The 56,604-nt window shown below is 61.5% G+C and carries 52 protein-coding genes (2 of these 52 only partly in view); 29 read left to right on the top strand and 23 right to left on the bottom strand.

Annotated elements, in window-relative coordinates; all coding sequences use genetic code 11:
• Together fmt and def are read right to left on the bottom strand one after the other, a co-directional pair.
• Positions 1 to 140, bottom strand: the start of a protein-coding gene (gene fmt, locus BLP99_RS13815; RefSeq protein ID WP_072459516.1) for a methionyl-tRNA formyltransferase. 820 nt of this gene lie to the left of the window's left edge; 140 of the gene's 960 nt are visible here — the first part of the coding sequence; the start codon lies at positions 138 to 140; its stop codon lies off the left edge, out of view.
• 71 nt (positions 141 to 211) lie between these two features.
• Positions 212 to 718, bottom strand: coding sequence for a peptide deformylase (gene def / locus BLP99_RS13810; protein ID WP_072398190.1), 507 nt, complete (start codon positions 716 to 718; stop codon positions 212 to 214).
• Positions 719 to 896: 178 nt separating this feature from the next.
• On the opposite strand from def, the gene BLP99_RS13805 reads away from it, so the two are divergent.
• From BLP99_RS13805 to BLP99_RS13795, 3 genes are all read left to right on the top strand, one after another.
• Positions 897 to 1,922: a LysM peptidoglycan-binding domain-containing protein gene (locus BLP99_RS13805; protein ID WP_076405842.1), complete on the top strand. Its 1,026-nt coding sequence runs from the start codon at positions 897 to 899 to the stop codon at positions 1,920 to 1,922.
• A gap of 80 nt (positions 1,923 to 2,002) precedes the next feature.
• The gene (gene dprA, locus BLP99_RS13800; RefSeq protein WP_072398194.1) at positions 2,003 to 3,103 is read left to right on the top strand and encodes a DNA-processing protein DprA; all 1,101 of its coding nucleotides are present in this window, start codon (positions 2,003 to 2,005) and stop codon (positions 3,101 to 3,103) included.
• 74 nt (positions 3,104 to 3,177) lie between these two features.
• Positions 3,178 to 3,735 (top strand): L-threonylcarbamoyladenylate synthase type 1 TsaC, encoded by a 558-nt coding sequence (locus BLP99_RS13795; protein ID WP_014335849.1) that lies wholly within the window; start codon positions 3,178 to 3,180, stop codon positions 3,733 to 3,735.
• A gap of 157 nt (positions 3,736 to 3,892) precedes the next feature.
• On the opposite strand, the gene BLP99_RS13790 is transcribed toward BLP99_RS13795, so the two are convergent.
• A complete protein-coding gene (locus tag BLP99_RS13790) occupies positions 3,893 to 4,870 on the bottom strand; it encodes an NADPH:quinone reductase (RefSeq protein ID WP_072398196.1) in 978 nt (325 codons plus the stop codon).
• Between the two features lie 164 nt (positions 4,871 to 5,034).
• Here BLP99_RS13790 and hemF point away from each other — a divergent pair, with 164 nt between their 5' ends.
• Positions 5,035 to 5,949, top strand: coding sequence for an oxygen-dependent coproporphyrinogen oxidase (gene hemF, locus BLP99_RS13785; protein WP_072398198.1), 915 nt, complete (start codon positions 5,035 to 5,037; stop codon positions 5,947 to 5,949).
• A 13-nt stretch (positions 5,950 to 5,962) separates the two neighbouring features.
• Complete coding sequence (gene aroE, locus BLP99_RS13780) at positions 5,963 to 6,784, top strand: shikimate dehydrogenase (protein WP_076405844.1); 822 nt, start codon at positions 5,963 to 5,965, stop codon at positions 6,782 to 6,784.
• A 128-nt stretch (positions 6,785 to 6,912) separates the two neighbouring features.
• Here the strand turns inward: aroE and BLP99_RS13775 are convergent, their stop codons facing one another.
• From BLP99_RS13775 to betC, 3 genes are all read right to left on the bottom strand, one after another.
• Positions 6,913 to 8,481, bottom strand: a complete 1,569-nt coding sequence (locus BLP99_RS13775; protein WP_092180535.1) for a SulP family inorganic anion transporter — start codon at positions 8,479 to 8,481, stop codon at positions 6,913 to 6,915.
• Between the two features lie 200 nt (positions 8,482 to 8,681).
• Positions 8,682 to 9,602, bottom strand: coding sequence for a choline ABC transporter substrate-binding protein (gene choX, locus BLP99_RS13770; RefSeq protein ID WP_072398204.1), 921 nt, complete (start codon positions 9,600 to 9,602; stop codon positions 8,682 to 8,684).
• Between the two features lie 15 nt (positions 9,603 to 9,617).
• Positions 9,618 to 11,132, bottom strand: coding sequence for a choline-sulfatase (betC, locus tag BLP99_RS13765; protein WP_072398229.1), 1,515 nt, complete (start codon positions 11,130 to 11,132; stop codon positions 9,618 to 9,620).
• 114 nt (positions 11,133 to 11,246) lie between these two features.
• On the opposite strand from betC, the gene BLP99_RS13760 reads away from it, so the two are divergent.
• A complete protein-coding gene (locus BLP99_RS13760) occupies positions 11,247 to 12,197 on the top strand; it encodes a choline sulfate utilization transcriptional regulator (protein ID WP_092180533.1) in 951 nt (316 codons plus the stop codon).
• A 33-nt stretch (positions 12,198 to 12,230) separates the two neighbouring features.
• On the opposite strand, the gene BLP99_RS13755 is transcribed toward BLP99_RS13760, so the two are convergent.
• On the bottom strand, positions 12,231 to 12,890 hold the full coding sequence (locus BLP99_RS13755; protein WP_072398232.1) for an NAD(P)-dependent oxidoreductase: 660 nt from the start codon (positions 12,888 to 12,890) through the stop codon (positions 12,231 to 12,233).
• 84 nt (positions 12,891 to 12,974) lie between these two features.
• Here BLP99_RS13755 and BLP99_RS13750 point away from each other — a divergent pair, with 84 nt between their 5' ends.
• From BLP99_RS13750 to BLP99_RS13705, 10 genes are all read left to right on the top strand, one after another.
• A complete protein-coding gene (locus BLP99_RS13750) occupies positions 12,975 to 13,313 on the top strand; it encodes a DOPA 4,5-dioxygenase family protein (RefSeq protein WP_092180531.1) in 339 nt (112 codons plus the stop codon).
• A gap of 428 nt (positions 13,314 to 13,741) precedes the next feature.
• Positions 13,742 to 15,049, top strand: coding sequence for a CitMHS family transporter (locus BLP99_RS13745; RefSeq protein ID WP_072398236.1), 1,308 nt, complete (start codon positions 13,742 to 13,744; stop codon positions 15,047 to 15,049).
• A gap of 75 nt (positions 15,050 to 15,124) precedes the next feature.
• Positions 15,125 to 15,892 carry a TerC family protein gene (locus BLP99_RS13740; protein ID WP_072398238.1) on the top strand — a complete coding sequence of 256 codons (768 nt, stop codon included), beginning with the start codon at positions 15,125 to 15,127 and terminating at the stop codon, positions 15,890 to 15,892.
• 311 nt (positions 15,893 to 16,203) lie between these two features.
• Complete coding sequence (locus BLP99_RS13735) at positions 16,204 to 17,862, top strand: Na/Pi cotransporter family protein (RefSeq protein WP_072398240.1); 1,659 nt, start codon at positions 16,204 to 16,206, stop codon at positions 17,860 to 17,862.
• Positions 17,863 to 17,922: 60 nt separating this feature from the next.
• Positions 17,923 to 19,299 carry a M16 family metallopeptidase gene (locus BLP99_RS13730; protein WP_076405848.1) on the top strand — a complete coding sequence of 459 codons (1,377 nt, stop codon included), beginning with the start codon at positions 17,923 to 17,925 and terminating at the stop codon, positions 19,297 to 19,299.
• 158 nt (positions 19,300 to 19,457) lie between these two features.
• The gene (locus BLP99_RS13725; protein ID WP_092180529.1) at positions 19,458 to 20,483 is read left to right on the top strand and encodes a DUF5924 family protein; all 1,026 of its coding nucleotides are present in this window, start codon (positions 19,458 to 19,460) and stop codon (positions 20,481 to 20,483) included.
• Positions 20,484 to 20,535: 52 nt separating this feature from the next.
• On the top strand, positions 20,536 to 21,684 hold the full coding sequence (locus BLP99_RS13720) for an ABC transporter permease (RefSeq protein WP_076405852.1): 1,149 nt from the start codon (positions 20,536 to 20,538) through the stop codon (positions 21,682 to 21,684).
• Complete coding sequence (locus BLP99_RS13715; RefSeq protein ID WP_072398264.1) at positions 21,681 to 22,484, top strand: ABC transporter ATP-binding protein; 804 nt, start codon at positions 21,681 to 21,683, stop codon at positions 22,482 to 22,484. The genes BLP99_RS13720 and BLP99_RS13715 overlap by 4 nt, the downstream gene beginning before the upstream one ends.
• Position 22,485: 1 nt before the next feature.
• Positions 22,486 to 23,424, top strand: coding sequence for an MlaD family protein (locus tag BLP99_RS13710; protein WP_072398266.1), 939 nt, complete (start codon positions 22,486 to 22,488; stop codon positions 23,422 to 23,424).
• Entirely contained in the window at positions 23,421 to 24,053 is a 633-nt protein-coding gene (locus tag BLP99_RS13705) for an ABC-type transport auxiliary lipoprotein family protein (protein WP_072431300.1), read from the top strand. Before BLP99_RS13710 ends, BLP99_RS13705 begins: the two co-directional genes overlap by 4 nt.
• 3 nt (positions 24,054 to 24,056) lie before the next feature.
• Here BLP99_RS13705 and BLP99_RS13700 read toward each other — a convergent pair whose 3' ends face one another.
• The 5 genes from BLP99_RS13700 to BLP99_RS13680 form a co-directional block, all read right to left on the bottom strand.
• Positions 24,057 to 25,286, bottom strand: a complete 1,230-nt coding sequence (locus BLP99_RS13700) for a nucleoside recognition domain-containing protein (RefSeq protein ID WP_072459523.1) — start codon at positions 25,284 to 25,286, stop codon at positions 24,057 to 24,059.
• 285 nt (positions 25,287 to 25,571) lie between these two features.
• Complete coding sequence (gene gltP, locus BLP99_RS13695; protein WP_072398271.1) at positions 25,572 to 26,903, bottom strand: glutamate/aspartate:proton symporter GltP; 1,332 nt, start codon at positions 26,901 to 26,903, stop codon at positions 25,572 to 25,574.
• A gap of 704 nt (positions 26,904 to 27,607) precedes the next feature.
• Positions 27,608 to 28,072 carry an inhibitor of vertebrate lysozyme family protein gene (locus tag BLP99_RS13690; RefSeq protein WP_072398273.1) on the bottom strand — a complete coding sequence of 155 codons (465 nt, stop codon included), beginning with the start codon at positions 28,070 to 28,072 and terminating at the stop codon, positions 27,608 to 27,610.
• A gap of 2 nt (positions 28,073 to 28,074) precedes the next feature.
• Positions 28,075 to 28,239 (bottom strand): DUF1328 domain-containing protein, encoded by a 165-nt coding sequence (locus BLP99_RS13685; RefSeq protein WP_003177151.1) that lies wholly within the window; start codon positions 28,237 to 28,239, stop codon positions 28,075 to 28,077.
• Positions 28,240 to 28,320: 81 nt separating this feature from the next.
• On the bottom strand, positions 28,321 to 28,608 hold the full coding sequence (locus BLP99_RS13680; RefSeq protein WP_072398274.1) for a hypothetical protein: 288 nt from the start codon (positions 28,606 to 28,608) through the stop codon (positions 28,321 to 28,323).
• Between the two features lie 471 nt (positions 28,609 to 29,079).
• Between BLP99_RS13680 and algB the strand changes: the two genes are divergently transcribed.
• On the top strand, positions 29,080 to 30,426 hold the full coding sequence (gene algB, locus BLP99_RS13675; protein ID WP_072398276.1) for a sigma-54-dependent response regulator transcription factor AlgB: 1,347 nt from the start codon (positions 29,080 to 29,082) through the stop codon (positions 30,424 to 30,426).
• A gap of 10 nt (positions 30,427 to 30,436) precedes the next feature.
• A complete protein-coding gene (locus BLP99_RS13670) occupies positions 30,437 to 32,227 on the top strand; it encodes an ATP-binding protein (RefSeq protein WP_092180527.1) in 1,791 nt (596 codons plus the stop codon).
• A 38-nt stretch (positions 32,228 to 32,265) separates the two neighbouring features.
• Here BLP99_RS13670 and BLP99_RS13665 read toward each other — a convergent pair whose 3' ends face one another.
• The 7 genes from BLP99_RS13665 to BLP99_RS13630 all read right to left on the bottom strand — a co-directional run bounded on the left by BLP99_RS13665 (position 32,266) and on the right by BLP99_RS13630 (position 39,516).
• The gene (locus tag BLP99_RS13665; protein ID WP_072431374.1) at positions 32,266 to 33,879 is read right to left on the bottom strand and encodes an EAL domain-containing protein; all 1,614 of its coding nucleotides are present in this window, start codon (positions 33,877 to 33,879) and stop codon (positions 32,266 to 32,268) included.
• A gap of 74 nt (positions 33,880 to 33,953) precedes the next feature.
• On the bottom strand, positions 33,954 to 34,733 hold the full coding sequence (locus tag BLP99_RS13660; RefSeq protein ID WP_072398284.1) for an N-acetylmuramoyl-L-alanine amidase: 780 nt from the start codon (positions 34,731 to 34,733) through the stop codon (positions 33,954 to 33,956).
• A gap of 102 nt (positions 34,734 to 34,835) precedes the next feature.
• The gene (locus BLP99_RS13655) at positions 34,836 to 36,839 is read right to left on the bottom strand and encodes a diguanylate cyclase (protein WP_092180525.1); all 2,004 of its coding nucleotides are present in this window, start codon (positions 36,837 to 36,839) and stop codon (positions 34,836 to 34,838) included.
• Positions 36,836 to 37,714 carry an endonuclease/exonuclease/phosphatase family protein gene (locus BLP99_RS13650; protein WP_072398286.1) on the bottom strand — a complete coding sequence of 293 codons (879 nt, stop codon included), beginning with the start codon at positions 37,712 to 37,714 and terminating at the stop codon, positions 36,836 to 36,838. Before BLP99_RS13650 ends, BLP99_RS13655 begins: the two co-directional genes overlap by 4 nt.
• A gap of 16 nt (positions 37,715 to 37,730) precedes the next feature.
• Positions 37,731 to 38,372, bottom strand: coding sequence for a thiol:disulfide interchange protein DsbA/DsbL (locus tag BLP99_RS13645; protein ID WP_072398287.1), 642 nt, complete (start codon positions 38,370 to 38,372; stop codon positions 37,731 to 37,733).
• A 195-nt stretch (positions 38,373 to 38,567) separates the two neighbouring features.
• Positions 38,568 to 39,179, bottom strand: coding sequence for a c-type cytochrome (locus tag BLP99_RS13635; protein ID WP_072398289.1), 612 nt, complete (start codon positions 39,177 to 39,179; stop codon positions 38,568 to 38,570).
• 46 nt (positions 39,180 to 39,225) lie between these two features.
• Positions 39,226 to 39,516 (bottom strand): c-type cytochrome, encoded by a 291-nt coding sequence (locus BLP99_RS13630; RefSeq protein WP_072398290.1) that lies wholly within the window; start codon positions 39,514 to 39,516, stop codon positions 39,226 to 39,228.
• A gap of 191 nt (positions 39,517 to 39,707) precedes the next feature.
• Here BLP99_RS13630 and yihA point away from each other — a divergent pair, with 191 nt between their 5' ends.
• Entirely contained in the window at positions 39,708 to 40,349 is a 642-nt protein-coding gene (yihA, locus tag BLP99_RS13625) for a ribosome biogenesis GTP-binding protein YihA/YsxC (protein ID WP_072398291.1), read from the top strand.
• A 371-nt stretch (positions 40,350 to 40,720) separates the two neighbouring features.
• On the opposite strand, the gene polA is transcribed toward yihA, so the two are convergent.
• Positions 40,721 to 43,489 (bottom strand): DNA polymerase I, encoded by a 2,769-nt coding sequence (gene polA / locus BLP99_RS13620; protein WP_092180523.1) that lies wholly within the window; start codon positions 43,487 to 43,489, stop codon positions 40,721 to 40,723.
• 74 nt (positions 43,490 to 43,563) lie between these two features.
• Here polA and BLP99_RS13615 point away from each other — a divergent pair, with 74 nt between their 5' ends.
• On the top strand, positions 43,564 to 43,851 hold the full coding sequence (locus BLP99_RS13615; RefSeq protein WP_072398293.1) for a DUF2782 domain-containing protein: 288 nt from the start codon (positions 43,564 to 43,566) through the stop codon (positions 43,849 to 43,851).
• A gap of 63 nt (positions 43,852 to 43,914) precedes the next feature.
• Positions 43,915 to 44,865, top strand: coding sequence for a homoserine kinase (locus tag BLP99_RS13610; protein WP_072398294.1), 951 nt, complete (start codon positions 43,915 to 43,917; stop codon positions 44,863 to 44,865).
• A 172-nt stretch (positions 44,866 to 45,037) separates the two neighbouring features.
• On the opposite strand, the gene BLP99_RS13605 is transcribed toward BLP99_RS13610, so the two are convergent.
• A complete protein-coding gene (locus BLP99_RS13605; RefSeq protein ID WP_092180520.1) occupies positions 45,038 to 45,964 on the bottom strand; it encodes a zinc ABC transporter substrate-binding protein ZnuA in 927 nt (308 codons plus the stop codon).
• 66 nt (positions 45,965 to 46,030) lie between these two features.
• Between BLP99_RS13605 and zur the strand changes: the two genes are divergently transcribed.
• The 4 genes from zur to BLP99_RS13585 are packed head-to-tail and all read left to right on the top strand — an operon-like array spanning position 46,031 to position 48,827.
• Complete coding sequence (gene zur / locus BLP99_RS13600; RefSeq protein ID WP_072398296.1) at positions 46,031 to 46,513, top strand: zinc uptake transcriptional repressor Zur; 483 nt, start codon at positions 46,031 to 46,033, stop codon at positions 46,511 to 46,513.
• Positions 46,513 to 47,295: a zinc ABC transporter ATP-binding protein ZnuC gene (znuC, locus tag BLP99_RS13595; RefSeq protein WP_072398297.1), complete on the top strand. Its 783-nt coding sequence runs from the start codon at positions 46,513 to 46,515 to the stop codon at positions 47,293 to 47,295. The genes zur and znuC overlap by 1 nt, the downstream gene beginning before the upstream one ends.
• Positions 47,288 to 48,076 (top strand): zinc ABC transporter permease subunit ZnuB, encoded by a 789-nt coding sequence (znuB, locus tag BLP99_RS13590; protein ID WP_072398298.1) that lies wholly within the window; start codon positions 47,288 to 47,290, stop codon positions 48,074 to 48,076. The genes znuC and znuB overlap by 8 nt, the downstream gene beginning before the upstream one ends.
• A 37-nt stretch (positions 48,077 to 48,113) precedes the next feature.
• On the top strand, positions 48,114 to 48,827 hold the full coding sequence (locus BLP99_RS13585; RefSeq protein ID WP_092180518.1) for a PA5502 family lipoprotein: 714 nt from the start codon (positions 48,114 to 48,116) through the stop codon (positions 48,825 to 48,827).
• Positions 48,828 to 48,914: 87 nt separating this feature from the next.
• Here the strand turns inward: BLP99_RS13585 and katE are convergent, their stop codons facing one another.
• A complete protein-coding gene (gene katE / locus BLP99_RS13580; protein ID WP_072431306.1) occupies positions 48,915 to 51,053 on the bottom strand; it encodes a catalase HPII in 2,139 nt (712 codons plus the stop codon).
• 220 nt (positions 51,054 to 51,273) lie between these two features.
• A complete protein-coding gene (locus BLP99_RS13575) occupies positions 51,274 to 53,160 on the bottom strand; it encodes an RICIN domain-containing protein (protein ID WP_143007950.1) in 1,887 nt (628 codons plus the stop codon).
• Positions 53,161 to 53,563: 403 nt separating this feature from the next.
• On the opposite strand from BLP99_RS13575, the gene BLP99_RS13570 reads away from it, so the two are divergent.
• From BLP99_RS13570 to BLP99_RS13555, 4 genes are all read left to right on the top strand, one after another.
• Entirely contained in the window at positions 53,564 to 54,571 is a 1,008-nt protein-coding gene (locus tag BLP99_RS13570) for a methionine ABC transporter ATP-binding protein (RefSeq protein WP_072398302.1), read from the top strand.
• Positions 54,571 to 55,245, top strand: coding sequence for a methionine ABC transporter permease (locus tag BLP99_RS13565; protein ID WP_072398303.1), 675 nt, complete (start codon positions 54,571 to 54,573; stop codon positions 55,243 to 55,245). The genes BLP99_RS13570 and BLP99_RS13565 overlap by 1 nt, the downstream gene beginning before the upstream one ends.
• A gap of 78 nt (positions 55,246 to 55,323) precedes the next feature.
• Positions 55,324 to 56,097 carry a MetQ/NlpA family ABC transporter substrate-binding protein gene (locus BLP99_RS13560; protein ID WP_072398304.1) on the top strand — a complete coding sequence of 258 codons (774 nt, stop codon included), beginning with the start codon at positions 55,324 to 55,326 and terminating at the stop codon, positions 56,095 to 56,097.
• A 172-nt stretch (positions 56,098 to 56,269) separates the two neighbouring features.
• Positions 56,270 to 56,604 carry the 5' portion of a lysozyme inhibitor LprI family protein gene (locus BLP99_RS13555; protein WP_083526393.1) on the top strand. Its footprint extends 40 nt past the window's final position, so 335 of the gene's 375 nt are visible here — the first part of the coding sequence; the start codon lies at positions 56,270 to 56,272; its stop codon lies off the right edge, out of view.

The raw sequence follows: 56,604 nt of genomic DNA, 5'->3' as shown, positions 1-56,604 counted from the left end.
AGTTTCTGCCCGCGACCGGCGGGCCGATCCGGCTGGGTGTAGACCGCAACGATGTCATGGGGGCTGGCCAGCAGGGCCTTGAGGTGTTCGGCGGCGAACTCGGGCGTGCCGGCAAAGACGATGCGCAGTGGCTCAGTCATGGGAAGCTCTCGATTACAAAGCGGTCGCATAAAGAAAAAGGCTTGCCGCGGCAAGCCTTTGAAGGGGGGCATCAAGCATTCTGGCGATGGATCTTTTCCAGTTTTTTCTTGATCCGGTCACGCTTGAGCGTAGACAGATAATCCACGAACAGCTTGCCGTTGAGATGGTCGCATTCGTGCTGGATGCACACCGCCAGCAAGCCTTCGGCGATCAGTTCGTACGGCTTGCCGTCACGGTCCAGGGCCTTGATCCTGACCTTCTGCGGGCGGTCGACGTTTTCGTAGAAGCCTGGGACCGAGAGGCAACCTTCCTGGTACTGCTCCATCTCGTCGGTGAGGGTTTCGAACTCCGGATTGATGAACACCCGCGGCTCGCTGCGGTCTTCGGAGAGGTCCATCACCACGATACGCTTGTGTACGTTGACCTGGGTCGCGGCGAGGCCGATGCCTGGCGCTTCATACATTGTTTCAAACATGTCATCGACCAACTGGCGCACTTCGTCGTCCACTACGGCCACCGGTTTGGCGATAGTGCGCAGGCGCGGATCGGGAAACTCGAGAATGTTCAAAATGGCCATAAGCTTGATAAATGCACGTGTGAGGTAAAGTCGGGTGGCTGGCCTGGCGTGTCTTGGGATGCAGGCTACCGTTGTAAAACGTCGCTCTTGGAGCTGCCCTGAAACGCAGCAGCCCACGGAGCGAGCCATGGGGGCTCTGGCGTTTTACGCGAACGCACATGATAAAGGGATTCACCGCATGAGGAAATCACTACTCGCCCTGCTCCTTCTGGCCTCGGCCGGCATCGCGCACGGGCAAGTGCAACTTAGGGAAGGTTTTCCGCAGCAATACACAGTGGTGCCGGGGGACACGCTGTGGGACATTTCCGGCAAATACCTGCGCGAGCCCTGGAAATGGCCCGAGCTCTGGCAGGCCAACCCGCAGGTCGAAAACCCGAACCTGATCTACCCCGGCGACACCCTGTCGCTGGTCTACGTCAACGGCCAGCCCCGATTGACCCTCAGCCGCGGCGCCTCGCGGGGCACCATCAAGCTGTCGCCGCGCGTGCGCAGCTCGCCGGTGGCCGATGCCATCCCCAGCATACCGCTGCAAGCCATCAACAGCTTCCTGCTGAGCAACCGCATCATCGACAGCGCCGAGGACTTCGACAAGGCCCCCTACGTGGTCGCGGGCGACGCCGAACGGGTCCTCAGCGGCATGGGCGACCGGATCTTCGCCCGCGGCACGTTCGATGCAAACCAGTCGGCGTACGGCATCTTCCGTCAGGGCAAGGTCTACACCGATCCCGAAACCAAGGAATTCCTGGGCATCAATGCCGACGACATCGGCGGCGGTGAAGTGGTCGCCACCGAAGGCGACGTCACCACCCTGGCCCTGCAACGCACCACCCAGGAAGTTCGTCTCGGCGATCGTCTGTTCAGCGGCGAAGAACGGGCCATCAACTCCACCTTCATGCCCAGCGCACCGAAGTCGCAGATCGACGGACTGATCCTCGACGTGCCCCGGGGCGTGACCCAGATCGGCGCCCTGGATGTGGTGACCCTGAACAAGGGTCGCCGCGACGGCCTGGCCGAAGGCAACGTCCTGGCGGTGATGAAGACCGGGGAAACCGTACGCGACCGCATCACCGGCGAACCGGTGAAGATTCCCGACGAAAGGGCCGGCCTGCTGATGGTTTTCCGCACCTACGACAAGCTCAGCTATGGCCTGGTGCTGTATGCCTCGCGGTCGCTGGCGATCCTCGACAAGGTGCGCAATCCATAACGGGTCTCACAAGTTACCAACAGAGTTATCCACAGCTTGTTCCCGTTTGTTCGGGGCTAATAACGATCAAGGATGATCCGATGTCATTGCCTGAATTCGCTTCGGTTTCCCCGGCGGAACTGGAAGCTCGCCTACGCCTGCACCGCTTGCCGGAGCTTGGGCCCAGACGTTTCATGACCCTGATGGAGGCCTTCGGTTCGGCCTCCAGCGCCGTCAGCGCGCCGGCCAGCGCGTGGCGTGCGCTGGGGTTGCCCATGGCCTGTGCCGAGGCGCGCCGCAACCCGGATGTACGCGATGGCGCCGCCCATGCATTGGCCTGGCTGGAGCGCGCGGGCCAGCATTTATTGATGTGGGACCAGCCTGAGTACCCGGCATTGCTGGCGCAGATCAGCGATGCGCCACCGCTGCTCTTCGCCGCCGGCGACCCCGGGATCCTGGAAAAACCGCAACTGGCCATGGTCGGCAGTCGTCGCGCCTCGCGGCCGGGCATGGATACCGCGGCGGCCTTTTCCCGGAGCCTGGCCAGCGCCGGCTTCGTCATTACCAGCGGGCTGGCCCTGGGTATCGATGCGGCGGCCCATCAAGCGGCGCTGGACGTCGGAGGGCAGACCGTCGGCGTGCTGGGCACCGGGCTGGAAAATTTTTATCCACAGCGCAATCGTCGGCTGGCCGACGCCATGATTGCCCAAGGCAGCGCAGTGCTTTCGGAATTCCCACTGGACGCTCCACCCCATGCCGGCAACTTTCCACGTCGCAACCGGATCATCAGCGGCCTGTCCCTCGGCGTGCTGGTGGTGGAGGCCAGTGTCGCCAGCGGTTCACTGATCACCGCACGGCTCGCCGCGGAACAGGGCCGCGAGGTCTATGCCATTCCAGGGTCGATCCATCACCCGGGCGCGCGGGGCTGTCACCAATTGATCCGCGACGGAGCGGCGCTGGTGGAAACCGTCGAGCATATCCTCGAAGCCTTGCGGGGCTGGCAGCGTCTCCCGTCGACCTGGGAGCCGGTCGCCTCGGCGCACCCGCTGTTGCGCCTGCTCCACGCCGCGCCGCTTACCAGCGAGGCCCTGGCCGATGCCAGCGGCTGGGCATTGCCCAAAGTGCTGGCGGCACTGACCGAACTGGAGATGCAAGGGCTGGCCGTGTGTGACAACGGACGCTGGCTTGCGCGGGCCGGTTAGGTTTACCTGCTGGGTTTTATGGGGAAGATCGGTAAACTGCACGCAGCCTTAATTGTGTGTTGCGGAGAACTTTCATGGTCAACAGTTGGCGTGTGCAACAAGCCGCGCGAGAAATTCGCGCCGGGGCGGTGATTGCCTATCCAACCGAAGCGGTCTGGGGCCTGGGCTGCGATCCGTGGAACGAGGAGGCGGTGGAGCGCCTGCTGGCGATCAAGTCGCGGCTGCCCGACAAGGGCCTGATCCTGGTGGCCGATAACATCCACCAGTTCGATTTCCTGTTCGAAGACTTCCCCGAAACCTGGATGGACCGCATGGCCAGCACCTGGCCGGGGCCCAATACGTGGCTGGTACCTCACCAGAACCTGCTGCCGGAATGGATTACCGGCGTGCACGACACGGTAGCCCTGCGGGTCAGCGATCACCCCACCGTACGAGACCTGTGCTCGCTGGTCGGGCCGCTGGTGTCCACCTCGGCCAACCCTCAGGGTCGCCCGGCGGCGCGCACGCGGATTCGTGTCGAGCAGTACTTCCGTGGGCAGATCGACCTGGTACTCGGCGGCAACCTGGGTGGGCGCAAGAACCCCAGCGTGATTCGCGACCTGGCGACAGGGAAGGTCGTGCGCCCGGACTGAGGCGGGATACAAATTCTGCATCCTGCACAGAACCCCCTGTGGGAGCGAGCTTGCTCGCAATAGCGTCAGGCCAGCCAACATTGAAGTCGACTGATACGCCGCCATCGCGAGCAGGCTCGCTCCCACAGGTTCTGCAGGACACCTTCGTCCGTGTAGCTCAAGGCAGGAGGATGGTCGACCCCGTCGTCCGCCGCGCCGACAGTTCGGTCTGGGCCTTGGCCGCTTCCGCCAGCGGATACCGCTGGTTGATATCCACCGTGAGCTTGCCGCTGCTGATCATCCCGAACAGTTCGTCGGCCATGCGCTGCAGGTTTTCGGCGTTGTTGGCGTAGGTTGCCAGGGTCGGGCGGGTGACATACAGCGAGCCTTTGGCCGAGAGGATCCCCAGGTTCACACCGTCCACCGCACCCGAAGCGTTGCCGAAGCTCACCACCAGGCCACGGGGAGCGACGCAGTCCAGGGAGGTCAGCCAGGTGTCCTTGCCCACCCCGTCGTACACCACCGGGACTTTCTTGCCGTCAGTCAATTCCAGCACACGCTGTACGACGTTTTCCTTGCTGTAATCGATGGTTTCCCAGGCGCCATGGGCCTTGGCGACAGCGGCTTTTTCCGGCGAGCTGACGGTACCGATCAACTTCACGCCCAGGGCCTTGGCCCATTGGCAGGCCAGGGAACCCACGCCCCCGGCGGCGGCATGGAACAGGATGGTTTCGCCCGCCTTGATTTCATAGGTCTGGCGCAGCAGGTACTGCACGGTCAGGCCCTTGAGCATCACGCCGGCGGCCTGTTCGAAACCGATGGATTCGGGCAGATGCACCAGGTTGGCTTCGGGCAATACATGCACATCGCTGTAGGCGCCCAGCGGACCGCTGCCATAGGCCACCCGGTCGCCCACCTTGAATCGCGTGACAGCACTGCCGACCGCTTCCACCACACCCGCCCCTTCGGAACCCAACCCCGAAGGCAACGCCGGTGGTGGGTAGAGGCCGCTGCGGTAGTAGGTGTCGATGAAATTCAGGCCGATCGCCCGATTGCTGACGCGCACCTGCTGCGGCCCCGGCTCGGCAGGCTGGTAGTCCACGTACTCGAGTACCTCGGGACCGCCGTGGGAACTGAACTGGATACGTTTGGCCATCTTCACTTTCTCCTTATCGCGGGCTTTTTACCAAGCCTGCTATCGGACTCCTAAGCCTGGCCTTCGTCAACTGTGGCGTTGCCGAACGCGATGTTATCCTGTGCGCCCATTTGCCACCCGGCCCGTCGTACGCCGCGTAGCCCAGCCCTGATCAAGGTGATGTCATGACCACTCGCACCGAGGCCGTGAAAGCCTATCTGCTCGACCTGCAAGACCGTATCTGTGCCGCCCTGGAGACCGAGGACGGCGGCACTCGTTTCGTCGAAGACGCCTGGGCCCGGCCTGCCGGTGGTGGCGGTCGTACGCGGGTGATTGAAAACGGTACGGTGATCGAAAAGGGCGGCGTCAACTTTTCCCACGTCTTTGGCAGCGGCCTCCCACCGTCGGCCAGCGCCCACCGGCCGGAACTGGCCGGGCGCGGTTTCGAGGCACTGGGGGTGTCGCTGGTCATCCACCCCCACAACCCCCATGTACCGACCTCCCACGCCAACGTGCGTTTCTTCATCGCCGAAAAGGAAGGCGAAGAGCCGGTCTGGTGGTTCGGCGGCGGCTTCGACCTGACGCCTTACTACGGTGTGGAAGAAGACTGCGTGCATTGGCACCGTGTGGCCGAGCAAGCCTGCGCCCCGTTCGGCCCGGAGGTCTATCCGCGCTACAAGGCCTGGTGCGATAGCTATTTCCACCTCAAGCACCGGAACGAACCCCGGGGCATCGGCGGCCTGTTCTTCGACGACCTCAACGAGTGGGATTTCGACACCTGCTTCGCGTTCATCCGCGCCATCGGCGACGCCTACATCGATGCCTACCTGCCCATCGTGCGCCGCCGCAAACATGATCCCTTCACTGCCAAGCAGCGCGAATTTCAGGAGTTCCGCCGTGGACGCTACGTGGAATTCAACCTGGTCTACGACCGCGGCACCCTGTTCGGGCTGCAATCGGGCGGCCGGACCGAATCGATCCTGATGTCCCTGCCACCACAGGTGCGCTGGGGCTACGACTGGAAAGCCGAACCGGGCAGCGAAGAGGCGCGGCTGACCGAGTACTTCCTGCAGGATCGTGATTGGCTGGCGACAGCCTGAACGGGGAACGACCATGGACCGCTACGTTGTAATGGGTAACCCGATCGGCCACAGCAAGTCGCCGTTGATCCATCGCCTGTTTGCCGAGCAGACCGGACAGACGCTGGACTACAGCACCCTTCTGGCCCCCCTGGACGATTTTGCCGGTTGCGCACGGGAATTTTTCCGCGAAGGTCGCGGGGCGAATGTCACGGTACCGTTCAAGGAAGACGCCTTCCGACTGGCCGACAGCCTGACCGAGCGGGCGCAGCGGGCCGGGGCGGTCAACACCCTGAGCAAGCTGGACGACGGCCGCCTGCTGGGCGACAACACCGATGGTGCCGGGCTGGTGCGGGACCTCACCGTCAACGCCGGCTTCAGCCTCAAGGGCAAGCGCATCCTGTTGCTGGGCGCGGGCGGGGCCGTGCGTGGTGCCCTGGAACCGCTGCTGGCCGAAGCGCCGGCCTCGGTGATCATCGCCAACCGCACGGTGGAAAAAGCCGAATTGCTGGCGGAGCTGTTCGCTGACCTGGGCCCCGTCTCGGCCAGTGGCTTCGATTGGCTGCGAGAGCCGGTGGACCTGATCATCAATGCGACGTCTGCAAGCCTGTCCGGAGACGTACCGCCGATTGCCGCAAGCCTGATCGAACCCGGCAAGACCTTCTGCTACGACATGATGTATGGCAAGGAGCCGACTTCGTTCTGCCGTTGGGCCCGTGAGCAAGGCGCGGCGGTGGCGATGGATGGCCTGGGGATGCTGGCCGAACAGGCCGGCGAAGCGTTTTTTCTGTGGCGCGGGATACGCCCGGACACGGCGCCGGTACTGGCGGAGCTGCGCCGCCAGTTGGCCCTGTAGGCTTTTGGCTTGTGGCGAGGGGATTTATCCCCGTTGGAGTGCGAAACAGTCCAAAAAAAGCGGAGCGATGCGACGTTCCGCTAAATCCCCTTCCACAGGCGTATGGGCCTTGAGCTCTCTGCGCGCCTTCAGTCTTCGAAGAGAATCGGGCAGTGCTGCGGCCCCTCCAGCTTCATCAACTCCTCCACCACATGGGGCCTGGCCTTGCGCAAGGTCAGGCGGCGTCCCTGGGTGCGCAGCCGGCGGGCTTCCTGATGGAGCATTTCCACCCCGGAATAATCGATGAAGTTGATCTGCTGGGCATCGATCACCACCTGTTGCGCCTGCAAACGTTGCAGGCGTACCTGCAGGTAATGGCTGGCCCCGAAAAAGATCGAACCACCGACCCGCAGGATATCGGCGTCCCCTTCGCGGGAGTGCTGCACTCGGGGCTGCGAGGTGCGCTTGAGGTAAAAAAACAGCGAGGCCAACACACCGGCATAGATGGCAGTCTGCAGCTCCAGCAGCAAGGTGGCCAGGCACGTCAGGCCCATCACCATGAATTCGGAGCGGCTTACCCGGTACAACGCCCGGATGCCACGATGGTCCACCAATCCCCAGGCAATCAGCAGAATGCTGCCGGCCATGGCCGGAATAGGGATGTGCGAGATCAGCTTCGCACCGGCCACCGCGAACAAGGCCACCCACAATGCCGAGAACACCCCGGCCAGGGGCGAACAGGCCCCCGCTTCATAACTGAGGCCGGAGCGAGTGAAGGAACCGGCCGACAACGAGCCGGAAAAGAAACCTCCCACGATATTGGAAAGGCCCTGGGCCCTGACTTCCTGGTTCGCATCGAGCAATTGCCCGGAGCGTACCGACAGCGAACGGGCAATGGACAAACTGGTCACCAACCCCAGCATGCCCACCGCAACGGCCCCGGGTAGCAGACGCAGTATCAGCTCCAGGTCCAGCGGCAGCGGCGTGAAGGGCGGCAGGCGCCCGACAAAGGCACTGACCAGCGCCACATGCCCGAACATCGTCGGCCACAGCCAGACCACCAGGCTGCTGATGACCAGGGTTATCAACAGGCTCGGCCAGCGCGGCAGCAGCCGCTTGAGCACCACACCCAGCACCAGTGTTCCCAAGCCCAGCAGCAAGGAAGGTTTATCCACAGCCTGGATATGGCTGAGCAACATCAACAGGCCCTTCAGCGCCGTGGCTTCGTTCGGCAGGTCCAGGCCCAGCAGGTTGGGCAATTGCCCAAGGGCGATGACCACCGCCGCGCCCAGGGTGAAACCCAGCACCACCGAGTGCGAAACGAAATTCACCAGGGCGCCGAAACGCAACAGCCCCAGCAACCATTGGAAAATGCCCGCCAGTACCGTCAGCAGCAGGATCAGGGTGATGTAGTCCTGGGAAGCCGGCACGGCCAGAGGGCTGACGCTGGCGTACAAGACGATGGAGATCGCCGCCGTAGGCCCGCAGATCAGGTGCCACGACGATCCCCACAGGCAGGCGATCAGCACCGGCACGATGGCCGCGTACAAACCGTACTCCGGGGGCAAGCCGGCAATCAGGGCGTAGGCGATGGATTGCGGCAACGCGAGAATCGCACCGCTCAGGCCGACGATCAGGTCGCGGCCGACACTCTGGCGGGTCTGCCGGGGCAGCCAGCTCAGGAAGGGAAAGAGTGAATGGCGCGTGGGGATTGCCATGGGGCCTCAGGGATGGGGTTTGGCGAAAGAGTAACAGGACAGCGCGCCGCTCTCTCTGTGAAGGTCATATCTGTGGCGAGAGGATTTAACCCGCTGGGTTGCGAAACCTCCCCGATCGGTTGGCGCCATCCCTGGCACGCTGGGGGGCTTCAGGGCTGCTTCGCAGTCCAACGGTGATAAACCCCCGCCACAGGCCGGCCTTACAGCTTGGCTTTCACCGCCGCCAGCGCATCCTTGCCATCCAGGGTCTTCACGCCGTCCAGCCATTTGTCCAGCACCGCCGGGTTGGCCTTGATCCAGGCCTTGGCCGCTTCGGCGTTGCTGACCTTGTTGTTCACCACGTCGGCCATGATGCTGTTTTCCATTTCCTGGGTGAAACTCAGGTTGGTCAACAGCTTGCCAACGTTCGGGCAGGCCTGTGCATAACCCTTGCGGGTCAGGGTATAGACACTGCCTGTCTCGCCGAAATATTTCTCGCCACCCTTGAGGTAATGCATCTTGAGCTGCACGTTCATGGGGTGCGGCGTCCAGCCGAGGAAAGTCACGAATTTCTGTTTCTTCACGGCCCGGGACACTTCCGCCAGCATCGCCTGTTCGCTGGACTCCACCAGTTTCCACTCGCCCATGCCGAAATCATTGGTCTTGATGATTTCCTTCAAGGATAGGTTGGCCGGGGCGCCAGAACCGATGCCGTAGATTTTCTTGTCGAACTTGTCGGCAAATTTGTTCAGGTCGGCAAAGTTATGCACACCTGCATCCCACACGTAATCCGGAACCGCCAGGGTGAACTCGGTGCCGTCCAGGTTCTTGGCCAACTGCGTGACATCGCCCGTGGCCACGAACTTGTCATAGAAGCCCTGCTGCGCCGGCATCCAGTTACCCAGGAAGACGTCGACCTGACCGTCCTTGAGGCCGCCGAAGGTGATCGGCACCGCCAGGGTATCCACTCTGGGCTTGTATCCCATGCCGTCCAGCAGCAAACCGGTAATGGCGTTGGTCGCCGCAATATCGCTCCAGCCCGGGTCGGCCATCTTCACCGTTTCGCAGCTCTGCTCGGCCCACGCCGAAGCACTGCTCAACGCCAACAGCCCGGCGGTCAGTACTGTGGATAACTTTTGCATGTGCTTCCCCTTACGTTATTGGTTTTGGCAGGGTTGTGGATAACGGGCCTTGCGCTCCAGATCGTCGAGGTCGATGTGATTGCGCATGTACTGCTGGCTGGCGTCCACCAGCGGCTGGTGATCCCAGCTCTTGAGTTTGCCCAGGGTCAGCGCCTGGGCGACGAAACGACGGCGCCGCTGACTGGCGAGCACCTGACGATGAATGCCTGGGATGTCCCACTTGGCTCGCGCTTCGGCGAGAAAATCGGCGAATAGCTGCTGGTGATCCGGCGATTGGCTGAGATCCTCCAGTTCCCTGGGATCGTTTCGAACATTGAACAGCAGGCACGGGTCGTCTTCGCTGTAGATGAATTTCCACGGACCACGACGGATCATCATCAAGGGACTGATGGTGCCTTCGGCCATGTATTCACCGAACACTTCATCGTGCCCGCCCTGCCCTTGCAGGTGCGGCACCAGCGACCGGCCATCCAGGGGCAGGCCCGGCTCCAGGGTGCCGCCGGCCAGTTCCACCAGGGTCGGCAGCAGATCGGCAGTGGACACCGCCGCGCCGACGCGGCCGCTGGCGAATTGGCCAGGCGCACTGATCAGCAGCGGCACACGAGCGGCCATCTCGAACCAGTGCATTTTGTACCAGAGGCCTTTCTCACCGAGCATGTCCCCGTGATCGCCGGAGAAGATGATGATGGTGTCGTCCATCAGGCCGGTATCCTCCAGGGTCTGCAGCAGCTTGCCGATGTTGCTGTCGATGTAGCTGCACGCACCGAAGTAGGCACGACGGGCATCGCGAATCTTATCCACAGGCAGGGGCTTGTCCCACAGATCATAGACTTTCAACAGGCGCTGGGAATGCGGGTCGAGCTCGCTTTGCGCCGGCGTGTGGGGCAGCGGGATGTCCTTGTCTTCATACAGGTCCCAGAAGGTCTTGGGAATCGTGTACGGGTCATGGGGGTGGGTCATCGACACGGTCAGGCAGAACGGCTGGTCGCCGTCCTCGCGGATGTGGTCGAACAGATACTGCTGGGCCTTGAAGACCACCTCTTCATCGAAGTCCAGCTGATTGGTTCGTACGCAAGGCCCGGCCTGCAACACCGAAGACATGTTGTGGTACCAGCTCGGCCGCACGTCCGGTTCGTCCCAGTTCACGGCCCAGCCGTAGTCGGCGGGGTAGATATCACTGGTCAGGCGTTCTTCGTAGCCGTGCAACTGGTCGGGTCCGCAAAAGTGCATCTTGCCGGACAGCGCCGTGCGATAGCCCAGGCGTCGCAGGTAATGGGCATAAGTCGGGACATCAGCGGGAAAATCCGCCGCGTTGTCGTAGGCGCCGATCTTGCTGGGTAACTGGCCGCTCACCAGGGTAAAGCGCGACGGTGCACACAGCGGGCTGTTGCAATACGCGGCGTCGAATACCACGCCCTGGTCGGCCAGGCGTGACAGGTTAGGCAGCTTGATCGGCGAAGAGCCATAGATCGGCAACATTGGCGCGGCCATCTGATCGGCCATGATGAAAAGAATGTTCTTGCGCTTCATGTGTTCGCGGCATTCCATAGTGAGCGGTTATGGGAAATTGCTGCGATCGAGCATGTGCCCCGTGTCTGTTGCGGTAAAGCCCATGCAGAACAATAACTAGGATAAGCACAGCTTATGTATGACGCCTTGGGTGACCTGTCCCTGGACCTGTTCCGTGCCTTTGAAGCCGCGGCTCGCCAACGCAGCTTCACGGCGGCGGCCGTCGAGCTGGGGACCACGCAGCCGGCCATCAGCCAGCAGATCAAGCGCCTTGAAGAACAACTGGGCACGCGCCTGTTCGACCGGATCTATCGCGGGATCGAGCTGACCGAGGCCGGCACGATCCTGTTCGAACAAGTGCAGGCGGGGCTGCAGAACATCGACGAGGGACTCAACGCCATCACCGCTCAACGCCAGCACGAAGTGTTGCAGGTGGCCACGGACTTCGCTTTCGCGGCCTATTGGCTGATGCCGCGCCTGCACCGTTTCCATGCGGCCAACCCACAGGTGGATGTCAGCCTGGTGACCAGCGAGCGTAACCACAACATGCTGCGTACCGATATCGACGTTGCTGTGCTGTTTGGCGACGGTCGCTTCAAACAAGGCGAAAGTCGCTGGTTGTTCAGCGAAGAAGTATTTCCGGTGTGCAGCCCGCTGCTGCTCAAGGAACGTCCCCTGCCCTTGTCCGCCCAGGCGTTGTCCGAGCTGCCCTTGCTGCATTTGCGAGGCAGTAACAGCAGCAACTGGTTCGACTGGAGCGGCGTGTTCCGGGAACTGGGCATCACCTCGCCACCGGCCCCCGGGCAACTGCGTTTCGACAACTACACCCTGCTGATCCAGGCGGCGATTGGCGGCCAGGGCGTCGCCATTGGCTGGCGGCACCTTGTGGATAACTTATTGGCCCAAGGCCTGCTCTGTCGTCCGATTACCGAGACGGTGCTGTCGCGGCTGGGGTACCACGTCGTCTTGCCCCAGCGCAAAAGACGCGGCGTCCTGATCAAGCAGTTCGTGGACTGGCTGATGGAAGAACAGGCCAACAGTGGCGAGTCGCTTACCGGCTTGCCATTACCGTCGATTGCCGTCTGAGTGGCCAGGGCGCTCGCTCGTCGGGGCTGGGGATCAGGTGGCAGCCACGAAATTCACATGTTCGCCCACATGCAGGTTCAGGCGCAGCTCATCGGCAATGCCGACCGCCACACGGTTGAGCCTTTCGAGGGACTCGGCCACGCCGGGTTCCAGGCTGGTGCTGACCTGGCTGAAATGCTCGATACTCAACCCGGCGGCGGCATAGGGTGAGTTGACGAGGGTCCATTGCAGCGAGCTGTGTCGCAGGGCATCGAGGATCTCCTCGGCGGCATGACGCTGCAGGTCGTCTTCGACCTGTTCCTCGTCCAGCACAGCGAAATCCCCCACCAGGAACAACCGGGAAACCTTGACCGCCTGCATCCCGGCAATCAAGGCATCCACCGCCAGCACCTGTTCCACCGGGCCCGGAATGAGCGTGCGCTCCACCTGTTCGCTGTTCATCGGCAAACCCGGAGCGTTCAGCAGACACACCACCGCGTCGGTACCGGCGACGCTCTGCTTGACCCGTTCGGGATCATAGAGATCCCCCGTCTTGGCCCGCAGGCCCGGACGCGGCGCCAGCGCCGTGAGATCATCGAGAATGGCAATGACTTCATGCTGGCGCCGCAGCATCTCAGCCATCAACGCACTGCCGAGGCTGCTCATGGCACCATAGAGCACCACTTTGATGACCGGGGTTTCGGCGTTCTTCATGGCTGTTTTCCTTTTTTACCGCATGTAAGCCTCTGACCCGTGGAAAACCCGGAGGGTTCGGCCTTGCAGGACAAGGAGTGAAAGATGCAACGGATCAAGGGCTATCATGCCCACGTCTATTTCGATGCCAGCACCCTGGACCAGGCCCGGGCACTGTGTGAGGAAGCGGCGCAGCTGTTTGCGCTGAAGATGGGCCGGGTCCACCAGCGTCCGGTCGGCCCTCATCCGGACTGGAGTTGCCAGCTGGCGTTCGACCCGCAGTACATCGGCGTAGTCCTGCCGTGGCTCGCGCTCAATCGCAATGGCCTGGTGATCTTCCTGCACCCGGACACCGGCGATGACCTGAAGGACCACACCGACCATGCGATCTGGATGGGCGCGATGCGGCCGTTGGATCTTTCGGTGTTTGCCGCAAGAACTTGATTGCTCCTGTGGCGAGGGGATTTATCCCCGCTGGACTGCGCAGCAGGCCCAAAAGGGCAGAGTGCATTCTCCGGGTATTACACGATGACAGGTTTCATGGCCGCTTCGCGCCCCAGCGGGGATAAATCCCCTCGCCACAGCAGTGCCGCCTAACAAGGTCATCATCTGCGGCTCGTCCCCCATTTACCCTGCGAAAGCTTGATGAAAGCTAGCGCGATTAGGATCGCCCCCACTCCCGGCAAAAGACCGGCGGCCCGAGACGCAGCTCGAATGCGCGTCTGGCCTTTTTAACAACAACAATGGTGACCCTGATGTCCTCTGCTATTCATCCCGTCGTACCCACTCCATCCGTCCGTTCCGTGCCTCTCGTTCTGCGCTGACCTCTGCGGTTCGCCTTTACCCGCCACGCCACGCCTGGAGTATTCCCCATGCTGACTTTCCTTGGCTTCGCCATGGTCATCACCTTCATGTTCCTGATCATGACCAAGCGCCTGTCCGCGCTGATCGCCCTGATCATCATTCCGATCCTGTTCGCCCTGTTCGGTGGTTTTGCGCCGAAAATCGGCCCGATGATGCTCGAAGGCATCACCAAGCTCGCCCCGACCGGGGTGATGCTGATGTTCGCGATTCTGTATTTTGCGCTGATGATCGATTCCGGCCTGTTCGACCCGGCCGTGCGCAAGATTCTCAAGCTGGTCAAGGGCGACCCGCTGAAAGTTTCGGTCGGTACCGCCGTTCTGGCGCTCGTCGTCTCCCTCGATGGTGACGGCGCGACCACTTATATGATCTGCGTGGCCGCGATGCTGCCGCTCTACAGCCGCATCGGCATGAGCCCACGGATCATGGCCGGCCTGATCATCCTCGCCGGCGGCGTGATGAACATGACCCCTTGGGGCGGCCCGACGGCGCGTGCGGCCAGTGCGTTGCATGTCGACCCGTCCGACATCTTCGTTCCGATGATCCCGGCGATGGCCTTCGGTGTCGTGGCGATCCTTGTGATTGCCTATATGTACGGCAAGCGCGAGCGTGCGCGCCTGGGTGAACTGCACCTGGTGGGCGAGGAAATGGATCACAGCGAGATCAGCGTTTCCCAGTTCCCGGACGCCCGCCGTCCGAAGCTGATCTGGTTCAACGGCGCGCTGACCCTGGGCCTGATGTGTACCCTGATCGCTGGCCTGCTGCCGCTGCCGGTGCTGTTCATGGTGGCCTTCAGCATCGCGATGATCGTCAACTACCCTTGCCTGCAGCAGCAGAAAGACCGCGTTGCGGCGCATGCCGGTAGCGTACTGGCGGTGGTCGGGCTGATTTTCGCGGCGGGTATCTTCACCGGCATCCTGTCCGGTACCGGTATGGTCGACGCCATGTCCAAGAGCCTGTTGGCCGTGATCCCGGATTTCCTCGGCCCGTACCTGGCCGTGATTACCGCGCTGGCCAGCATGCCGTTCACTTTCTTCATGTCCAACGACGCATTTTATTACGGGGTGTTACCGGTGCTGGCCGAAGCAGCCAGTCATTACGGTATCTCGCCGGTTGAAATGGCACGTGCCTCCATCGTTGGCCAGCCCGTGCACCTGCTGAGCCCGCTGGTTCCGTCCACCTACCTGCTGGTAGCCTTGGCCGGGATCGAGTTCGGCGACCACCAGCGCTTCACGCTGAAGTGGGCAGTACTGGTTTGCCTGTGCATAATGTTCGCCGCCTTGCTGATGGGGATTTTTCCGCTGTTCAGCACTCTATAAAAGCAACATATGACGCTGCGTCGCTCTCCTACGAACCGAAGCGACGCGGCCTAACAAACGCTCAAAGGAACTCACATGGAATGGCTGACCAACCCGGAAATCTGGGTTGCCTTCTTTACCCTGACGGCCCTGGAAATTGTCCTGGGCATCGATAACATCATCATGATTTCGATCCTGGTCAGCCGCATGCCCAAGCACATGCAGGCGCGCACCCGGATTTTCGGTCTGGCCCTGGCCATGATCACGCGGATCCTGCTGCTGTTGTCCATCACCTGGGTCATGCGCCTGACCACCGATTTGTTCGAAGTGTTCGGCAAGGGTATCTCCGGTCGTGACCTGATCCTGTTCTTCGGTGGCCTGTTCCTGCTGTGGAAAAGCTCCCAGGAGATGTACCACGCCCTGGAAGGTGAAGACGAAAGCAACGAGGCGCCTGCGGGCAAGGGCGGCAGCTTCATCTACACCATCATCCAGATCGCGATCATCGACATCGTGTTCTCCCTGGACTCGGTCATCACCGCCGTGGGCATGGTCTCCCATGTACCGGTCATGGTGGCGGCGATCATCGTGGCGGTCCTGGTGATGATGCTGGCCTCGGGCACCATCAGCCAGTTCATCGACAAGCACCCGTCGCTGAAAATGCTGGCGCTGTCGTTCCTGCTGGTGGTCGGTACCGTGCTGATCGCCGAGTCCCTCGATGTGCATGTACCTAAGGGCTACGTCTACTTCGCCATGGCGTTCTCCCTGGCGGTGGAAGCCATCAACATCAAGATGCGCACCGCGATGGCCCGCAAGCGCAAGCAGCAGGATCCAGTGAAACTGCGCAAGGATGTTCCCGGTCAGTAACGATACGGGGCAATGAACGAAGGGGCTCTCTGGAGCCCCTTTTTCATGCCCGGAGAAAGGCCCCTGTGGGAGCGAGCTTGCTCGCGATAGCGGTCTGTGGGCAATGAAGAGGTTGAATGTCGGGGCCCCATCGCGAGCACGCTCGCTCTCACTGGAGCTGAGGGGGTATTTTTATGACAGTTTTGTTTCAAACGATTCTTTAGCTGTGCAATGCTGGCGTCCGAACCGTTCGCCAACTACAGCTTAAATACAAGAACGAAGAATGTGGCACCGTCAATTTGTCCCTTTGGGACGCTAACAGGGGGCTTCTCATGCTGACCCTGCTCAACTTGCTCTCCGCCGTGGCCCTGCTGATCTGGGGCACGCACATTGTCCGTACCGGCATCCTGCGGGTCTACGGCTCGAACCTGCGGCACGTCATCAGCCAGAACATGTCCAGGCGCTGGCTGGCTTTCATCGCCGGTATCATGGTCACGGCCATGGTCCAGAGCAGCAATGCCACCGCCATGCTGGTCACCTCCTTCGTCGGCCAGGGCCTGATGGCATTGACTCCTGCCCTGGCGACCATGCTGGGCGCCGACGTCGGCACGGCACTGATGGCCCGGGTGCTGACCCTGGACCTGTCCTGGCTGTCGCCCTTGCTGATTTTCCTCGGGGTGATTTTCTTCCTGTCGCGCAAGCAGACGCGCGTCGGGCAGATGGGGCGGGTGGGCATCGGCCTGGGCCTGATCATCCTGGCGCTGCAATTGATCGTCGAGGCCGCCGCGCCCATCACCCACGCCCAGGGCGTGAAAGTGATCTTCGCTTCGTTGACCGGTGACATCCTCCTCGACGCCCTGGTCGGTGCGGTCTTTGCCATGGTGTCCTACTCCAGCCTGGCCGCCGTGCTGTTGACCGCCACCCTGGCCGGCGCGGCGGTGATCAGCCTGCCGGTCGCCATTGGTCTGGTGATCGGCGCCAACATCGGCAGCGGTGTGCTGGCCTTCCTGGGTACCAGCATGCAGAACGCCGCCGGCCGCCAGGTGGCACTGGGCAGCTTGCTGTACAAGCTGATCGGGCTGTTGCTGATCATCCCGGTGCTCGATCCGCTGGTAGGCTGGCTCGACAGCCTGGACTTCAGCCCCCAGGAAACGGTCATCGGCTTCCATCTGCTCTACAACGCCGTTCGTTGCCTGGTCCTGCTGCCCAGCGTCGCCCCCATGGCGAAACTCTGCGCCTGGCTGCTGCCAGACCGTCCAGACACCAATGGCACGGCCAAGCCACGCCACCTGGACCCGGCCGCCCTCGCCACCCCAAGCCTGGCCCTGGCGAACGCGGCCCGGGAAACCTTGCGCATCGGCGACCAGATCGAAAACATGCTCGAAGCCATGCTCGACGTGCTGCGCGGCCAGCAGACGGCCGTCACCCAGGAGGTCCGGCGTGTCAGCGACGACGTCGAAGCCTTGTGCAGCGCCATCAAGCTGTACATGGCCCAGATGCCCCGCGAGGACCTCAGTGAACAGGACAGCCGCCGCTGGGCGGAGATCATCGAGCTGGCCATCAACCTGAAGCTGGCCAGCGACCTTATCGAACGCATGCTGCGCAAGGTCCAGCAGCAGAAGACCTCGCAGCGGCGGTCCTTTTCCGAGGTGGGCCTGGAGGAGTTGGCGGGGCTGCACAGCCATCTGATCGCCAACCTGCGCCTGGGGCTGTCGGTATTTCTCAGTGGCGACCGGGAAAGCGCCCGTCAATTGCTGCGTGAGAAACGGCGTTTTCGCGCCCAGGAAAGGCGCATGGCCCATGCTCACGTCAGTCGTTTGCAGCGCAAGGTCATACAAAGCCTGGAGACCAGTTCCCTGCACCTGGATCTGATTGCCGACATGAGGCGTCTCAACTCGCTGTTCTGCGGCAGTGCCTATGTGGTGCTGGAAAGTGCCGAGATCGGCGCCCTGGCGGCCGATGAAATCTCGGACATTACCCATTCGCCTTGAACATCTGGCGCGTTGTCCAGTCAACAAGGTTGGACTGTCAGTCGCCAGGATGCTCATTTTATGCGTGGTCTGTTACTCGCCCTCCTCTTGCTAGGCTCGTTGCCCGTGGCGGCCCTGGATCGGTTCCAGGTCGAAGGGTATACGCTGCCCAACGGCATGCAGCTATTGCTCAAGCCCGGCAGCGAACGCGGGCATGTCGCGATCCGGCTGGTGATTGGCGTGGGCCTGGACGATTTCAGTTGCGCCGACAAGGAGCTGCCGCACCTGCTCGAGCATGCGCTGTTCAGCGGGATCGACGAGGGTGGCGAGGGCGCGCTGGAAGAGCGCATGCAGGCATTGGGCGGCGAGTGGAACGCCTTCACCAGTAACGCCGACACCACTTTTGTCATCGAAGCGCCGGCGAGCAACCAGCGCAAGGTGCTGGACCTGCTGCTGGCGGTGCTGACCCGCACCCGCATCGACGACAAGGCCCTGGAAGCGGCCAAGCGGGTGGTCGAACGCGAGGATGGCGGCCACTACACCCACCTGCAACGCTGGCTCGACCGTCAGGACCTGGGCCACAGGGCCAGCAATCAGCTGGCGGTGGAACTGGGCCTGCGCTGCGCGGAGCGGGCCGAGGTGGGGCAACACTCCCTAGCCCGCCTCGAACAGGTTCGCAAAAGCTGGTACGCACCGAACAACATGACGCTGATTGTCGTCGGCGATCTCGACCGGGTGCTGCCGGCCTATCTGGAACGCACCTTTGGCGCGCTCGAACCGGTCGAGCCCAGCGCCCACAAACCGCTGCCGCAGATTCGCTACAGCGCGGTCACCAAGCGCAACCTGATCCGCGGCCTGTCAGGGGATGGCGCCAAGCTGCACTGGCTGTTCCCGGAGCCGGTGCTGGACCAGCAGCACGACGAAACCTTCGATCTGCTCAAGGACTACCTGGACTGGGCGCTCTATCGCCAACTGCGCCTGGCCAGTGGCCTGTCCTACGGCCCCTGGGTGGAGCGGGAAGTGTTCGGTGGCGTCGGTTTCTTCAGCCTGAACGCAGACCTGGCCCGCGAGGACCTGCCAGAAGCCGAGGCGGCGCTCGAGGCGCTGCGCAACACGTTGCTCAAGGACGGACTGGATCCCGACACGTTCATGCGCATCAAGCGCGCGGCCATCGCCCATCAGTCCTGGGCGGTACAAGGCAACAGCGCACTGGCCGATTACTACTGGGGCGCCCTGGGCGACTACGAGGACGGTCGCTTCGCCAACCCCGCCGTGCGCCTGCAGGCGGTGAGCCTGGAACAGGCCAACCAGGCCCTGGACGAACTGCTCAAGGATCCGGGTTACCTGCGCATCGAAAAGCCGCTGCTCAGCGACGATGAACTGGTATGGACCCTGGTCGCCTTGATGGGGCTGCTGCTGGCCTGGGTGGCGTGGCGCCTGCGCCGACGCAGGGCCTGACCCGCCCGGCCGGTATCATGGGTAGCGAACGGGTTTATCCCGATCGGCTGCCGGGCGGAACACTTCCCGCGTCACAAGTGATCACGAGCCTCGCCATGCCGATGCCCGGACGATACTCTATCGGGGATATTTCCTACGTCTTGATGTGAAACCGCCGAATGCAAAACCTGACTCACTATATCCAGCGCCTTCTTGAACTGATGAAGCGCTACCCGGGGATCATCGCGCTGGGCGGTTTCGTGTCCGGGATCGGCAGTTTCATGCTGGTGGACCGCCAGCAGGGCCTGGCGAGCTGGATCGCCATCGTGATGTTGGTGAGTTGGCTCTGGCTGATGCTGGAAAACAGCCTGACCCGCCTGTTCACGCGGGTTTTCAAACGGGAAATTCCCCAGCCGCTGTTGCGTTACGCCACGCAGATGATCCACCAGGAAAGCCTGTTCTTCGTCCTGCCGTTTTTCTTCGTCACCACCACCTGGAACAGCAGCCAACTGCTTTTCACCGGCCTGCTCACCGCGGCGGCACTGATTTCCATCATCGACCCGCTGTACTACAAATGGCTGGCGCCCCGGCGCTGGGCCTTCCTGGCGTTGCACACCCTGACGCTGTTCGCCGCCCTGCTCACCGCATTGCCGGTCATCTTGCACCTGACCACCGACCAGAGCTTCAAGCTGGCCCTGGGCACGGCCATGCTGCTGTCGTTTCCCAGCCTCGCTTCGATCTTCCCGATCCGCACCGTGCGCAACGCCCTGGCGATCCTGTGCATCACCCTGGGCATTGGCGCTGCCGGCTGGGTGCTGCGTTCCTGGGTACCGCCCGCGACATTGTGGATGACCGAAGTGGCGATCAGCACTCAGCTGGAAGACCGCACACCCGGCGCCAGCCTCAAGGAAGTCAGCGCCGCCCAGATCCGTGGCAACGGCCTGTACGCCTACACGGCGATCAACGCACCACGCGGGCTCGACGAGCGGATCTATCACGTCTGGCAATTCAACGGCAAGGAAGTCGATCGCATCGCCCTGGACATCCACGGTGGGCGCAAGGAAGGCTATCGCGCCTGGACCCACAAGCAGAACTTCCCGGATGACCCGACAGGCAAATGGCAGGTGCGGGTGCTCACGGAAAATGGCCAGGTGATCGGTGTGCTGCGTTTCAATGTGAGCGCCGCTGCGCCCGCAGCAAAATAATGACAGTCATGCTATTAGGTAGCGCTGTTCAAACCGAACGAGCATGGAGCTTATGACCCCCAGCCCCCCTATGGGCAGTGCCCGACTCGACACGTCCGGCTCGCCGGCGCAACTGTGGATCAGTGGCGACTGGACCCTGGCCCATTACGCCCAGCTCAAGCGCTTGAGCGAATCGCTGCGCGGCCAGTACGACGAAAACGCCCGGATCGATCTCAACGGCCTCGGCGCCCTCGACACCGCCGGAGCCTCGCTATTGGTGGAGCTGCTGGGTTCGGAACGGCTGGGCAAGACCGCCGAACACCCGGACTGCAGCCTGCCGGCAGCCGAGCGCGCCCTGCTGCAGACCGTGTATTGCTCGCTGACGGATTTCTGCGTACCGGACAAAGAGCCGAAAGTCAGCGTCGTGACCCAATTGCTGACACGCATCGGACGGGCCGTGGAGAAGGTCTGGCAGGACACCCTGCAGTTGCTCGGCTTTGTCGGCCTGATCCTGGAAACCCTGGCCCGCGGCCTGTTCCACCCACGGCGCTGGCGGATTACCCCAATGGTGGTTCACATCGAGCAGACCGGCCTGGACGCGGCACCCATCGTGGCCTTGCTGACGTTCCTGGTGGGAGCGGTGGTGGCCTTCCTCGGGGCGACGGTGCTGGCGGATTTCGGCGCCAGTATCTTCACCGTGGACCTGGTGGCGTTCTCGTTTCTGCGTGAATTCGGCGTGTTGCTGACGGCGATCCTCATGGCCGGTCGTACCGCCAGCGCATTCACCGCGCAGATCGGCTCGATGAAGGCCAACGAGGAAATCGACGCCATCAGGACCCTCGGCCTCGATCCTGTCGAGTTGCTGGTGCTGCCCAGGGTGCTGGCCCTCCTGGTGGCGCTGCCCATGCTGACATTCGTGGCCATGCTCGCGGGCATCATTGGCGGCGGCGTGGTGTGCGCCCTGTCCCTGGGCATCTCTCCGGCCATGTTCCTGTCGCTGCTGCAATCGGACATCGGCGTGCAGCACTTCGTGGTGGGCATGGTCAAGGCGCCGATCTTCGCGTTTCTGATCGCTGCCATCGGCTGCCTGGAAGGCTTCAAGGTCAGCGGCAGTGCCGAATCGGTCGGGGCCCACACCACCTCCAGCGTAGTGCAGTCGATTTTCGTGGTGATCGTGCTGGATGCCGTGGCCGCGCTGTTTTTCATGGAGATGAGCTGGTGAGTCGACCTCGTGCTACACCCGCCGACGCGGTGATCCAGGTGCGCGGCCTGTGCAATCGCTTTGGCCGCCAGAGCGTGCATGAAAACCTCGACCTGGACGTCTACAAAGGCGAGATCCTCGCCGTGGTGGGCGGCTCCGGCAGTGGCAAGTCGGTGCTGCTGCGCAGCATCGTCGGCCTGAACCAGCCCAGCGAGGGTTCGGTGCGGGTGTTCGGCCAGGACTTGCCAAGCCTGCCCCCGGCACAACGCTCACGGGTGGAACGACGCTTTGGCGTGCTGTTCCAGAAGGGCGCGCTGTTTTCGTCCCTGACGGTGACAGAGAACGTCGCCCTGCCGCTGATCGAACATGCCGGCCTCAGCCGGGCCGACGCCGAACACCTGGCGGCGGTGAAACTCGCCCTGGCCGGACTGCCGCTCTCGGCCGCGGACAAGTACCCCGCGTCGCTGTCCGGCGGCATGATCAAGCGGGCCGCCCTGGCCCGTGCGCTGGCCCTGGACCCGGACATCCTGTTTCTCGACGAACCCACCGCCGGACTCGACCCCATCGGCGCGGCGGCTTTCGACCAGTTGATCCTGACGCTGCGCGACGCCCTGGGCCTGAGCGTGTTCCTGGTCACCCACGACCTGGACACCCTCTACACCATCACGGATCGAGTAGCGGTGCTGGCCCAGAAAAAAGTCCTGGTGGCTGATGTCATCGACAAGGTGTCGGAAACCGACGATGCCTGGATTCATGAATACTTTCATGGCCCTCGCGGCCGCGCGGCGCTGTCGGCCGCTACACAGTCCAACGAGGTTTGACATGGAAACCCGAGCCCATCATGTGCTGATCGGCCTGTTCACCGTCATTGTGGTGGTCAGCGCCCTGCTGTTCGGCCTCTGGCTGGCCAAGTCCAGCGTGGACAGCGAGTTCAAGGATTACGAAGTGGTGTTCAACGAGGCTGTCAGCGGCTTGTCCCGAGGCAGCTCGGTGGAATACAGCGGCATCAAGGTCGGGGACGTGGTGAACCTGCGCCTGGATCCGAACGATCCGCGCCGGGTGCTGGCGCGAGTGCGCTTGAGCGGTGAAACGCCGATCAAGCAGGACACCCAGGCCAAGCTGGCACTGACGGGCATCACCGGCACCTCGATCATCCAGCTCAGTGGCGGCACGCCCCAGAGCCCGCCATTGACCGGGCACGACGGCGAACCGCCGGTGATCGTCGCCGCGCCCTCACCCATCGCCCGCCTGCTCAATAACAGCGACGACGTGATGACCAACATCAACCTGCTGCTGCACAACGCCAACGAGGTGTTTTCCTCCGACAACGTCCAGCGCCTGAGCAATACCCTGGATCATCTGGAACAAACCACCGGGGTCATTGCCGATCAGCGTGGCGACATTCGCCAGGCCATGCAGCAACTGGCGTCCATCGGCAAACAGGCCAGCGCCACGCTGGAGCAGACCACCGCGCTGATGCGCAACGCCAATGGGCTGCTCAACGACCAGGGCAAACAGGCGTTCGGCAATGCCGGCCAGGCCATGGAGTCCCTGGCTCGCAGCACGGCGACCCTCGACAGACTGCTGGACGACAACCGCGACGCGCTGAACAACGGCATGCAAGGCCTCAACGCCCTGGCGCCGGCCGTGCGCGAGCTGCGGGAAACCCTGAGCGCCCTGCGCGGTATATCCCGGCGCCTGGACGCCAACCCCAGCGGCTATCTGCTGGGCAATGACAAGGATAAGGAGTTCACGCCATGAAGCCGTTCAATCGATTCGTCTGTCCGGCGCTGGTGCTGACAGCGTTTATCCTGCTGACCGGGTGTTCGATCCTGCCCAAGGCCGAGCCGTCGGACATCTATCGGCTGCCCGCCAGCCAGGCGTCGGCCTCGGCCGGCACGCCGGTGAGCTGGTCGTTGCGCCTGGCCAGCCCGCAGGCCAGCGAAGTGCTCAACAGCCCGAAAATCGCGGTCATTCCCCAGGGCAACCTGTTCAGCAGCTACGCCGCCTCGCGCTGGAGCGATCCCGCCCCGGTGTTGCTGCGCAATCGCTTGCTCGACGGCTTTGCCCAGGACGGACGGGTCAGGCTGCTGAGTGTCGCCGACAGCAACCTGCAGGCAGACCTGGAACTGGGCGGGCAATTGCAGGCGTTCCAGACCGAATACCAGGGCTCGGCCGCCAGCGTGGTGGTTCGCCTGGATGCACTGCTGGTGCGTGGTTTCGACCAGCGCATCCTGGCCAGCCGCCGCTTCGAGGTGCGCCAGCCCTTGAGCGATGTGAAGGTACCGGCGGTGGTGGATGGCTTTGGCCGGGCCAGTGACCGGCTGACCGCCGAGGTGGTGAACTGGACGCTGGAGCAGGGCCAGCGCTTCGCGACCCCGGCGCCCTGAACCTCAGCCAAAGAACCAGTAGCACACGCCGATCGCCCCCAGCACGCCGGCCAGCTCCGCCAGCAGCGCGCACCCCACCGCATGCCGCGCCCGCTGGATGCCCACGGCGCCGAAGTACACCGCCAGCACATAGAAGGTGGTTTCCGTGCTGCCCTGGATGGTGGCTGCCACCAGGGCCGGGAAGCTGTCCACCCCGGAAGTCTTCATGGTTTCGATCAGCATCGCCCGGGCGGCGCTGCCGGAAAAGGGCTTGACCATGGCCGTGGGCAAGGCGTCGACGAAACGCGTGTCCCAACCCGCCCACTGCACCAGGTGCCGGATGCCATCCAGGCCGAAATCCAGCGCGCCCGAAGCCCGCAGCACGCCCACGGCGCAGAGCATGGCCACCAGGTAGGGCAGCAGGCCCTTGGCAACGTCGAACCCTTCCTTGGCACCTTCGACGAACGCTTCGTAGACCTTGACCTTGCGCAGCGCGCCGATCACCAGGAACAGGATGATCAGGCCGAACAACGTCAGGTTGCCCAGGATCGATGACAACCCCGCCAAGGCCGTGGCCGAGAGCGTCGCCAGCATGGCCATGAAACCGCCCAGCACCAACGCACCGGGCACCAGGTACGCCAGCACCACCGGGTCCCACAGACGAAGACGCTGCATGAACGCCACCGACAGCAGCCCCACCAGGGTCGAGCAACTGGTGGCGAGCAGGATCGGCAGGAACACCAGGGTCGGGTCCGGCGCGCCTTGCTGGGCGCGGTACATGAAAATCGTCACCGGCAGCAGCGTCAGCGACGACGCGTTGAGCACCAGGAACAGGATCTGGGCATTGCTGGCGATGGTCGGGCTGGGATTGAGGTCCTGCAGGGCACGCATGGCCTTGAGGCCGATGGGGGTGGCGGCGTTATCCAGTCCCAGCCCGTTGGCGGCGAAGTTGAGGGTGATCAGGCCGATCGCCGGATGGCCCGGCGGCACTTCCGGCATCAGGCGCAGGAACAGCGGGCCGAGGGCCTTGGCCAGCCAGTCGACGATGCCGGCCTTTTCGGCGATGCGCAGGAACCCCAGCCAGAGGGTCAGGGTGCCGAACAGCAGGACCATGACCTCCACCGACAGCTTGGCCATGGCAAAGATGCTTTCCACCATGGCCGCGAAGATCCCGGCGTTGCCGCCGACCAGCCACTGCACCAGCGCCGATACGGCCGCCACGATAAAGAAGCCAAGCCACAGGCCATTGAGCATCGGTTAAATCCCCCGGAAGATGCGGCGAATGATAGCGGGGCTGGCAGAAACGACAAACCCCGGATTTTTCCGGGGTTTGCCTGGATGTTGAATGTGCCGTCGCCATCGCGGGCCTTGAAGCCTGATGCCGATCAGTCAACTGGCACACAACCCGCTGGGCTGCGGAGCAGGCCTGAAACCGGACGACGCGCTAGGTCTGGTCAATGACATCGGCAATGGTGGGGCCGCTTGGCGGCCCAGCGGGGGATAAATCCCCTCGTCACAATCCTGGCCTCAAGGCAGGCATCAATGGCTGGAAGGTTCCCCCGCCGGCAGCGGCTCCTTGCTGCGCCAGTGTGGCAGGGAGTTCCAGTAGCGCTGGCCCTTGGCATCGTCGTACATGCCTTCCCAACGAGCGATCACCAGCACCGCCAGGGCGTTGCCGATCACGTTCAGCGCGGTACGGGCCATATCCATGATGCGGTCGACACCGGCGATGAAGGCCAGGCCTTCCAACGGTATACCGACACTGCCGAGGGTGGCGAGCAGCACCACGAAGGATACGCCCGGCACACCGGCGATGCCCTTGGAAGTGACCATCAGGGTCAGGACCAATAGCAGTTGCTGGCTGATGGACAGGTCGATGCCATACAGCTGGGCGATGAAGATCGCCGCGATGCTCTGATAGAGGGTCGAACCATCGAGGTTGAACGAATAACCGGTGGGCACCACGAAGCTGCAGATGGCTTTCGGTGCGCCGTAGGCTTCCATCTTCTCGATCACCCGCGGCAATACCGTTTCGGAGCTGGCGGTGGAGTAGGCCAGCACCAGTTCGTCCTTGAAAATGCGCATCAGCTTGAGCACCGAGAAGCCGAACAGGCGCGCAACCAGGCCCAGTACCACGAAGGCGAAGAAGGCGATGGCGACGTAAACCAGGATCACCAGTTTTGCCAATGGCAGCAGGGAAGCGAAGCCGAAGTTGGCGACGGTCACCGCGATCAGTGCGAAAACGCCGATCGGCGCGTAGTTCATGATCATGTGGGTGACCTTGAACATGCTTTCCGACACGCCCTGGAACATTTTCACCAGCGGGTCGCGCAGGTCCGGCTGCAGGCTGGAAAGACCGAGGCCGAACAGAACGGAGAAGAAAATGATCGGCAGCATCTCGCCGCGAGCGGCCGCTGCGAAGATGTTTGACGGGATCAGGTTGAGGATGGTCTGGATAAAGGCATGTTCATGCTGGACTTCGGCGGCCGTGGCCTGGTACTTGGAAATGTCCACGGTACCCAGGGTGCTCATGTCGATGCCGCTGCCTGGATGGAAGAAGTTGGCCAGCAGCAGGCCGACAACAATAGCGATGGTGGTGACGACTTCGAAATAGACGATGGTCTTGAAGCCGATACGCCCGAGTTTCTTGGCGTCACCGACCCCGGCAATGCCGACGATCAGGGAGGAAATCACGATCGGGATCACGATCATCTTGATCAGGCGAATGAAGATATCGCCTGCCGGTTGCAACACGTTGCTGATCCACCAGGCCTTTTCGCCACTGAAATGGTTGAGCAGCGCGCCGAGTGCAATCCCGAGCACCAGGCCGATGAGAATCTGCCAGGCGAGGCTTAGTTTTGCCTTCTTCATATCATTACCCTTACTTCGATTGGACACGGACAAAAGCATGGAAGGGACCGCTCATGGCGACACGAATCCGCGCTTTTGCCCCCGTATAAGGTCACCCCGAGCACGCGCTGGCGGCTGACTGGCGGGCGAAAAAAGGCGCAACTATTGCGAGGCGAGGGGGGATCGTCTAATGCCGTAACCGCCTACCCCATGCCGAATCGGCATGAGTTTTTCCAAACAAAACGCGCGTCCCAACCGGTTCGAATGTGCCAATTAGGCAGGCAAAAGCGCCGTGAACCGGCCATTTCAGCGTAGCCTGCGCCTTTTTCAGCGCCAGGAAAACCGCCAGGGCTCAGACAAATTGTCGCAACGTCATTTAATGAAATAGCGCGAACCTTCTCCGATTAACGGTCAGGTCCGGAAGGGAAAGAGCGCTGGAAGGGCAAAAAACCGCAGGGGATGGGGCACGGCTGGGATAAAAATGACCAGGCGCTCTGGCTCAAGCCTCTTGCGTTGAAAAGCTCTCCGCAGGTTCGCCCAGCCCCAGGGACTTTGCGAACCTGCGTCGCAGCTTTTACCTGACCCGGCCCTTTCGCAGGCACCCCTTGTGCCCGTAGGTCACTCCGACCCTCAATGGTCAGAACGTCCCAGCCCCCTGGTCATGCAACAGCCCTCTTCAGGCTGTGCAGAGGGAAAAGCAAGACTGCTGTTCCCGTTGTCGAAACTCAGTACCAGTTAGGATCCTTCTTGAGTTGCTCCATTAACATTTCCTGCATACCTTCGTCCGGGTTACCCAGGAAACGATAGTCGGCGTGGCGGGTCGGCGATTTGTCGGCAGGCAGTCCGGCGGGTACCTCGACCAGCAAGGCGTAGGCCTCGTCCTTATCGAAACTGAAGGCCACGAACAGGCGCTTGCTGCGACAGGTGGCCTGGGTCTCGCACAGCGGACCGACCAGATACTTGTCGCCGTCTTCTTCGACAGCGTTCATCTGTTCCGAATCGCCGGACAGGTTCATGACCCATTCCGGCAAGCGTTCTTCTTTCTTGACGACCTGCTGCCAGGTCTCGCGGTATTGCGGGTCTGACTCGAGCAACTGGTTGACCCGCATCTGTCCGTCATTGGCAGCCATTGCCAGGGTGCTGCCGCCCAGGAGCAGGGCGGCTACCCATCCTTTCAACGAAACGCTCATGGTCAGCCTCGACCGCGACGGCCAAAGAAGAAGGAAGCGATGAACATCACCAGGAATACGACAAAGAGAATCTTGGCGATGCCCGTGGCGGTGCCTGCGATACCACCGAAGCCCAGGACGGCGGCGATGATGGCAATGATCAGGAATGTAATAGCCCAGCTCAACATGGTGATTCTCCTTACGCTTTTCTATTTAGTTTGGGTCTGGCGGAGATGGTTCCATGCGCCAAGGACGCAGGGATCATCGAGTTAAAACACCCAGCGTTCCTGGCGCGGCATGTCGGCCACAGGCTGTGCCTGATCGACGTCCATCATGCGCATCGAAGCGGAAGCCTGGGCGACGTTGCCCACGGGGCTGAAATGGGTTTGGGGAGCTCTTTGAACCGACACCAGAGGGGCTTCGGGCTGCTGGCTGTAATGCCAGAGAAGCAATTGCTGACCCACCACGAGGGTCACAAGCAAAGCCAGAACAGCCCACAACCCCTGCTGTACGCGCAGGGAAGTGATTGAAAATCGGGCGGCACGTTGACGATTCATCCTGGAATTCCTCCCCACCCCGGGTGGTGATCTGGTTGGGCGTTTGCACGCTACGTTGATCAGACCATTGCAGGCGGCATGCCAGATTTTTTTATAGAAAAAATCCTTTTAAATCATAGAGTTATATTGGTCGCAAAAAGACTGGAGAACGCATCCTGCACGATGCTCCAATCTGCGGTCGTGCGTATTGCACGAATGCCCGCGCCCTTGCCTCTGATACGCAGGCCTTCGTATGCAAGGAAAGTGTCGATCCGGATTCTTTTTGAATTGCCGCTCGCCAATCGATGTCGGAATGGCGTGCCAGACCATTCGACACAGGCACAGGGCAAGAAAGGAGATAAATCAGGCTTTTATAATCCCGCCATCCACAGCGAGGCTGCCGATAGGTAGTATTCGCTCAGAATCGACCATGCAACTTGCCCGATTTTTCTGACACTAACCAACATCATTCATTAAAGGAGCGTAGGAAAAATGGAATCCGCCACTGAGCATCAAGGCCGCATTCTGCTGGTAGACGATGAGTCTGCCATCCTGCGTACCTTCCGCTATTGCCTGGAAGACGAAGGCTATACCGTCGCCACCGCCAGCAGCGCCGCCCAGGCCGACGCCTTGTTGCAACGCCAGGTATTCGACCTGTGCTTTCTAGATCTGCGCCTGGGGGAAGACAATGGACTGGATGTACTGGCCCAGATGCGCATCCAGGCCCCCTGGATGCGGGTGGTGATCGTCACCGCCCACTCGGCGGTCGATACGGCGGTCGATGCGATCCAGGCCGGCGCCGCCGATTATCTCGTCAAGCCCTGCAGCCCAGATCAGTTGCGCCTGGCGACTGCCAAACAGCTGGAAGTACGTCAATTGTCAGCCAGGCTGGAAGCCCTGGAAGGCGAGATGCGCAAGCCCAATGACGGCCTGGACTCCCATAGCCCGGCGATGAAGGTTGTCCTGGAAACCGCCCGCCAGGTCGCCAGCACCGACGCCAACATCCTGATCCTGGGTGAGTCGGGCACTGGTAAGGGCGAGTTGGCCCGGGCCATCCACGGCTGGAGCAAACGTGCGAAGAAGTCCTGCGTCACCATCAACTGCCCTTCGCTGACGGCAGAGCTGATGGAGAGCGAACTGTTCGGCCACAGCCGGGGGGCGTTCACCGGGGCCAGCGAGAGCACCCTGGGACGGGTCAACCAGGCGGATGGAGGCACGCTGTTTCTCGACGAGATCGGCGATTTTCCCCTGACATTGCAGCCCAAGCTGCTGCGTTTCATCCAGGACAAGGAATACGAACGGGTCGGCGATCCGGTCACCCGCCGGGCCGATGTCCGGATACTCGCGGCCACCAACCTCAACCTCGAAGACATGGTGCGCGACGGCCGTTTTCGCGAAGACCTGCTGTATCGCCTGAACGTCATCACGCTGCATCTGCCACCGCTGCGCGAGCGCGCCGAAGATATCCTCACCCTGGCCGATCGTTTCCTGGCGCGCTTCGTCAAGGAGTATGCCCGCCCGGCCCGTGCGTTCAGCGACGAGGCCCGCGAAGCGCTGCTAGGCTATCGCTGGCCTGGCAATATCCGCGAGCTGCGCAACGTGGTGGAACGCGCCAGCATCATTTGCGCCCAGGAAAAGGTGGAAATCAGTCATCTGGGCATGGCCGAACAGCCCGTCAACAACGCGCCGCGCATTGGCGCCGCGCTGAGCCTCGATGAGCTGGAAAAAGCCCACATAGGGGCGGTACTGGCCACGGCCGATACCCTCGACCAAGCGGCCAAGACCCTGGGCATCGACGCGTCAACGCTGTATCGAAAACGCAAGCAGTACAACCTTTGAACGGTAGCTTATGAAACTGGCGATGAAGCTGCGCACCCGACTGTTTCTCAGTATCTCGGCCCTGATCACCGTGGCATTGCTGGGGCTGTTGCTTGGCCTGGTGAGCGTGATGCAAATGGCCAGTACCCAGGAGCGAGCGGTTCGCGACAACTTCGTTCTGCTGGACCTGGGCCTCAAGTTGCGCCAGACCCTCGGTGACCAGTTCATGATCATGCTGGACGAAAAGCCTGATCTGGCAGCGCTGGAAGATTCCAAGCGACATTACTTCGAGCTGCTTGAAGAGGGTATCGCCCACGAACAGAGCCTGGACGATCCGGCGGGCAGCTTCAGCCAGGCCAAGACCGATTATCAGCGTTTTCTCGACTCATTCGCCGCTTTTCGCCAACAATCGGCCCCACTTGTAGGTATCCAGGACCTCACGGACAAGTTCAATGTGCTACGCAACGGCCTCATCGAGGATTATCGACGCGCGCTGAATAATATCGGCAAAGCCCAGGCCGAAGCCCAGGATCGGGCACTGCTCATTGCCGGCCTGCTGGGGCTGGTAGGGCTGGCGGTCCTGATCATCGGCTTCGTTACTGCCCATGGCCTCGCCCGACGTTTCGGCGCGCCGATCGAAGCACTCGCGGCAGCGGCGGATGACATCGGCCAGGGCAACTTCGAGGTAACGCTGCCGGTTTCCTCCGCAGCCGAGTTGAACCTGCTGACGCGACGCTTCGGGATCATGGCCCAGGCACTGCGCGAGCACCAGGCGATGAACGTCGACGAGTTGCTCGCCGGCCAGCAGCGCTTGCAAGCGGTACTGGACAGTATCGATGACGGTTTGCTGATGATTGATCGCCAAGGCCAGTTGGAGCACCTCAATCCGGTGGCCCAACGTCAACTGGGCTGGGATGAGGAACGTCTGGGCCTGGGTCTGGGCGAAGCCCTTGGGCGTCAGGAGCTGGACGAAGAACTGCAGTTGGTCCTGCGGGGCGGAACCCTGGAAAGGGCGCCGGAAGACCTGAGTATCGAAGTGGATGGCGAGTCCCGGCTGCTGACTTACAGCCTTACCCCCGTCAGCCATACCCAGGGGCATATCCTTGGCGCCGTCATGGTGCTGCACGACGTCACCGAACAGCGCGCCTTCGAACGGGTACGCAGCGAATTCGTGCTGCGGGCCTCCCACGAACTGCGCACACCGGTGACAGGCATGCACATGGCGTTTGGCTTGTTACAGGAGCGCGTGCATTTCCCGGAGGACTCCCGCGAAGCGGACTTGCTCAACACCGTCAACGAAGAAATGCAGCGGTTGATGCAACTCATCAATGACTTGCTGAATTTCTCCCGCTACCAGAACGGCCTGCAGAAACTGACATTGGCGCCTTGTTCCATCGAAGACCTGCTGGAAGCGGCGAGGCTGCGGTTTGCCGTCCAGGCCCAGGCCAAGGGCATCGAATTGCTCGTGGCGATCCAGGGTCCGCTACCGCGCCTGCACGCCGATGCCGCGCAACTGGACCGGGTGCTGGATAACCTGATCGACAATGCCATGCGCCATACCGGCGACCATGGCCAGATCCGCCTCCAAGCACGGCGCCACGGCGAGCGGGTGATCATCAGTGTCGAAGACAACGGTGAAGGCATCGCCTACGGCCAGCAAGGCCGGATCTTCGAACCTTTCGTCCAGGTCGGCCGCAAGAAAGGCGGCGCCGGCCTCGGCCTGGCACTGTGCAAGGAGATCGTTCAGCTCCATGGCGGACGCATGGGGGTTTATTCAAGACCCGGGCAGGGCACCCAGTTCTATATGGCGCTGACGGTCTGAAGCCTGGGCTCTGCGCGCCGACAAGTTTCAGACGGGGCCTAGGCCTCATCGTCCAGGCGCCGCCCCAACCGTCGTCGTCCTCGTGTGATCAGCTCGATGAGCTGCACCGCACTGAGGGCATGGGCAAACAGCCAACCCTGGCCGAACGTGACCCCTTCGCTGCTCAGGTAGGAAACCTGGGCCTCATGCTCGATGCCTTCGGCAATCACCTTGAGCTCCAACGCATGGGCCATACGGATGATATGCGGTGCGACACCACTGCTGGCGGCGTCGTGACCGAGTGCATCGATGAACGCCTTGTCGATTTTCAGGCAGTCCACCGGCAGGGTCTGCAAGTAGGCCAGGCTGGAATAACCGGTGCCGAAATCGTCGATCAATACCTGATGGCCCAGATCACGCAGCGATTGCAGGTTATCCCGGGCTACCAGCACATCGATCAGCCCGCGCTCGGTCACCTCGAAGGCAATCTGATGCGCCGACACCCGATGCCGCTCCAACAGGCGTGCGATCACTTCACCGATGCGCGGCACCATCACGTCACAGGCCGCCAGGTTCACGGATATATAGAGGTGCGGGTTGGCCCGTAACAGTTGACCCAACTGATCGAACAGTCTTTGCAGCACAAAATCGGTGATTTGCCGGATCTGCCCCGTATCTTCCGCCATCGGAATAAACAGGTCCGGGCTGGTCAAGGTACCGTCGGGTCGGCGCCAACGCAGCAATGCCTCGGCGCCGACACAGTTGCGACTGCGCAGATCGAAAATCGGCTGGTACAGCACCTGCAATTCACCACGCCGGATGGCACCGTGCAGCTCGGCGTCCATGGATTGGCGATGACGAGCCAGGAGAAGGACCTGGAAACCGATCCCCAGACCCAGTACCAGGCTGATGGGCAGCATCCACCAGGCATTGGCCGGTATCTGGAAACCGTCGCGTGGGGCGATCAGCACCAATTGGTATTCAGGGTTGTCAGTCTGCATTCGATAGATCAGCCGGGTGGCCGTCACTTGCAAGGCATTGCGACTTTTCGCGGGCCAGGGCTCCGTCGGTGGCCAGTATTGTTCGGAGCCCAATACGGGAATGGCTCGCTTGCCATTGTCCAGGACCACCAGCAGGCTACTGCCGGACGGCAGGTCGACCACATCGGTCAGATGTCCGCGAGAGGTGGCGACCCGGAAGTTGCCACGACCAAGCATCAACGCAGCGCGGTTCTCGTCGGGTTCGGTGGTGGTGTTGAGCCAATAACTGTAGGTGGGCCCCCAGATATCAGGCGGGCGAGTCACGGACAGGCCGGTTTGACGCGGGCGATTGGAGCAGACGCCGCGACTGTCGATATAAGCCGCCTCATAGACGAAGCGGTAGTTGAAGCTGACCTGCTGCAGCGTCGCGATCATGTCATCATCGCAACCACGCAAGGGCTGCGTCTGCAGATCGTCGAGGCCTTCGCGCAACTGGCCGAACAGCTGTTCCAGTCGCTGCAGGAAGCGCTCACCTTGAGCATTCATCTGGTCACTTTCACGCTGCTTGACCTGCTGTACCACCACAAACAGGCTTGCGGCCAATAGCAGGGCCGTACTCAGGGCAGCCGCCACCATCGCCAGAAAAAGAGGGCGATGGAGCCAGCTCTGCAGGGCTTCGCGGGTAGCCGTCATCATGGTAATCCGAAAGTTACCAATGAGTTATAGCTTCTGATTTGACTTTGGGTGTTATCGGCAGACCAGCGTCATTATTTTGTCTGGTTGAGCACCTGCAAAATCGCCGCGCTTTGCGCATCCGGCGTGCCGTCGAACCGGGCTGGTCGATACCGCATCTGGAACGCCGCCAATACATGGCGGGTGGCCACGTCCCATTCACCGGTCTGGGGCGTTGGGTAGCCGAGCCGAGCCAGCTCGGCCTGGAACCAACTGGCACTGGGCAGCTGGGCTGCGAAAAGCACCTGCTGGCGCGCCACGGCCCGTTCATCCGGCCATACTCCCAAGCCTGCCTGGGCCAGGCGCTTCCAGGGAAACAGCGGCCCGGGATCGAGCTTGCGCAGGGGGGCGATGTCACTGTGGCCGATGATGTTGCTCGGGTTGATCGCGTTGCGTCGGGTGATGTCCTTCAGCAGAACGATCAAGGATTGCACCTGGGCTTCGCTGTAGGGGTACCAGAGGCGGCCAGTGGGTGTGTCGACGAAACCCGGATTGACGATCTCGATGCCGATTGAGCTGGAATTGAGCCAGGTCCGCCCCTGCCATTCGCTTTCCCCGGCATGCCAGGCGCGCCGGCTTTCATCCACCAGTTTGTAGATGGTCGCGTTCCTGTCGTCGCCGATCAGGTAATGGGCACTGACCTCGCCATGGGTCAACAGGGCCAGGGAGCGCTCCAGGGAAGCCGAGGTGTAGTGGACCACCACGAACTGCACCCGGTTGTCCTGGTTGGCCGAAGGATGGCTGGTATCCAGCCTCGGGCCGCTGGTGCAACCGACCAGGGCCAGCAGAAAAGCAATAAGAGGGAAGAATTTCATGGCACAGGGCGTTTACGGGTGGAAAATAATGCAACAGTGTAACGTATCGCCTGGTGATGATCCGATCCGCCTCCGGATATTAAACAAATTGGAACAATTGACTCAGCCCAGCTCCACCCGGTTACGCCCGGCAGTTTTTGCTCGGTAAAGCGCCTGATCGGCTCTTTTGAGCACCTGATCACTGCTTTCTCCCGCCCTGAATGCGGTCAGGCCCATGGAGACCGTAATCGTGACCGGCTCGCCCTTGAAATGAAACGGGCAGGCTTCGATGGCGGCCCGCAGTTTCTCGGCCAGCTTCGCGCCAGCCGCCAACGGTGTGTCCGGCACCATCAGGACGAACTCTTCGCCGCCGAAACGGGCAATGAAGTCGCTGCCACGCAGGCGTTTACGCAACACCGTAGCGATGATTTTCAACACCCTGTCGCCCGCCAGATGGCCATAGTTGTCATTGATGCGCTTGAAGTGATCGAGATCGAGCATGGCCAGCAGCAGGCTGTTGCCTTGCCGTTGCCATTTGGCGACTTCATGCTCGAGACGTTCGCTCCACGCGGCGCGATTGGGCAGCCCGGTGAGGGGGTCGATCAGGGCCTTTTGCCGCTGCTCTTCAAGATTCTCGCGGACGACCTGGGCTTCCTGCTCCATGATCGCGACCCGCTCGGCCAGGCTCTTGAGGCGCTCGGAAACTTCCTGCTCGCGCTGGTCCCGTTGCATGCGGTGCTGGTCCATCGTACCGAGCAAGCCTTCGAGATGGTTCTCCAGCACTTGCTTGAGGCCCTCCAGGTCATCGGCTTCCTGCATGCTGCTTTGCAAGCCATCGACCTGCTCGCGAATCTGGGTGTCCATTTCCCTGGAAGCGCAAAGATTGTCGGCATGGCCTTCACTGGCGGCTCGCAGGCTGCTCTGGAATGATTCCAATCGATCATTGAGGCGCTGCAGATAGGCTTCGAATTCATGCTGCCCGCTGTCGGTGATGGCCAGCATGAGCGTGGCGAAATCATCGAGGATCGGTAGCAACTCATACCAGTTCAGGCCATTTCGCAGCCGCTCTCCCATCGCCTCGGCCTGCGGGCGATGACGTTCGGGCAGGGTCAGGTCACCCAGCAGGCCCAACAGTGTGTCTTCGATATGCTTGGCCACTGAGCTGTAGGAAGGCTCCGGCGAATCGGGCAAGGCATAGTGGGAATCTTCCGGATCGACGGGCAACGACTCGACGATTTCCGGCTCATCGGGTCCCGCGGCTGATGGCTGCTGCCCGGCTTCCAGAGGCACCTCGCAGACCAGCTCATCGGGGTTCGACGACGCCGGGGCGGGCACCGGATCTTGCGTCTGGACCGGAGCCGGCGCGACCGGCTCGGTCATCGGATGCGAAACGTCGGCTACAGGGACCGGAGTGGACTCAGGCATCGGCGGGATGAAAGCGGCCGGTTCCACGGTTTCGTCGACGGGCCGTACCGGCTGCGCCGCCAGAGGGACGGGCACGGGCTCCACGGGCGGCGACACCAGCGTCGCTGGCGCAGCCTCGGAGGCGGGTTCGGCGGCGCTCGTGGCAGGCTCATGGGCCTGGGGTGGGGCGTCTTCCTGACCGTGGCCACCAAACAACCGCTGCAACAGCCCAGGACGATGAGCTTCAGCGGGAGTCTCCAGCACGCTCAAGGCCTTGCCCTGCAAACCACTCAGTTCACTGAGCAGCAGCGGAATCTCCCGAGCCTGGCCGACTCGTGCCTCCAGGTGTTTGGAAAATTTCTTCAGCGGCCGACTGACTTCCTTCGGCAACGGCAGGCTCTGCAGCTGAGCGACCAGGGCCGTCAGGGCCGTGCTCATCTGTTCGATCCGGGTCTCGCGGCGCTGCTCGGATTCCAGCACGGCCTTTTCCAGGCGCGGCAACAGGGCGGCGAGGGCGGCATCCATCTCATCGGTGCGTACCACTTCGCGCATTTCTTTCATGCATTGATCGACAGCCCTGTCCGTGCCCTCAGCGGCCAGGGTGCTGCGCACCAGGCCACGACGCAAGAGGTCGAGCCGGGCATTCCAGCGTCGTTCGAGCTTCTCCTGCTGTTCGATGCTTCTGAGGTACTTCTCTCTCCAGCGTTCGGCGTCGTCGCTCATTCATCGGATCCGCAAGGGGCAGGACTCAGCGCAGGGAAGGCATCGGCCGTGAGCGAACCCGGCAGACGAATTTCAACCGCGACCGGCAGGTGATCGGAAATGGGTTGAGCCAACACTTCGAACCGTTCGAGGGCCAACGTGGGGCTCAGCAGGATATGGTCCAGGCAGCGCTGAGGGCGCCAACTGGGGAACGTGGCTTCCAGTTGCGGGGCGAGGAGGCCAAGGTCGCGCAGGGGGGAGGTCTGCAGCAGGTCATTGGCATGGGTATTCATGTCGCCCATCAGTACCTGATGCTTGTAGCCACTGATCAACTCACGAATGTAGGCCAATTGCATCGTTCGGGTCCGAGCCCCGAGGGCCAGGTGCATCATCACCACCACCAGCGCCTCCGGACCTTCACCGAAACGCGCCAGGATCGCCCCGCGCCCCTTGGGCCCCGGTAGCGGATGATCTTCGATGGCCCAGGGCCGCAGGCGACTCAACACACCGTTGCTGTGTTGGCCGAGACGACCGAGATTGCGATTGAGTTGCTGGTACCAATAAGGAAAGGCGCCCAGTTGAGCGAGGTGTTCGACCTGATTGACGTAACCGGAGCGCAGGCTACCGCCGTCGGCCTCCTGCAGGGCCACCAGGTCGAAATCCTTGAGCAGCTCACCGATCTTCTGCAGGTTGTCGGCCCGTCCGGTGTGAGGCAGCAAATGCTGCCAGCCCCGGGTCAGGTAGTGCCGGTAGCGCTCGGTGCTGATGCCCACCTGGATATTGAAGCTGAGCAGCCGCAGACGATTGTCAGCGGGCAGGCCCGTAGACGCGATGTGATGCTCGTTGACCCGCGGCTCATGCAGGCCAACGATGCGTTCGGTGCTCCAGCGGGCCATGGGGGTGGGGCCGCGCTTAGTTGGCGGCAGCCTTGGTGGCCGCTCGCTCTTTGGCGATCAGTTGGTCGGCCAGTTGAAGTGCTTGTTCGGCACCGCCAGCGGAGCCGATATCAAAGCGGTACTTGCCGTTGACGATCATGGTCGGTACGCCGGTGATCTCGTACTTCTTCGCCAGATCCTTGGCCTTGACGATCTGACCCTTGATGGCGAATGAATTGAAGGTCGCCAGGAACTTGTCCTTGTCGACGCCTTGTGTGGCAAGGAACTCGGCCATTTCCTCAGGATTGGTCAGGCGCTTTTTTTCATTCTGGATCGCGTTGAACACTGCGGCGTGAACCTTGTGCTCGACGCCCATGGATTCCAGGGTCAGGAACATCTGGCCGTGGGCATCCCAGGGGCCGCCGAACATGGCAGGGATACGCACGAAGTTGACGTCAGACGGCAGTTTCTCGACCCATGGGTTGATCACCGGTTCGAAAGCGTAGCAATGCGGGCAGCCATACCAGAACAGCTCCACCACTTCGATCTTGCCAGGCGCCGCCACCGGAACGGGGTTGGCCAGTTCGACATAAGGTGCGGCTGGCTTTTCAGCCGCTTGGGCAGTCATGCCGAACAGGCTGGCGACGACGAGCGCGGCGCTGATGATCAGATTACGCATGCTTTACTCCTGGACAATAAGTGGCCTCGCGAGGCGTGTTTTTCAGACAGGCCGTGGCGGGTTCAAGTTCGTAGTGTAACGGCAGCGGCCACAAAAAAGGGCGGCCAAAGCCACCCTTTTGATGTTTGCATCGACAGATTAATCGAGCGTTAACGTTGCAAGGGCCAGGCGCCCTCGCAACGCAGGACAATGCACTCAGTGCAGGCCCTGGATGTAGCTGGCTACTGCCGCGATGTCTTCGTCGCTCAGTTTGCGGGCGATGGTGCGCATGGTCATCGCATCGCCGTCGTTGGCGCGGCCGCCTTCTTCCTTTCGGAAATCGGTCAATTGCTTGGTCACGTACTGGGCATGCTGGCCGCCCAGGTGCGGGAAGCCGGCAGCGGCGTTGCCCTTGCCGTCAGGGGAGTGGCAGCCAGTGCAGGCTGGCAGACCTTTGCTCAGGTTGCCACCACGGAACAGCGCTTCACCCCGTGCCACGAGCTTTGGATCGGCAGCACCCACGCTACCTTTCTGGCTGGCGAAATAAGCCGCGATGTCCGCCAGGTCCTGATCGCTCAGGTTGTTCAGCAGGCCGGTCATTTCCAGCACGACACGCTTGCCGTCCTTGATGTCCTTCAACTGCTTGGTCAGGTAACGCTCGCCCTGGCCCGCCAGTTTCGGAAAGTTAGGCGCCATGCTGTTGCCATCCGGGCCATGGCAGGCTCCGCATACGGCGGCTTTCGCCTGGCCGGCGGCGGCATCGCCAGCGGCATGGGCTATACCGGATATCCCCAAGGTCAACAGCAGACTCACGATCAGTTTGTTCATCAGCTAATCCAACTACGGCTAAGGGTTGAAGAGTTATGGACCGGGTTCACTCGCTCATCCACTGGATGATGGCTCGGTAATCCTCGGCACTGCAGTCCATGCACAAACCACGCGGCGGCATCGCCTTGAAACCCTGGGTCACGTGTTGCACCAGCGTCTCCATACCTTTCGCCAACCTCGGCGTCCAAGCTTCCTGATCACCCTTGCGGGGTGCCATGGGGAGTTGGCCGGAATGACAGGCACCACAAACACGGTTGTACACAGCTTCCGGATCCTGTGTAGCCTGAGCGCTGTAAAGCGGTATCAGGACACCGGCAGCTAGCAGCCATTTCGTCATAAAACGACCTTTTCAGGGTTGAGAGCGAGCTGCGTTCTGATGCGCAACTTCAGTCTATCGCTCTCGTGAGCCTCATCCTACGCTGGGACAAAGCGCACACAAAATCTGCGGCATTATATACTGGCGTCACTGAAACGGAAACGACACAGCTTGCCGCGTCCATTCCCGACGCCGCTCACATCGGAAATCCCATGCAACTGAAGAACCCCATCCTTGGCCTGTGCCAACAGTCCACCTTCATGCTCAGCGCCGCCAAAGTCGATCAATGCCCTGACGACGAAGGCTACGAGGTGGCTTTTGCCGGGCGTTCCAACGCTGGCAAATCCAGCGCGCTGAACACCCTGACCCATGCCAGCCTGGCGCGAACCTCCAAGACGCCGGGTCGCACGCAGCTATTGAACTTCTTCAAGCTAGACGATGAACGCCGTTTGGTCGACCTGCCTGGCTACGGCTATGCCAAAGTACCGATTCCCCTCAAGCAGCATTGGCAGCGCCACCTGGAAGCCTACCTGGGCAGCCGCGAGAGCCTCAAAGGCCTGATTCTGATGATGGATATCCGCCATCCGATGACTGACTTCGATACCCTGATGCTCGATTGGGCCGTTGCCAGCGGCATGCCGATGCACATCCTGCTGACCAAGGCCGACAAACTCACCTACGGCGCGGCAAAGAACACCTTGCTCAAGGTGCAGTCGCAGATCCGCAAGGGCTGGGGCGAGGCGATCACGATCCAATTGTTCTCGGCGCCCAAGCGCATGGGCCTGGAAGAAGCCTACGGCGTTCTGGCCAACTGGATGGAACTGGCGGACAAGGGCAGCGAAACGGCCGAATAGCCGAATCGCAGGCAAAAAAAACCCCGGACTTCGTATGGGGAGGGGGAAGTTCGGGGTCCAAGTTCCGGACCGCTAGGGCGGGGTCCAGATATCTGCCAACACTTAACACAACATAGGAGCATTGAAGGGCTTCACCAGCCATTCAGAATCTCTGAGTAGCAATTCACGGGTTTAGTTCAGATTATTTTTGGAAATAACCTTAGGAATTTTCCGAACTAACCCGGATTCTCCCGTGGCGAGGGGATTTATCCCGTTGGGCTGCAGAGCAGCCCAGGTGCCTGCGGGACATGCCCGGCGGTGGCGGAACACTGATTTTGGGCCGCTGCGCCCAATGAGGATCAATCTCCTTGCCACGGAGTTGATTGCTGGGCTCAGTGCGCCTCGTCCCAGTTGTTCCCCACGCCCACTTCCACCAGCAGCGGTACGTCCAGTGTGGCGGCGGCACTCATGTGTCGGCGGATGTCCTCGCGCACCTGATCCACCAGATCCTCGCGCACCTCCAGTACCAGTTCGTCGTGAACCTGCAGGATGACCTTGGCATCCAGCCCCGAGGCAGTCAGCCAGCGATCCACGGCCACCATCGCTTTCTTGATGATATCGGCCGCCGTGCCTTGCATCGGCGCGTTGATCGCCGTGCGCTCGGCGCCCTTGCGCAGCGCGGGGTTCTTCGCGTTGATGTCCGGCAGGTACAGCCGGCGGCCGAAGATGGTTTCGACGAAGCCTTGCTCGGCGGCCTGGGTGCGGGTGCGCTCCATGTAGGCCAGTACGCCTGGGTAGCGGGCGAAATAACGATCGATGTAGGCCTGGGATTGCTTGCGATCGACGCCGATCTGCTTGGCCAGGCCAAACGCGCTCATGCCGTAGATCAAGCCGAAGTTGATCGCCTTGGCGCTACGGCGCTGGTCATGGGTAACCGCGTCCAAGTCGACGCCGAACACCTCGGCGGCCGTGGCCCGGTGCACGTCCAGATCATTACGAAACGCGTGAAGCAACCCTTCGTCCTTGGCCAGGTGCGCCATGATCCGCAGTTCGATTTGCGAATAGTCCGCCGCCAGCAGCTTGTAGCCTTTCGGCGCGACGAACGCCTGGCGGATGCGTCGGCCTTCGGCCGTGCGAATCGGGATGTTCTGCAGGTTCGGGTCTATGGACGACAGACGACCGGTCGCGGCGACGGCCTGTTGATAATTGGTATGGACCCGGCCTGTGCGACTGTTGATCTGTTCCGGCAGGCGATCGGTGTAGGTGCTCTTTAGCTTGCTAAGGGAGCGGTACTGCATCAGCACCTTGGGCAGTGGATAATCCTGCTCCGCCAGCTCGGCCAGCACCGCTTCGGCGGTGGACGCCTGGCCCTTGGCGGTCTTGCTGAGCACCGGCAAGCCGAGTTTTTCGTACAGGATCACGCCCAGTTGCTTGGGCGAGCCCAGGTTGAATTCCTCGCCAGCGATGGCAAAGGCCTCACGCTCAAGGGCCACCAGCTTCTCGCCCAGTTCGACGCTTTGCACCCCCAGCAGGTTGGCGTCGACCAGCGCCCCCTGACGTTCGATACGCGCCAGGACCGGCATCAGCGGCATTTCAATTTCAGTGAGCACCTTGTTCAGGCTCGGGATCGCCACCAGTCTTTCCTGCAAGGCCTGATGCAGGCGGAACGTCACGTCCGCGTCTTCGGCTGCGTAGGGACCGGCCAGTTCCAGGGCGATCTGGTCGAAGCTCAGCTGCTTGACCCCTTTGCCGGCAATGTCCTGGAGATCGGTCTTGCTCTGCCCCAGGTACTTGAGCGCCAGGCTGTCCATATCGTGACGGGTCGCCGTGGAATCCAGTACATAGGATTCGAGCATGGTGTCGAACGCGATGCCCTGCACCATGATGCCGTTGCCCTGATCTCCACCGATTGCACAGTTGGCCAGGATGTTGGTCTCGAACTTGGCGTGCTGGCCGACCTTGGGTTTGTCCGGGTTTTCCAACAGCGGCTTGAGAGCCTTGAGCACTGTGTCGCGGTCCAGTTGCTCGGGCACGCCCATGTAGGAGTGGGTCAGCGGGATGTAGGCGGCTTCGAAGGCTGCGACGGAAAACGACAGCCCCACCAGTTGCGCCTGCTGGGCGTCGCCGCCATTGGTTTGCGTGACGAAAGCGAACAGCGGCGCCTGATCGAGCTTGGCCAGCCAGGCATCGAAACGCGCCTGGTCGAGAATGACCTCGTACTTCGCTTCGGCGCCAGCGGGCTGTTCGTCAGCGATTTCGACGATCTCCTGGCCGGCGCGCTTGGCGTCACGCTGGTTTTCCTCGAACCAGCTCTTGAACTCCAGCAGCGTATACAGCTCAGCCAGCTTCTCGTGATCCGGTGCGCCCATCTGCAGGTCGTCGAGGCCGATATCCAGCGGGACATCGGTCTTGATGGTGGCCAGTTCGTAGGAAAGAAACGCCATTTCCTTGTGCTCTTCGAGCTTGGCCGGCAGGGTCTTGGCGCCTCGTATCGGCAGCGTGGGCACGATATCCAGTTGCGCATACAGCTCGGTGAGGCCGCCGTTGACGCCCACCAGCAAGCCGGCCGCGGTCTTCGGACCGATACCCGGCACGCCGGGGATGTTGTCGGAGGAATCGCCCATCAACGCCAGGTAATCGATGATCTGCTCCGGAGCGACACCAAATTTCTCCTTCACGCCAGCCACGTCCAGCGAGCTACCGGTCATGGTATTGACCAAGGTAATGTGCCCGTCGACCAACTGCGCCATATCCTTGTCGCCAGTGGAGATCACCACCGGGCGATCGGCCGCGGCGCTGCTGCGGGCCAGGGTGCCGATTACGTCATCGGCCTCGACGTTGTCTACGCACAGCAGCGGGAAACCCAGGGCCTTGACGCTGGCATGCAGCGGCTCGATCTGCACGCGCATGTCGTCGGGCATGCTCGGGCGGTTAGCCTTGTATTCGGCGTACAGCGCATCGCGAAAAGTCCCACCCTTGGCGTCGAACACCACGGCGAACGGGCTGTCCGGATACTGCTTGCGCAGGCTCTTGAGCATGTTCAACACGCCCTTGACCGCGCCAGTCGGCAGGCCTTTGGACGTGGTCAGCGGTGGCAGCGCATGAAAGGCGCGGTACAGATAAGAAGAACCGTCCACCAGGACGAGGGGGGCTTGGCTCATGAGCAGGATCAACCTTTTCGGCGGGTCCGGGGCTAGAATAGCGGGACCGTTGACGACAAAGGGACAAGGTTATCATGCGTACACTAAATCGCCTGTTACTGGCTGGCTTGTTTGCAATGACACCGCTGGCCATCATGGCGGCGGACGAAGCACCTTCGGCGGACCCGGACGTGACCATTCGCACGGAAGGCGACAAGACGATCCAGGAGTATCGGCAAAACGGCTTTCTGTACGCGATCAAGGTCACGCCCAAGAACGGCAAGCCTTATTTCCTGGTGCGTGCCGATGGCAGTGATGCAAACTTCATCCGCTCGGATCAGCCGGATATGCTGATTCCGTCGTGGAAAATCTTCGAGTGGTGATGCCGCTCCCGACTTCAACAACCGGCGCCCACTGAAGGGCGCCCGTACTGGCAGTTTTTAACCATGTCTGTGTTCACGCCCCTGGCTCGGCCCGAGCTGGAAACCTTTCTTGCCCCTTATGGGCTCGGCCGCCTGCTTGATTTCCAGGGGATCGCCGCCGGCAGCGAAAACACCAATTTCTTCATCAGCCTGGAGCAGGGCGAATTCGTCCTGACCCTGGTCGAGCGCGGTCCGGTGCAGGAGATGCCGTTCTTCATCGAACTGCTGGACGTTTTGCACGAAGCCGACCTGCCCGTGCCCTACGCCTTGCGCACCAGCGACGGCATCGCCCTGCGCGAGCTGGCCGGCAAGCCGGCGCTGCTGCAGCCCCGCCTGGCAGGCAAGCACATCAAGCAGGCCAACGCACAGCACTGTGCCCAGGTCGGCGAGCTGCTGGCGCACCTGCACGTGGCCACGAAGGACAACATGATCAAGCGCAAGACCGATCGTGGCCTGGACTGGATGCAGGAAGAGGGCACGAAACTGCTGTCACATCTCGATGCGCAGCCGCGTCGGTTGCTTGAGGCAGCACTGGCGGAAATTTCAGCGCAGAAAACAGGCATCCTGGCATTGCCGAGGGCCAACATCCACGCGGACCTGTTCCGCGACAACGCAATGTTCGAAGGCACCCACCTGACTGGCCTGATCGACTTCTACAACGCCTGCTCCGGGCCGATGTTGTATGACGTTGCCATTGCCTTGAATGACTGGTGCTCGGATGACGACGGCGTGCTCGATGGCCCTCGGGCGCGTGCGCTACTGGGGGCCTACGCGGCTCTGCGGCCCTTCACCGCCGCCGAGGCGCAGCTATGGCCGACCATGCTGCGCGTGGCGTGCGTGCGGTTCTGGCTGTCGCGACTGATCGCCGCCGAATCGTTTGCCGGGCAGGATGTGTTGATTCACGACCCGATGGAATTCCAGCAGCGCCTGGCGCAGCGGCAGAAGGTCAGCACGTTGCTGCCCTTCGCCCTGTAACAGCAGACAAGCCGAACTGGTTTCTCTTGTGGCGAGGGGATTTATCCCCATTGGGGCGCGCAGCGGCCCCCAAGAAATATCTGCCGCCACGGTCCCTCAGATCGAAAGCATGGGCTGCTTCGCAGCCCAACGGGGATAAACCCCCTCGTCACAGGTTTGTGCATCGAAGACGTTATAGCGACTCCAGGCACCCCGCCAGATCATTCCCCAATTTCTCCAGCAGTTGCTCGTATCCCTGTGCCGTCGCCGGGGTATAACCGCCAAGTGCGTCCAGTTCTGCCAACTTCACCGGCAAGCCTGCCACCAGGGTTTCAGCCAGGCGCGGGCGCAAAGGCGGTTCGCTGAACACGCAGGTCTTGCCCACGGCCTGCAATCGCGTGCGCATCGCCGCCACATGCTGGGCCCCCGGCTGCACCTCGGCGGCCACGGCGAAGACTCCGGCGTGCTTGAGGCCGTAAGTGTCCTCGAAATAGTCGAACGCTTCGTGGAAGACGAAATATGGCTTGTCCGCGATACCGGCCAGACGCGACTTCAGGCGGGCGTCCAAGGCGTCGAGACGCTGGTTGAATCCCTTGAGATTGCTCTGGTAGCGGGCGGCATTGGCAGGATCGGCACTGCTCAGGTCCGCCGCCATCCTGGCGGCGATCACCCGCGCATTGGTCGGCGAAAGCCACAAGTGAGCATCGATCGTGCCGGGGCGATGGTCGTGGTCGTGCTCGTCGTCATGATCGCCTTCGGCGTGGGAATGGCTGTCTTCGCCGAAGTGCCGAAGCTTGAGGCCCGGCAGTTCCTGCACCGCCACGGAGGGCAGCGTGCGACCGTTCAGCACACGGGGCAGGAAACCTTCCATGTCCGGGCCGATCCAGTAGAGCAGGTCTACTGATTGCACTTTCCGTACGTCGGATGGGCGCAAGGCGTAGTGATGGGGCGATGCACCGGGCGGCAGCAGCACCTCCGGGACGGCCACGCCGTCCTGCACCGCGGCGGCAATCAGCAGCAGCGGCTTGATGCTGGCAAGGACTTTCACTTCGGCCTGGGCTGGACCGATCAGCAGAAAACTTGCGACAAAAGCGACAAAGATCGAAAAAAGTCGGGACACGATGACCACTCAATGAGGCGAGAACGGGTAACATAATAACGTCTCTCACTAAACTCGTCGCTGCCCATGCCTATTACACCCCTCGCCAGTCGCCCCCACGATCACTCTCATTGCGTGCACAGCGCGCTGTCCGAGGCCGACGCCATCTGCGCACGCCAAGGGTTGCGCCTGACCGCCTTGCGTCGGCGCGTGCTGGAACTGGTCTGGCAAAGCCACAAGCCGCTGGGTGCCTATGACATCCTGGCGGTACTCAGCGAGCAGGACGGCCGTCGCGCCGCGCCACCCACGGTTTACCGAGCCCTGGATTTCCTCTTGGAAAACGGCCTGGTGCATCGCATCTCCTCCTTGAATGCCTTTATCGGTTGCAACCATCCGGAGCACGCCCACCAAGGCCAGTTCCTGATCTGCCGCGAATGTCACACCGCCATCGAGCTGGAGCAGAAGTCCATCAGCGATGCCATCGTGGCCAGCGCCGAGGAAGTCGGCTTCCAGGTCGATGGCCAGACCGTCGAAGTGGTCGGCCTCTGCTCCGGTTGCCGGGAGGCCTGATGAGCAACGCGTTGATCCGCCTCGAGCAGGTGGCCGTGACGTTCGCCGGGCAGAGCGTGCTGGACAATATCCATCTGAGCGTCGAACCAGGACAGATCGTCACCCTGATCGGCCCCAACGGCGCCGGCAAGACCACCCTGGTGCGCGCCGTGCTGGGGTTGCTCAAGCCGGACAGCGGCAGTGTCTGGCGCAAGCCCAAGCTGCGGGTCGGCTATATGCCGCAGAAGCTGCATGTCGACCCGACCTTGCCGCTGTCGGTGTTGCGCTTCCTGCGCCTGGTGCCCGGCGTGGATCGCGGGCGGGCCTTGGCGGCACTCAATGAAGTGGGTGCCGAACAGGTCATCGACAGCCCGGTGCAGAGCATTTCCGGTGGTGAAATGCAGCGTGTGCTGTTGGCCCGGGCCCTGCTGCGCGAACCGGAGCTGCTGGTACTCGACGAGCCGGTGCAGGGCGTCGATGTGGCCGGCCAGGCCGAGCTGTACAGCCTGATCACTCGTCTGCGCAACCGTCATGGCTGCGGCGTACTGATGGTGTCCCATGACCTTCACCTGGTCATGAGCACCACCGATCAGGTGGTCTGCCTCAATCGTCACGTCTGCTGTTCCGGGCATCCGGAGCAAGTCAGCGGCGACCCGGCGTTCGTCGAATTGTTCGGCAAGAACGCCCCCAGCCTGGCGATCTACCACCACCATCACGATCACGCCCACGACCTGCACGGTTCGGTGGTCGTGGATCCTTCCGCTTCTACCCATGTGCATGGAGACGGCTGCAAGCATGGCTGATTTTCTGTTGTATGCCCTGCTCGCAGGCCTGGCCCTCGCGCTGGTGGCCGGTCCCCTGGGCTCGTTCGTGGTCTGGCGCCGCATGGCCTATTTTGGCGATACCCTGTCCCACGCGGCGTTGCTCGGCGTGGCCCTGGGGTTCCTGCTGGATATCAGCCCCACGGTGGCGGTGACCGTCGGCTGCCTGCTGCTGGCGGTGGTGCTGGTGACCTTGCAACAGCGCCAGCCACTGGCGTCCGATACGCTGCTGGGGATCCTCGCACCCAGTACCCTGTCCCTCGGACTGGTGGTGCTGAGCTTCATGCACGACGTGCGAGTCGACCTGATGGCCTACTTGTTCGGCGACCTGCTGGCGATCAGTCCGTTGGACCTGTCATGGATCCTGGGCGGCAGCGCCGCGGTCCTGTTGTTGCTGGTTGCACTTTGGCGTCCATTGCTGGCGGTCACTGTGCACGAGGAACTGGCGCGGGTCGAAGGCCTGCCCGTGGTGGGCCTGCGGCTGGCGTTGATGCTGCTGATCGCGGTGGTGATCGCCGTGGCGATGAAGATCGTCGGTGTGCTGCTGATCACCTCGCTACTGATCATCCCGGCAGCCGCGGCCCAACGTCACGCCCGCTCTCCGGAGCAAATGGCCCTGGGCGCCAGCCTGCTGGGCATGCTCGCGGTGTGTGGCGGGCTGGCGCTGTCGTGGTTCAAGGACACCCCGGCCGGCCCGTCGATCGTGGTCAGCGCCGCCGCGTTGTTTCTGCTGAGTTTTGTCCTGCCCCGCCGAGGGGTGTAGACTTGCTCGCTTTTTGCGCAAATAGAGAGTCGCAGGAATGAAGCCGTTCGCCTCCCGTTATCTGCTCCTTGTCGCATTTTCATTGTTGCTGGGCGCATGCAAGAGTTCGCCGCCGGTGACCCAGGCCCCCGATACACGGGGTCCGGCCATCGCGCAGCTGGAACAAAGCCTGGCCAGCAACGAACTGGCCACCGCTGAAGACCAACTGGCTGCCTTGCAGGCCGGCACCCCCGCGGATCCGGCGCTGGAACCCTATCAGCGGCAACTGGCCGAGGCCTACCTGCGCCGCAGCCAGATCGATCTGCAAAAAGGTGACGTAAACGCCGCCGCCACTGCCCTTAGCCGTGCCCGCGCGCTGATGCCCAAGGCGCCAGCCCTGACCGGTGAGGTCAACAGCGCGATCGCCGAGGCCCGCAAGGCCGAGCTGGAAAAAGCCGAGGCCGACCTCAAGGCCGCCGAAGCCAAACCGGTGGCCAAGGTGCTGGATCTCAGCGCCGCAAGCACGACGGTGACGCTTAACCTCGGGGATATGCAGCAGATGCGTCGGCAATTGGATGCCATTGCCGCCGATACTGTTAATTTCAATTGCGACGTCAGCATCCTGGCACCGCGCACCGACGATTACCCGTGGTTGGCGACATTGCTGACCAAGCGGGTCAGGAAACTCGATCCGGACTTCGATTTGAAGGTGCAGAAGCAGATCCTGCGCAGTGTGCCGGCGCAGGTGGTGCTGACTCCGCGTAACCCCTAGCAGCATCGCAAGCCAGCTCGCCTCCACAGAAAAATGGCATTACTGTGGGATCGAACCGGCTCGCGATAGCGTCCTCCAGGCTTGCGCTTAGGCCGGAATCGCCTTGGCCTTGGGCTCCCGCGCCCACACCCGATGCTGGGCAATCGCATCGAAGAACGCCTGGAACTTGCCGGCATCCACATCCGCGATCAACCCCGCATCCGCCTCCAGCTTCAACAACACCAGCAATTGCCGGGCTTCGCCGTTAAGGGCGATGGCCTTCAGGTGCTTGTAGGCTTCCAGTATGTAATGCAAGGCCACGCCGTCACTGCTCAGGGCCTTGATCGATTGCGCTCCGCCCGGGACGAACACCGCGTCGAAGGCGATCGATGGCATCCCCTCCATGGAAGCATCCACCGCCAGGGTTTTCCCATCGAGGGTGGTGACCGGCGCGCTGGTCGGTCCAAGAATCTTCGCATGGGCGCCGTTGGCCTCAAGCTCCTGTTTGAGCGCATCGATGATTGCCCCATCGACACCGTCGGCCACCAATACCGCAACCTTGCGAGTCTTGATGTCGCCGGAGAGCAGGTTCGCCTGGCTCAAGGCCGGGGATTTCTCCAGGGATGGGGTAGGTACATCGACGGTGCCGCAGGTCGGTGCTGGCAGACCGAGGTTTTTCGCCACCCGGGCGGCCAGTTCCAGATCGATATTGGCAAGGATCTCGTTGACCTGCCGCGCCCTGATGAACTCACGCTCCACCTTGCCCAGCTCGAAGCTGTAGGCCGCAATGATGTGCTCCTGCTCGTGGGCGCTCATGCTGCGATAGAACAGCCGTGCCTGGGAGAAGTGATCGCCGAACGAATCGCTGCGCTGGCGGATCTTGCAGGCATCGATGCGTTCCGGGTAGCTCTCGAAACCGCCGTCCTGCGGGCCGGAAGGGGTTTCCTTGGGCCACCCGCCATCGATGGAATTGGGCTCGTAGGACGTACGCCCCTTGTCGATGGTGGTGCGGTGCATGCCATCACGCTGGCCGTTGTGCACCGGCGTGATGGCGCGGTTGATGGGCAACTCATGAAAATTCGGTCCGCCGAGTCGGCTGATTTGCGTATCGGTGTAGGAAAAGAGTCGGCCTTGCAGCAGCGGATCGTTGCTGAAATCGATACCCGGCACGATGTGCCCCGGGCAAAACGCGACTTGCTCGACCTCGGCAAAGAAATTGTCCGGGTTGCGATTGAGCACCATCTTGCCCAGCGGCGTAACGGGTACCAGTTCTTCCGGGATGATCTTGGTTGGGTCGAGCAGGTCGAAGTCGAACTTGTGTTCGTCTTCCTCGGCGACAATCTGTACGCCAAGTTCCCATTCTGGGTAGTCCCCCATCTCGATCGACTCCCAGAGATCGCGACGGTGATAGTCCGTATCTTTCCCGGCCAGTTTCTGCGCTTCGTCCCAGACCAGCGAACAGGTGCCGGCCGTTGGGTGCCAGTGGAACTTGACGAAACTGCTCCTGCCCTCGGCGTTGATCATGCGGAAGGTATGCACGCCGAAACCCTGCATGGTGCGCAGGCTTTTGGGGATGGCCCGATCGGACATCGCCCAGATCACCATGTGGGCCGATTCGGGCACCAGGGAGACGAAGTCCCAGAAGGTATCGTGGGCCGAACCGCCGGTGGGGATCTCGTTGTGGGGCTCGGGCTTCACCGCGTGGACGAAGTCAGGAAACTTCACCGCATCCTGAATGAAGAACACCGGCATGTTATTGCCCACCAGGTCGAAATTGCCTTCTTCGGTGAAAAACTTCACCGCGAAGCCCCGTACGTCCCGCACCGTGTCGCCAGAGCCGCGTGGCCCTTGGACGGTGGAAAAACGCACGAATACCGGCGTTTTCTTGCTCGGGTCCTGTAGGAAACCCGCTTTGGTCAGCGCTGAATGCGCCTCATAGGCCTGAAAATAGCCATGAGCACCGGTACCGCGGGCGTGGACGATACGCTCGGGGATACGCTCATGGTCAAAGTGCGTGATTTTTTCACGCATGATGAAATCTTCCAGCAGCGAAGGCCCGCGGGCCCCGACGCGGAGGGTGTTCTGGTTGTCGGCGATCTTCACGCCCTGGTTGGTGCGCAGCGCCTGCTCGGTAGCGTCGGAACGAAACGGCTCCAGGCTTTCAAGCTTGTCGTTGGTGTTGCCGCGGTCCAGGGTGTCGGTCCCGGCCAGTTGGCTCTTGTTGACCGGTGGCTTGTTGGTACTCATCAGATAACTCCTCGTTTCGGTCCTTTCCAGACAGAGGCCTCCAGACGGGCTAGCGCCAGGCGGTGGCATCCAGGCATTGGGAGTGGCTTTTGCAATGGCTTATGTAGTGACTGATGAGGGTCCGAGCCGTTCCATCGCAACGCTCACGGATTTTCAAGGACGGCGCCAACCGCCCCATGATCGATACCGGGCATGGGGCGGCAGGGCGAGGGCGGAGGGATCAGATGCCATCCCGCAGGATTTCGATGCGCCACCTCTGACGGGCGTCCACGCCTTGGTACCTCTCGACCCATTCCGGGCTGATCTGCGGCGAATTGCCCAGGTGGTTAGGCATCACATCGTGCAAGGACGGCGCTCGCGGATAGCTGGCCCAGGGAATGTTCAACGGGTTGAACACGTTCTTGGGCGTGTCCTGAAAGTGCATGGAATCATCCGGAATGACTTTCAGGCGGCTGTTTTCGGAATACAGGCGCCAGTCACGGTTGTACAGCGAATGAAGACGGTCTGCCTGCCATTCCCATTGCTGGCGGTTATCCAGGGCACAGGTCTGGGTGACCAGGGCGCCGTCCGTTTCGCGCACACTCAGGCATCGCCGCGACGCCCTGTTGACGTAACGGTTCTCGGAATCCAGGCCCCATAGCTGACTGCCATTCGAGGCCGCGCATGATTGGAGGGAAACATGAGCATCGGCCCCTTCGGCCATGCACTTGCCAACGCCCTCGGCAGAACGAATCAGCACGGTCATCTCCCGAGTCAGGAACGGGCTGTTCAAGTCCAGCGTGTACTGTTCAGCGGCTTCGTAGAGATCGGTCACCTGGCGAGATCGCACCTGAGTCCTGTCCCACCACCATTCCCGACGGTTCAGGTCGTAACCGCCGCCGATACTGACGGTTGCCTGGCCTGTGTAGTTGCCAGGCAATTCCCACAATGTGTAGGACTCCAACGGCGCCGAGCGCATCATCGGCGTCATGCGCTCTTCGGACAGAATGGGCATGCCAGCGGTAAACCGATCCACCAGGATGCCCTTGAGCTTGGGATCGATTGGCGCGTTCCAGGTCAGCTTCGAACCATTCTGGGAAGTGATCAGAGAGTAATCCTTGAAGTCATAACTCAGCGACTTGGAATGCGAATAGTTGAGGCCGAAGTTGACATTGAACGGTGACTTGGCGGCATAGGTGATGTTTTCCGCTTTCGTCGCACCAAACTCGCTGCCCAATGTTCCGCCGATGGCCAGCCCGTTGGTTTTAGTTTCGCTGAACTTGAACTCGGTTCTTGAATCACTGGCGGGTGCCGAGTTGACCAATACCGGAACAATCTGTTGCGCGCTCAGCTGATGAGTAAACCGATAGGCATGGGGCAGGTAGGCGCCCCATAGATTCTCTCCGGTGCCACCGGGCCCGAATCCGCCAATGGTGATTCCGTTTTTCATGGAGCGAACAGTGGTCGGTGAAGTCTTTATGGAAACGAATTTCTTGTCCTGACTACGCTCCGCACTGCGAATGACATCGATATTCACCACGGACGTCATTTCCTGGCTCGGGCTCTGAAGGTTGATGTTGTAAGTCAACTTTGGCAGCCCGATGAACTCGCTTTCATCCTTCAACGACCTGCTCTGCACCTGCAACTGGGTAATCAACTGCCGCACGGCATCCAGGATGGCCTCGTCCTCATAGCCCTCCAGGCGGTAGACGTTGATCTGGGAACCGTTCGCCCGATGGAACAAGGCATAGTCGAACGCACCGGAAATCCCAAAGATACTGCCGACTTTTTCCATGGCTTCAGGGGTTTGCCTGCCCATTTTCAACAATATCGGCCTGCCCGAGCGAAAGATGTCCGTGGCTTTCTCGATCGCTGATTCGTCTTGCCCTGTCGCAGCAATGTCCAGATAAGCCATGGACGAAAAAGTGTCATTGGCCAGCAGTTCATTGAACGCTTCCCTGGACAGATTGGATATCGACATTTCCTTGAACTGAGAAGACTCAGGATGTTTGCCAGGAAGTTGGCCGAACGTCATCAACGTGTTAGAAAATACAGAACTTTCAGCCATTGCACTGGCCGTTAGGCTCAGCGCAAACAATCCTGCAAAAACAGCGTTATGCCTTTTCACATTTAATTCCCTTTAATAGTTATCCATCAGCAACCTGTTAGTTGCACTTTACTGCCGTTGTCAGCGACGGTCCGTAAACTACCAGATTGCATTTACCGTGCAATTGGAAGCGCGCCTCAAAAATGAAACCGGTTATGTGGTTATATTCAACAACACACTTTCATTATTTGGAAAAGCGCAGGGGGACGGGAGCCTGCCAAATATTCTTGGCCGTCAGTTCGGATCATTCGCTGGCTGGATGCGGCGCCAACGGTCCCTCACGACCTGGCCACCTTCCATCGCCTTATTGCCAAAAGACAGCGTCGCCGTGAAATTAATGCTAATGCCCTCTATACAGACAGGCTAAAATGCGCGGCCGGCTAACCGCTGATTCTTTTCCAACGCGCCCCACAAGGTTCGCTACGTGATCGAGTTTCAAAACGTCCATAAAACCTACCGCGTCGCCGGTAGGGACATCCCCGCGCTGCACCCGACCAGTCTGACGATAGAGAACGGTCAGGTCTTTGGTCTGATCGGCCACTCCGGTGCGGGAAAAAGTACCCTGCTACGTCTGATCAATCGCCTGGAAGACTCCAGCGGCGGCAAGATCATCGTCGATGGCGAGGAAGTCACCGCCCTGGACGCCAGCGGCCTGCGGCGGTTCCGCCAACAGGTCGGGATGATTTTCCAGCACTTCAACCTGCTGGCATCCAAGACCGTGGCCGACAATGTGGCTTTGCCGCTGACATTGGCCGGGGAATTGTCCCGCAGCGAAATCGACCAGCGTGTCGCCGAATTGCTGGCGCGGGTGGGCCTGTCCGACCACGCCAGGAAATACCCGGCGCAGTTGTCTGGAGGCCAGAAGCAGCGCGTCGGCATCGCCCGCGCCCTGGCCACCAAGCCCAAGATCCTGCTGTGTGACGAAGCGACCAGTGCGTTGGATCCGCAAACCACGGCATCGGTGCTGCAGTTGCTGGCGGAAATCAACCGCGAGCTGAAGCTGACCATCGTGCTGATCACCCATGAAATGGACGTGATCCGCCGGGTCTGCGACGAAGTCGCGGTGATGGACGCCGGTGTCATCGTCGAGCAGGGGCCGGTGGCCGAAGTTTTCCTGCACCCCAAGCATCCGACTACCAAGCGCTTCGTCCAGGAAGACGAGCAGATCGACGAGAGCGAGCAGCGCGACGACTTCGCCCATGTACCGGGGCGCATCGTGCGTCTGACGTTCCAGGGCGAAGCGACCTACGCGCCATTGCTAGGCACCGTCGCCCGCGAAACCGGCGTGGACTACAGCATTCTGGCCGGCCGCATCGACCGCATCAAAGACACCCCCTATGGACAATTGACCCTCGCCATCACCGGCGGTGACCTGGAGGCGGCATTTGCCCGCTTCACTGCGGCCGATGTCCACATGGAGGTGCTGCGCTGATGGAACTGTTGACTGCTTTTTTTGCAAATATCGACTGGCTGGAAATCTGGCTGGCGACCGGCGACACCCTGTTGATGCTGTTCGGCTCGTTGCTGTTCACCGTATTGCTCGGCCTGCCACTGGGCGTGCTGCTGTTCCTGTGCAGCCCCCGGCAACTGCTCGAGGCCCGCGGTGTGTATGCGCTGCTGTCGTTGATCGTGAACATCCTGCGCTCGCTGCCGTTCATCATCCTGCTGATCGTGATGATTCCGTTCACCGTATTGATCACCGGCACCTCCCTGGGCGTGGCCGGGGCGATCCCGCCACTGGTGGTAGGGGCAACGCCGTTCTTCGCACGGTTGGTGGAAACCGCCCTGCGCGAAGTCGATCGCGGCATCATCGAAGCGACCCAGGCCATGGGCGCGACGACCCGGCAGATCATCGTCAACGCCTTGCTGCCGGAAGCCCGTCCGGGCATTTTTGCGGCAATTACGGTGACAGCGATTACGCTGGTTTCCTACACGGCCATGGCCGGTGTGGTGGGAGCCGGTGGTCTGGGCGACCTGGCGATCCGTTTCGGTTACCAGCGTTTCCAGACCGATGTGATGGTGGTCACGGTGGTGTTGCTGCTGGTGCTGGTCCAGGTGCTGCAAACCGTGGGTGACAAGCTGGTTGTGCATTTCTCTAGAAAATAAGGCCTCGCGCCAATAAACCATGAGCCAGCCATTCGCTGGCAGGCGCCGAGAGCGGGCGCCTCACAAGGAGTTAGCTGAATGAAGAAACTACTGGTTGCCTTTGCTGCCGCTGCAGCTTTTTCCGCCCATGCCGCCGACACCCTGACCGTCGCGGCCACACCGGTCCCGCACGCGGAAATCCTCGAATTCGTCAAACCGGCATTGGCCAAGGAAGGCGTAGACCTCAAGGTCAAGGTCTTCACCGACTACATCCAGCCGAACGTGCAGGTTGCGGAAAAGCGCCTGGACGCCAACTTCTTCCAGCACCAGCCGTACCTGGATGAATTCAACAAAGCCAAGGGCACCCACCTGGTGAGCGTGGCCGGTGTGCACCTGGAGCCTCTGGGCGCGTACTCCAGCAAGTACAAGGCACTTACAGAACTGCCAGGCGGCGCCAACGTGGTGATCCCGAACGACGCCACCAACGGCGGCCGTGCGTTGTTGCTGCTGGCTAAGGCTGGGGTGATCAAGCTGAACGATCCTGCCAATATCCTGTCGACAACCAAAGACATCACCGAGAACACCAAGGATCTGAAGTTCCGTGAACTGGAAGCCGCGACCATTCCTCGTGTGCTGACCCAGGTGGACCTGGCCTTGATCAACACCAACTATGCACTGGAAGCCAAGCTCGATCCCTCCAAGGATGCCCTGGTGATCGAAGGCAATGATTCGCCGTATGTGAACATCCTGGTGGCCCGCGAGGAAGACAAGGACAGCGACGCGATGAAGAAGCTGGCGGCGGCCTTGCACACTCCGGAAGTGAAGGCTTTTATCTTGGAGAAGTACAAAGGGGCGGTTCTGCCGGCGTTTTGATTTGACCAGGTGGTGAAAAAACGGGACTGCATCGAAGTGCAGGCCCGTTTTTTTGCTCGCCATAAATGACCTGCCTCCTCGTCACAGGATCTGCTTCATAGTTCTACGAGCCCCATGCTAAATTCTTCGCCGCAACCTCTAATGAGTAGAGGGCATTCAGGGAGAGAAGTGTGTGATCAAGTCTTTGTTGGTTGGGGCATTGCTGGCAATGGCATCAGCATCGGCATCTGCGATGAGTTGCGATAACCCTAGAAACGCCTATGACAGAACATATTGCGCATCGCTGAAAATGGTTCAGTCGGATCAGGAAATCAATGATCAATACAAAAAGACCATGAGTGCCCTGAACCCGGATCAAAAGAAGACAGTGAAAGCGGCTCAAATCCAGTGGATCAAGATTCGTGACAACGCCTGTTCCAACGATGGCCTGCTCTACCTGGACTGTGCCAACGAGAAGACCGAGGCACGCATCGTCATACTCAAAGCGATCGAGCGCGAATGCCGTGC

It is taken from the genome of Pseudomonas sp. NFACC32-1, assembly GCF_900101215.1.
In the GTDB taxonomy this organism is placed as follows: domain Bacteria; phylum Pseudomonadota; class Gammaproteobacteria; order Pseudomonadales; family Pseudomonadaceae; genus Aquipseudomonas.
Note: the sequence above shows the minus strand (reverse complement) of the source record. Positions and strands in the feature narration are given on the sequence as shown.

Bases quoted from the DNA above. Each gene is read 5' to 3' on its own strand.
- BLP99_RS13565 (WP_072398303.1), top strand. From the start codon at position 54,571: ATGGAACTGTTGACTGCTTTTTTTGCAAATATCGACTGGCTGGAAATC.
- BLP99_RS13775 (WP_092180535.1), bottom strand. From the start codon at position 8,481: ATGGCAATCCCCACGCGCCATTCACTCTTTCCCTTCCTGAGCTGGCTG.
- BLP99_RS13710 (WP_072398266.1), top strand. From the start codon at position 22,486: ATGGAAACCCGAGCCCATCATGTGCTGATCGGCCTGTTCACCGTCATT.
- BLP99_RS13585 (WP_092180518.1), top strand. From the start codon at position 48,114: ATGAAGCCGTTCGCCTCCCGTTATCTGCTCCTTGTCGCATTTTCATTG.
- BLP99_RS13750 (WP_092180531.1), top strand. From the start codon at position 12,975: ATGCAACGGATCAAGGGCTATCATGCCCACGTCTATTTCGATGCCAGC.
- choX (WP_072398204.1), bottom strand. From the start codon at position 9,602: ATGCAAAAGTTATCCACAGTACTGACCGCCGGGCTGTTGGCGTTGAGC.
- BLP99_RS13670 (WP_092180527.1), top strand. From the start codon at position 30,437: ATGAAACTGGCGATGAAGCTGCGCACCCGACTGTTTCTCAGTATCTCG.
- BLP99_RS13805 (WP_076405842.1), top strand. From the start codon at position 897: ATGAGGAAATCACTACTCGCCCTGCTCCTTCTGGCCTCGGCCGGCATC.
- BLP99_RS13650 (WP_072398286.1), bottom strand. From the start codon at position 37,714: ATGGCCCGCTGGAGCACCGAACGCATCGTTGGCCTGCATGAGCCGCGG.
- zur (WP_072398296.1), top strand. From the start codon at position 46,031: ATGCCTATTACACCCCTCGCCAGTCGCCCCCACGATCACTCTCATTGC.
- algB (WP_072398276.1), top strand. From the start codon at position 29,080: ATGGAATCCGCCACTGAGCATCAAGGCCGCATTCTGCTGGTAGACGAT.
- dprA (WP_072398194.1), top strand. From the start codon at position 2,003: ATGTCATTGCCTGAATTCGCTTCGGTTTCCCCGGCGGAACTGGAAGCT.
- def (WP_072398190.1), bottom strand. From the start codon at position 718: ATGGCCATTTTGAACATTCTCGAGTTTCCCGATCCGCGCCTGCGCACT.
- BLP99_RS13790 (WP_072398196.1), bottom strand. From the start codon at position 4,870: ATGGCCAAACGTATCCAGTTCAGTTCCCACGGCGGTCCCGAGGTACTC.
- betC (WP_072398229.1), bottom strand. From the start codon at position 11,132: ATGAAGCGCAAGAACATTCTTTTCATCATGGCCGATCAGATGGCCGCG.
- BLP99_RS13630 (WP_072398290.1), bottom strand. From the start codon at position 39,516: ATGACGAAATGGCTGCTAGCTGCCGGTGTCCTGATACCGCTTTACAGC.
- BLP99_RS13720 (WP_076405852.1), top strand. From the start codon at position 20,536: ATGACCCCCAGCCCCCCTATGGGCAGTGCCCGACTCGACACGTCCGGC.
- hemF (WP_072398198.1), top strand. From the start codon at position 5,035: ATGACCACTCGCACCGAGGCCGTGAAAGCCTATCTGCTCGACCTGCAA.
- BLP99_RS13660 (WP_072398284.1), bottom strand. From the start codon at position 34,733: ATGAAATTCTTCCCTCTTATTGCTTTTCTGCTGGCCCTGGTCGGTTGC.
- BLP99_RS13705 (WP_072431300.1), top strand. From the start codon at position 23,421: ATGAAGCCGTTCAATCGATTCGTCTGTCCGGCGCTGGTGCTGACAGCG.
- katE (WP_072431306.1), bottom strand. From the start codon at position 51,053: ATGAGTACCAACAAGCCACCGGTCAACAAGAGCCAACTGGCCGGGACC.
- BLP99_RS13680 (WP_072398274.1), bottom strand. From the start codon at position 28,608: ATGAATCGTCAACGTGCCGCCCGATTTTCAATCACTTCCCTGCGCGTA.
- BLP99_RS13735 (WP_072398240.1), top strand. From the start codon at position 16,204: ATGCTGACCCTGCTCAACTTGCTCTCCGCCGTGGCCCTGCTGATCTGG.
- BLP99_RS13645 (WP_072398287.1), bottom strand. From the start codon at position 38,372: ATGCGTAATCTGATCATCAGCGCCGCGCTCGTCGTCGCCAGCCTGTTC.
- gltP (WP_072398271.1), bottom strand. From the start codon at position 26,903: ATGAAGAAGGCAAAACTAAGCCTCGCCTGGCAGATTCTCATCGGCCTG.
- BLP99_RS13755 (WP_072398232.1), bottom strand. From the start codon at position 12,890: ATGAAGAACGCCGAAACCCCGGTCATCAAAGTGGTGCTCTATGGTGCC.
- BLP99_RS13730 (WP_076405848.1), top strand. From the start codon at position 17,923: ATGCGTGGTCTGTTACTCGCCCTCCTCTTGCTAGGCTCGTTGCCCGTG.
- BLP99_RS13700 (WP_072459523.1), bottom strand. From the start codon at position 25,286: ATGCTCAATGGCCTGTGGCTTGGCTTCTTTATCGTGGCGGCCGTATCG.
- BLP99_RS13635 (WP_072398289.1), bottom strand. From the start codon at position 39,179: ATGAACAAACTGATCGTGAGTCTGCTGTTGACCTTGGGGATATCCGGT.
- BLP99_RS13685 (WP_003177151.1), bottom strand. From the start codon at position 28,239: ATGTTGAGCTGGGCTATTACATTCCTGATCATTGCCATCATCGCCGCC.
- BLP99_RS13690 (WP_072398273.1), bottom strand. From the start codon at position 28,072: ATGAGCGTTTCGTTGAAAGGATGGGTAGCCGCCCTGCTCCTGGGCGGC.
- BLP99_RS13725 (WP_092180529.1), top strand. From the start codon at position 19,458: ATGCAAAACCTGACTCACTATATCCAGCGCCTTCTTGAACTGATGAAG.
- BLP99_RS13655 (WP_092180525.1), bottom strand. From the start codon at position 36,839: ATGAGCGACGACGCCGAACGCTGGAGAGAGAAGTACCTCAGAAGCATC.
- znuB (WP_072398298.1), top strand. From the start codon at position 47,288: ATGGCTGATTTTCTGTTGTATGCCCTGCTCGCAGGCCTGGCCCTCGCG.
- BLP99_RS13665 (WP_072431374.1), bottom strand. From the start codon at position 33,879: ATGACGGCTACCCGCGAAGCCCTGCAGAGCTGGCTCCATCGCCCTCTT.
- BLP99_RS13745 (WP_072398236.1), top strand. From the start codon at position 13,742: ATGCTGACTTTCCTTGGCTTCGCCATGGTCATCACCTTCATGTTCCTG.
- BLP99_RS13610 (WP_072398294.1), top strand. From the start codon at position 43,915: ATGTCTGTGTTCACGCCCCTGGCTCGGCCCGAGCTGGAAACCTTTCTT.
- BLP99_RS13795 (WP_014335849.1), top strand. From the start codon at position 3,178: ATGGTCAACAGTTGGCGTGTGCAACAAGCCGCGCGAGAAATTCGCGCC.
- znuC (WP_072398297.1), top strand. From the start codon at position 46,513: ATGAGCAACGCGTTGATCCGCCTCGAGCAGGTGGCCGTGACGTTCGCC.
- BLP99_RS13740 (WP_072398238.1), top strand. From the start codon at position 15,125: ATGGAATGGCTGACCAACCCGGAAATCTGGGTTGCCTTCTTTACCCTG.
- BLP99_RS13560 (WP_072398304.1), top strand. From the start codon at position 55,324: ATGAAGAAACTACTGGTTGCCTTTGCTGCCGCTGCAGCTTTTTCCGCC.
- BLP99_RS13760 (WP_092180533.1), top strand. From the start codon at position 11,247: ATGTATGACGCCTTGGGTGACCTGTCCCTGGACCTGTTCCGTGCCTTT.
- polA (WP_092180523.1), bottom strand. From the start codon at position 43,489: ATGAGCCAAGCCCCCCTCGTCCTGGTGGACGGTTCTTCTTATCTGTAC.
- aroE (WP_076405844.1), top strand. From the start codon at position 5,963: ATGGACCGCTACGTTGTAATGGGTAACCCGATCGGCCACAGCAAGTCG.
- BLP99_RS13615 (WP_072398293.1), top strand. From the start codon at position 43,564: ATGCGTACACTAAATCGCCTGTTACTGGCTGGCTTGTTTGCAATGACA.
- yihA (WP_072398291.1), top strand. From the start codon at position 39,708: ATGCAACTGAAGAACCCCATCCTTGGCCTGTGCCAACAGTCCACCTTC.